Raw genomic sequence first — 57,671 nt, 5'->3', positions numbered from 1 at the left:
ATTATCCGCTGGTGTATCGGGAATCGCAACATTAACGATTTTCGTACTAGCGCTTATCGTTCCGAGCGTAACCGTATCGTTACTCAGTATTATTCTACTAGGTGCAATCGTAGGTTTCTTATTCTACAACTTCCATCCAGCCAAAATATTCATGGGCGACTCCGGTTCACTCTTCCTAGGCTTCGCACTAGCAACACTGTCGATCCTAGGATTTAAACAAGCAACTGTTGTATCCTTGCTGATTCCAATTCTAATCCTTGGGGTTCCGCTATCCGATACTGCACTCGCAATCTTGCGCCGATTGGTGAACAAGAAGCCGATCTCCGCGCCAGATAAGAATCATCTGCATCACTGTTTATTGCAGCTTGGATTCTCGCACCGAGTAACAGTACTGATCATCTACGGAATTGCTCTTATCTTCAGTGGTAGCGCAATCGTCTGTACGATCTTACTAACCAAAGAAACAACTTGGGCTGTATTCTTGATCATTGGTATACTTCTCACATTCTTGGCAGTCGGTGCCGAATTCATCGGTATCATCTCCAAAGGCCGTCGCCCCTTGCTCAGCTTATTTCAGAAGCTCGGTCAGATGGTAACTAAATCGAACTAATCTATTCTTTATTTCATAGAGAGCCAATCTATTAGTAGAGTTCTGCTGATAGATTGGTTTTTTTGATAGGTTTACTTACAGTTGAGTTGAGCTAATTGGGAGAGTACACTTCAGACAGGTCAATTACTTGGTGCGTGCGGCTAATAATTATCTGGCACAGTCCAGAATTGGCGCATTATCTGGTGAGGCATGCTGGAATTGTACTTGGTGCGGCCATTAATTACCTTGTGCAGTCCAGATTTGGCACATTATCTGGCGAGGCACGCTGGATTCGTACTATATACGGCCATGTATTACCTCTCAGAGGTAATTTGTTAAGCGATAAGTGCTGAGAATGGCCCAAGACCAGTAAATTTAGTGTATTAAACCAATAAATATGCCATTCATGGCCCGACATCTCCTAATTTTGGCCGAATGCGCATCGCTCATTTCCACACGAATTACCAGATTTGACCTAAGCGCCCTCTATTCATCGTTGTCGATCACCTACCATCTATCCGCATCCATCCCCATTCATCCCCATCCGTCCTATGCCCCACCTTTGTGAACTCCTTCCACATATCTGATCCAACCATCCAATTCTACTCTCGGTAATTAGCGTATCCAGTTAAGCGATATCCCGTAATCTTCCGATTAGGACGTTCAGGAGTCAACAATCCTTCAATCCTTCATTCATAAAATGTGTAATCCAATTACGTGCAGTTCTCATCGGAATGTTGAAGCTTCCCGCAATATCGGAAGAACGTAGGAATCCACTATATTGATAAGCTAATTGAATTAACAGCTGTTTGCGATGCGTCCAGATCTGCCCGTCTAGTGCTACTCCAGTTCGCTTATTCAAGAGTGTCCACCAAGCTTGTGCAATCTGATGCTGACACTGCATCGGCTGCTTATCTACTTGATAGGCAGAGAATCGCAGGATCATCCTCATCTCCGATTTACCTAACTTATTCCGATGCTGTCCCGATCGATCCGCACTGAATTCGAACTTTCGAATATAATTAGCTAGCTCTGACTTCAACTTAACTTCCACCTCTCTACATGACAATTTAGTGGTAACCAGGTGTCCCGGACAGCAAAAAGCACACCTTGCCATATAGGACAGGGTGTGCTTCACTCTTAGCTATCATTTTAGATGAACAATCTTCAAATCGCAATATAATAAGCGTGCTTACAGATCTGGTTACCCTTCAAGGCTTCTAAGGTAATCATCATTATAAATCTAACTTCCAATCTTCACTTTTCTGCGACAAAAACCGATAACATAAACTACAGAACTGTCTTTGAATTTGGACGTCTACCCAAGAGGTAGATTTGTTTACTGGGGGTGTATGGGACGTTCGAATACTTCATCGACATTAATCGCACATATGGACGAAAATTGGTTCAATAATAAGTAAGGGAGAGAATACATTGAAGAATTTTAAAAAGTTTATAAGTTTATTTCTAAGTATTGCATTAGCATTGTCAGTCTTCGGCAATTTCAATGTGATGCAAGCGGAAGCGGCTACGGCTACTTTTTTTATTCCAGATAATCAGAAACTGCGCGATACTGCGAACCTGGATTTAGGATTTGTAGGTGGAACTAGCACTGCTCCTCCAGATGCATTAACACGAGACAAAGTATATATTTCAAATGATGGCTATTTGGATGACAAAGGTACTTTTCAAGATGTTTCTGGTACAAGCTTGAGTGTTAGAGTCGATCAGATCGCATATAGTGGAACGGAATGGAAGATCCAAGATGGTAAAACTAGAAACTCCTCTGTTCCGAGCCCTAGTCCAAACCGATATCAAATTTCGAAACTCCAACTTTTTCCTGGTTACAACAAAATTACTCTGACTGGCCAACAGGGTGGAGTAGACAAGAGTGATATTTTCTATGTCCTATATGAATCAGGACCTGTACTTGTTTCCCTGCAACTGTATGAAGGTAATACTTTGGTAGATGTTAACCAATCATCAAGAATTGTTACCAGACAAGGTGCAGTTGTTTTCCAAGGTACGGTACTGAATGCAACTTCTGTAACAGTTAATGGAAATAGAGGTTCAGTGACAGAGAATGGTTCTTTCTTCTCCCCCGGTGTTATTCTCACGCCTGGTATTAATAAGATTGAATTCATATTCAAGAATGCAAGTGATGAACTGAAGTTTACAAGAGAAATTTATTTTTATGACCAACAGCAGCCTTTCTCGTCTATTAAGGTTACTCAAGGAGGCAGTACTCACGATATTGTAAATAATAGTGCTACTTTTACCGGTGAGACACTTGTTGGTGAGTTAGAGATCGAGGTGCTTGTTCCATATCAGGCAATTCCATTCGGTGGAAATTCTGAGCTTAAGATTAACGGTGGATCAACAATCGCTCTTCCTGCTGGATCGTCACCATATTTTGTAGAAGAAGAAGTGTTTTACGGTACTTCGAATCAACCTGAGTTTAGGAGAGTTCATTTCAAAATTCCGAGCTCAGACTATTCTTTAAAGCCTGAATCTGTTGGGGGTACAATACCAGCAACTACTCAGTCACTTAGTTTGGTCCTAACTTATGGTGCGAATGCTCAAAAATCGACCGCTTCTATTAATCGAACTTATAATGTAGCACCAAATCAAGTTTTATTGAAGAATGCGTATTTACTACCGGGGATAACTGATGACAATGCTAATAAAGTTACTGTTAATACACCTAAGCAGCCTTTGAATGGGAGCAATGTTGATAAATCAGATTTTTATATTTTAGTGGAAAGTTCAGCAACACCTCCAATTGACCCTTTAGAAATTAAATTTGAACCATTAGGTACTTTAACATTGGCACCTGTTAAAGGTTCAACATTTGACGGACCTGCTGGTAATCCAAATAAGTTTACTGTCTACAAGGTTGAGAAGTTTCCTGAGGGATCTCAGAATTTAGTCTTCCAGTATCGTGCTAAGAATTCAACGCTTAAAGTCAAAGTTAATTTTGTTGCCAAAACATATATTCAAGTCGATAACCTAACTGACGGCCAAGTTATCGAATTAAATTCTACACCTGGCTCAGGTATAACGAACATAGTAAAGCTTAAAGGCCAGTTTATAGGGTTTGGTACCAATATATTGGATCCTAAATTATTCATTAATAATACTGATCAAACGGGTTTATTGGATTTTAAGTTAAATGCTGATGGATTAACTCATAGATTTCCAGATGGATATCCAAAGGACTCAATAGATTTAGTAGTTGGCGAAAACACGACCCCACCTAGCCCACTACATTATGGGGAGAATATCATCAAGTTTGTTATTAAATACGGAACTACTGATAATGTAGTAAGGGAATATATTAAAGAAATCAAAATATATATCGTTGATAAGAATACACCGAAAATTAGCTTAGTAAGACCGATCACCGTACCTAAAGGTGTAAGGGCTGGATTAAATGGAGATCCATCAACTTATTTACTACCCTCACCTGAGTTTCAACCAAGTGGGACTTTAGCCAATACGTATACAACAACGCATAAATCTTTTGACTACTTCTTAGAAGGAAGTGGAGCGTCTGAAATTAGTATTAAGAAAGCCGGGGAATTGATCTTTAAATTCCGTCCGTCAACAAATGAAAAGGAAACCACAATAACCCCTGGCGTGACACCAACGGATGTTATTGAAGTTCTTCATAACACGCTTCCACCAGGTACAAGTCTTGATTATTTTGGACTTAAGAGTGGTTTCAAAATTCGGATTAATGGGCTGCCAATTAATGAACTTGGTGCACATGTGTACACTGCTGAGCTCAAAAGTGATACAGGTTCACCTGTTACATCCCGTCTCGAAATTAATCGTACAACAGCGCCATATCGAGTACTAGCACCCAAAGCTAATGTTGGTAAACAGATCGTTGTAAACAAGAACTTTGTGTTGTTCGATATTGAAGCAGAGGGTGCCAAGGAAGTAATCGTTAATGGTATAGTTGCTGAGAAACGTAGTGATATCGATGATCGTTTTACAGCAACTGTGACCAAACTAAAGGCAGACAAGGATAATAAAATCAAGTTAACTATTAAGAGAGAATCTGGCGATATTAACGATACAGTTAATGTATATTATGCGAGTGATGTAGGCGTTGATTCCATGTACATGGAAAAGCTGTCTACTAAACACTCTGTATTTAACAAGAAGCTGCAACTAAATTTCCCGAAAAATACAGTGCTTCGCCGCAACTCAGACAACAAAATTTATCCGGATAGTACTATTCTGTTCGGTATAGCGTCACCTGATGATGGTGTTGTTGGACGGGTGAATGATTATGGTGATGTATTAGGTATAAATCCTGATCAGACGAATCAATTACGTGATGATAATGGAAACCCAATTATTACTTATATTGTTTCACAATTATATGAGCGATTCAGAAGTCCAGTAGGGCGCGATCATTTCACAACAGTTTCACCATATTACTGGATTTCAGTTGGATATGCGGAGCGTGGCAACCCTGGTGATAGCAACTATCAGACTGCTACGGGCGGATTACCTCCTTATAATCACATTAATACGTTTTCAACAACAATGCCGAATCTGACATTTAGTCCTGAGATACGTAAGTTGACACCTTCTCAACGAGGTACTATAGAAATCGGATTTGATCCTAATATTGTGGTAGATGCAGGCTCCTATTTAACAGTTTTCCATTTTAATGATCAGGGTGAATGGACGAACATTGGTGGAGTTGTTGATATGAAGAGTAAGACAGTTACTGTACCTTTCAGTGAGTTTGGTTATTATACAGTAGCTAAGTTGAAGTATTCATTTAGAGATATCGTAGATCACAGCTGGGCACGTAATGTACTATCAGCACTTTATGCTAAGGGATTAATGACCAATCTGAGATTCGAAGACTTTGGTGCTGATGACTATACGACAAGAGGAGAATTTGCAGCAATATTAGTGAAAGCAATGGATTTACCGCTTAACTATGATAATGTTAATTCCTTCTTAGATGTCGTACCTGGCAGCCGTACAAGCACCTGGAGCTACGAAGAAATTGAGACAGCTGCTCGTGCAGGTATTATCCATGGAATGAGCGATCGAGTATTTAACCCAGGTGGTCGAATCACTCGTGAGGAAGCAGCAACTATGATTACTCGAACACTCAACCTAAAGACTTCAGAAATTAATGATAAGCTGATTGCTAAGCTTAGCAAAACATTTGTTGATGGTCCATCGATTAGTCGCTACGCATTACCAGGTGTGGATGCGGTGTACTCTGCTAAGATCATGGCAGGCCAACCTGCGGATCCGAAGAACAAAAAGTTATTCGTATTTAACCCACAAGCTAACCTTACACGTGCAGAAGCTGGACAGATTATGGTAAATATATTGAAGAAGTACAACCAGAAATTCGCTAAAGAATTATCGTAAATAGTAGGAATTGCGAAGGGCAGGGGACCTTTACGTAAGGGATCTTGTCCTTCGTTAAATTGTAAATCTTTTCTATATGGTAAAAGATTACTAATGACTGCCCTAGTATTCTAGGCTATACTTGCGTTAAGTGTTACTAGCAAATACATAATCCGACATCCATACATATAATGAGCAAAACTTTTTTTGAGAATACCGCAACTTTTCCTTTTGATATGCGTTTAATATTATGTGCGTTGAACGGCAAACGGCTGTTAGCGTAGCAATAATCGTATAATATTGGAATGAATTCTCAAAATCGCACTTTACGCTCAGTCTGAATCGTTGTATAATGTGAGCAGTGACACTGGGCGTGTCTAATTTTTGTGTTCTAGTTTACTAGATTCATTGCGACACCGTCGCTTATGAATATTAGTTATACAAATAAGCTCTAACTCTGGAAGGGGGGTGAATTGACCAATGAGAAAAACGGGCTCAAATATTACCCATATCAGTAATACAAATAATAACAATTCGAATGAACTTCGAGGAGGAGAAAAAAAGGTTATGAAAAAAAGTTTATCAGTAATTCTATCGACTACAATGGCATTATCCGCATTTTCATCCGTAGCATTAGCTGCAACATCAAGCTCTGAATTTGAGGATCTTAAGAACCTTTCAGCTGCTGACAAAGTGATCTTTGATCAACTAATTAAAGATGGTATCTTCTTAGGTACTGGCGATGGCAAATTTGGTGTAGACGCACCTATGAAGCGTTCCCAATTCGCAGTAGCAATCTCCAAAGCTCTTAAATACACTGCAGATGCAAAAGTTAGCTCGTTCTCTGATGTAACTGCTGACGCTCCAGAGCTTCCTTACATAGAGGCAGCTTACAAGAATGGTGTTGCTAACGGTAACCCAACTACACCTCCAACATTCTCACCAGCTGACGAAGTATCCAAAGAGCAACTAGCGATCTTCCTAGTAGGCGCTATGGGTGCCAAATACAAAGACGAAGCTTCTAAAGCAACTGGTAACGATGCAACTGTAACTAGCTGGGCTCAAGGCTATGTAGCAACTGCTCTTAAGTACAAATTGCTTGAGAACAATGCAGACGGTACTTTCGGTGGTAAAGAGAAAGCTACTCGTTACACACTAGCTAAAGGTGTAGACGCTACTCTTAAAGCAATCAAAGAAGCTAACAAGCCTGCTGAAGCTACTAAAGTTGATTCCGTTAAAGCAGACAACTTAGCACAAGTTGTTGTGACTTTCGATGGTCCAGTTGACAAGGCATCTGCTGAAGAAGTTGGCAACTATGTAATTAACAACGACAGAGTAATTGCAAGTGCTAAATTGTCTGAAGATGCTACTTCTGTAACATTAGAATTAGACACTAAAGCAGGTAATCAATTTACTCAACAAAAAGAATACAAGTTATCAGTTAGCAATATCAAATCAGGTGATAAAGTAGTTAGTGCACAAGATGTTGCGTTCACTCCTATTGATGTTACAATCCCAACCGTTTCTTCTATTACAGCTCTTGGTAACAAAACTGTAAAAGTGAAGTTTAACGAGCCTGTTAAACCTGCTAACACTGCTTCATTCACAATTGATGGTAAAGCAGTTGCAGCTAACACATCAGTTGTAAGTGACACTGTAATCTTGAAGCTATCATCCAAACTTGCTGATGGCGATCATACAATTACAGTAAAAGGTGTAACTGACTTTAATAACTTGAAATCACTTAGTGAAGAGCAAACATTCACAGTAGTTGCTGATACTGATGCTCCTACAATTGATTCCGTAGTTAACGCTACATTTGAGAAAGTAACAGTTAAATTCAGCGAGCCAGTTGATCCAAGCACAGTATTGATCTCCAACGTTTACTGGATGCAAGGTTCGAGCAAGAAAGTTGCTTCTGGCGTAAAAGCAATTAGTGACGATACTTACGAATTCGATTTCAGTGCTAACAAAATCCAGTACACTACTGATCTTTTTGTTAGCGGTGTAAGAGACTACTCAGGCAACTTGATTGCTAATGATACAAAGGTACAAGTTAATCCAGTGATCGACCAAACTCGTCCTGAAGTAACTAGCGCTGAGTACAAAGATAACAAATTTACAATTAAGTTCAACAAAATTGTTAACAGAGACAGTGCTCTTAAAGCTTCCAATTATGTTCTTAAAAACAGCAAAGGCGAAGTAATCCAAAAGTACAAAGAAGTTGCTTTATTGGATAACAGAACTGTAGTTGTTACGCTTCCATCAACACTTGGAGCAGGAACATACACTCTAGAAGTAGCTGGCGTGACTGACAACACTACTTTGAAGAATACAATGCTTCCATACTCCAAAACACTTACACTTAAAGATCAAGGACAGCCAACAATTACTGAAGTAGTTAGAAACGATAGCACAAATCAAGTTTTTGTTCAATTTAACAAGGCTATGGCAACTAGTGGTGAAGGTTCAGTTCTTGATCATGACAGATATTTAATTACACTTTCTGGAAAAGAAGTAACACTTCCTGAAGGTACTACAATCGCAACATCTTCTGATAGTAAGGTCGTTATTATCCAATTACCAGGCGATGTTGATGTTAAAAATGTAAGTAAAGTTAAAGTGTCAGTTGTTAAAGCTGCAAATGGAAAATATCCAGAGCAAATTTCTTCAGTTCATAGTGTTGTAACTAAAGCAGCTTCAAAACTTGAAGGTGCAAAAGCAACAGATAACACTACAATTGAATTGAAATTCGATCGTGCTCTTGCTGGAGATTCCTTGAGCACATACGACTTCAATGTAGTTGCTAATAACACTTACCTAAGCGTAGTTAATGCTGAATTTGGCGATGATAATGATGTTGTCATATTAACGCTATCTGATGCAAATAAACTAAACAATGCTGGTAAATATGACAACAAAGATGTTAATGTATCCCTACGTCAAAATGCTTCCACTTCTACAATTGATGGAAAATCAGCTGTAGGTAGTGCTACAATTAACGGTAAAATTGGCGCAGCAGTAACTAAGATTAATGGTAACATCGATGGAAAAACAATTGAAGTTGTATTTGATAATGATTTAACAGCAGTAACAGATCCAGCAGCTCGTCTAAATGTTGCTACTGATTTTATCGTCAAAAAAGGTTCAACAAAATTACAACCAGGTACTGATTACAATGTAAAATCAGTTACTAATGTTGCTAATGCTGGAGTTGTAACAATTGAATTAACTTCAACTCAAACTCCAGGAGTGTATAATGTAGCACTTAACCCTCGCTTCTTAAAAGCTGGTAATGGAGAATTAGTAGGTGCTATCGACACAACTGATGCAATCTATGTTAATGTTGTTGCTAGTAATGATTATGTAGTTAATACTGCAACAGAAGCAGTTCTTAAAGCAGAAACAACTAAGGATCAAAATGATGTAGCTGCTGCACAAGTACTGGTTAATGCTCTTCCAGAAGGTACAGTAAAAGCTGGTTTACAAACTAAACTTGATGCTGTAACAGCACCAGTTATTAGCAATGTTAGCATTAAATCTAATAACGCTACTTCTCCTGCAATTGCTAAAAACGGAGATATTCTTACATTAACATTCACTTCAAGTAAGCCTGTAACAAAACAAGCAAGCTTCAAAATCAATGGAAGTAACCCAGATACTTTTGTTGAAACTGTAGTTAATGGAGTTTACACTTATACAGCAACACATCTAGTAGACGCTGGAGATGTTGTTGGAAATGCTGTTACTTTCCAAATTAACGTACAAACAGCAACTGGTATCTTCTCACCAACTGTTGAAGCTACAACAGATAAATCAGCTGTTGTAATCGTAGCTTAATAAGATTACGAAACAATACTTTCTGAACTCAATTGAGTTATAGAAGTAGAAAACCCCTTAGAACTACTAGTTCTAAGGGGTTTTCTCTATCTATTTTTTCCAAATAATTATTAGTGGTACTATCTAAAAGAAACAATGAAGCTATCGTTAGGTTTAATGACTGTGTGTTTATTACATATTAAGTCCGGATAGTGGAAGGCTTTTTTCATTATGGAATGAACTTGTACCCTTTGTCCAAAATAGTCTATACTAATTAAATATAGAAAGATAATAGGGAAGGAAGTAGGTATCAGTGAAAAAAATCATTACAGGTATAATTATAGGAAGTGTACTATCACTTTCAGCAACTGCACTTGCCGAACCCATTAAGGAATATGTCTTAACAAAAATTAAATATCCTGTGATTGTTGATGGTCTTGATTATAAGAATGAAGAATTACCAGTTTTAAACTATGAAGGAAATACATATGTGCCGTTAAAAGCACTAGGTGATCTATTAGGAGTAGAAGTGAAGTGGCATGAAGATTTAAGAGTAGTTGAAATCAATAAAAATAAAATTGAACAAGAAGTTAATGATAAACACGAGAATAACAAGGAAGAGACTAAACCGGAGATAGACGAAAGACAAAAGTTGAAAATAGGTGATACATTTACTAATGGTGATTTTTCAATAAAATTACTATCAGCCTATAAAATGTCAGATCAAATGGTATGTAATTTTAACTACGAAAATAGCTCAGTTAATCMAATTGAAAATTATACTAATGTAACAGTAAATTTTAATCATAATATTCCAAAGATGGATAAAACGATTGAAGGTGAATTATGGTTCTCTCCTAAAAATAATACAGTATATGAATACCCAGCTAAACAAAAAGGATATGTTACTTATAAATTTGTATCTGAATTAGAACCAAGTTCGATTACACTTAAGGGTAAAGATGGAAATGATGCAATCTGGAGTTTATCACAAAAAAAATAGCTTTTTGGCATGATAATCCTATTTATTAAAACTTATTATGAGGTGATCCCATGAAAAAATACATAATCTCTATTGCTCTTATTACTTCTCTATCATTCGTAGCAGTAGCAAAAGCAGATGCGCCAGTACCAGGCTCGATAGACGATCCTGTAATAACTAAGAGCTACGTAGATCAGAAAATTAAAGAAGAAGTAGCCAAAGCATTAGGAAACGGCGGAAGTATCAATAATGGAAGTGGTAACACTGGGGGTTCAGCTTCAGATGGAGCCTTTGAAACAGTCCAATTAGAAAAAGGCAAAACACTCATGGCGAATGCGGGGACTGAGATAATCGTTCGTCGTGGTAAGACAACTGTCGTAAGTACGGATGGCGATTCCGTAGTAGACGTTACGACAGGTAAGGATGTTAATAAAGGAACCGTAATTGAGAATAATCATTTGTTAGTGTTCCCAAGGGAAACTCGTGGTATTCAGGCTGATGCTAAGGATACGAAACCGATCTGGTTAATGGTTCGTGGTGGATATACAATTAAATAAATTTTTCCCATTATGACAACTTCTTATTCGATTTGAGACGGTTCAAATTGACATACTATAGGTACACCAAGATTCAAGGGAGGTATTTATTATATGTCAAGAAATCGTAAGCTTGTACCTGAGTCGAAGAAAGCACTTGATCAAATGAAGTATGAAATTGCAGCTGAATTAGGGTTGATGTCGGGGCATTCATTGGTTGATGTTAATTCCGAATTTGCTTCGGAGTTAGGCTCAGGATCATCTAGTGCATCACCTAGAGCAGTTCATTGGGGCCAGATGGCTTCGAGAGATGCAGGGCATGTCGGAGGCACGATAACAGCTCGATTAATTCGTAAAGCGGAAGATGCACTTTTATCCTTATAAAAATTAAAATCCCTTAATTGACAGCACTCGCCAAATGCAGTAACATATGTCTCAAGGATGTACAGGTTATGTAACCTTTTCCTAACGGAAAAGGTTCATTTTTTGTGTATACTATTAATACCGATCAGGAGGTCGATCTCTATGGCGCTTGAGCGCGGACGTCGTTTATTTACATCTGAATCTGTCACGGAAGGTCACCCAGACAAAATGTGTGACCAAATTTCTGATTCCGTACTTGATGCTTTTCTTGCTAATGATCCGAATGCTCGTGTTGCTTGTGAAGTATCCGTTGCGACTGGACTTGTGCTCGTAATCGGGGAGATCACTTCTCAGTCTGAATATGTGGATATTCAGTCTATTGTGAGACAAACCGTGAAAGATATCGGATATACGCGTGCGAAGTATGGTTTTGACTACCAGACATGCGCAGTTTTATTATCTCTGAATGAGCAGTCGCCAGATATTGCTCAAGGTGTTAACCAAGCACTTGAAGCTAGAGAAGGTCTAATGTCCGATGAGCAGATCGATGCAATCGGTGCGGGCGATCAAGGTTTAATGTTTGGGTTTGCGGTGAATGAAACGCCAGAGTTAATGCCGCTTCCAATTTCGATTTCACATCAGTTGGCACGTCGTTTAACTGAAGTTCGTAAAGACGGTACACTTCCATACCTACGTCCTGATGGTAAAACTCAAGTATCGGTTGAGTATGATGGTGATACACCTGTACGCGTAGATACAATTGTAGTTTCGACACAGCACGGCGAAGAAGTGACATTAGAGCAAATCCAACGTGATATCAAAGAACACGTGATTAACCCAGTTGTTCCTGCTAACTTACTGGATAATGAGACGAAATATTTCATTAATCCGACAGGTCGCTTCGTAATCGGTGGACCGCAAGGTGATGCTGGATTAACAGGACGTAAGATCATCGTTGATACTTATGGTGGATATGCGCGTCACGGCGGCGGTGCATTCTCAGGTAAGGATCCAACAAAAGTTGACCGTTCTGGTGCATATGCAGCACGTTATGTGGCGAAGAATATCGTAGCAGCAGGATTAGCTAATAAATGCGAAGTCCAATTAGCGTATGCGATTGGTGTAGCTAAGCCGGTATCGATTGCTGTCGATACATTTGGTACAGGTACAATTAGCGAAGAGAAGCTCGTTGAGTTGATTCGCAAGCATTTTGATCTACGTCCAGCAGGTATTATTAAGCAATTAGATTTGCGTCGTCCTATCTACAAACAGACTGCAGCTTACGGTCATTTTGGTCGTACAGATGTAGATCTTCCTTGGGAACGTACGGATAAAGCAGAATTGCTTAAGGCAGATGCTTTGGCATAATAAAAAGAGTATATAAGCTTGGAGCCCTATTGGCTTTAAGCTTTTTTTGCTTTACACTGGAAATATCTGAAACTTTTATACATAAATTTCGTCTAAGTGTATAGACTTCAAAATTTTTGGATGACTGTGAATACGTGTATTTGCAAGGACTAGAATACATAATTACTAATTTGAGGTGGTAGATCAGTGAGAAAGTGTAAATTTGTACTATTAAGATCTTTCATTCTAATTCTTTGTTTATCATTTGCATTACAAGGTGTCGCTATAGGGGCAAATAACTCAACAAAATTTGGAATTAATCCAACTGAATTAGAGTATACAACTATGCAGCCTGGTGGTACTGTTCAGCTAACCACAAGTGCAGCAGATGGTACAGAGAATGATGTGAAATGGAGTGTTAATAAAGAAAGCACTAATATTGCAAGTGTAGATGCAAATGGACTTGTTACATTTACTGGATTAAATGGTGTTGCAACGATTAATGCTAGCTATTATGGTAGTTTCGATGCAGTCAGCATTCGTATAAAAAATACCACTAATACCTTATTATCTGTTAGAATTGCTGGTTCGCTAGATTATAGTAATGTGCCAGTTCAATTAACTTTAGTGGGAAATTACTCGGATGGTAGTATTGATCAGCCAATTACATCTGGTGTTGCGTGGTCGAGTACAGAAAATAATAATGTTGCATCAGTTAACAACAAGGGAATGGTTAGTTTCACTGGTAATAATGGCTATGTGAAGATTACTGCTAATTATAAGGGTTTTACCAAAGAAATTGACACTACTGTTAGTAACAAAGAAGGGAATTTGGAAATAGTAGCTCCAGGGGGGACGTTTACTTATAGTCCGACTCCAGTAACTCTAAAATTGTATGATGGTTCGACTGAAATTCGAAATGCTGTATGGAGCACAAATGACGAAAATATTGCAACTGTTAATAATGGTGTAGTTACTTTTAAAAGTATAAGAGACGCAAGTGTAACGATAACCGCAGTTTATGGAAATAGAACAGCGAGTATTTCAACTAAATTAACCTCTGTTGTTGATTCAATCGCTATCATCGATCCAATTAATTACAGTCCTTCACCTGTACAGATGAAATTAGAAGTTACCTATACGGATAAAACTAAACAAATTGTTACTAATGCTAATTGGAGTAGTAATCCTTCATCAATTGCGACAATTAAAAATAATGGTATGCTGACCTATATGGATAAGGATGGCACATTAACTGTTTCAGCTGAATATGGCGGAAAGACTACGAGTATAAAGGGTACTGTTTTCAATGGAAATGTACTTAAATCAATAAGAATCAATGAATCACTTAATTATAGCTCTGTTCCACAAGATTTAACACTAACAGGTATACTCGCTAGTAATGCCACACAAGGTATCTCGGCATCGAGTGCTACTTGGAAAAGTAGTGATGCTACAATAGCAAGTGTTAGTTCGAGTGGTAAGGTAACATATAAAGGGATTAATGGCCCACTAACGATCACTGCAACTTATAATGGTATATCAGCTAGTCAATATGCGTATATTGATAGTTCAACTTCTGTGAAAGAGTTAAAAATTGACGATTTGTTATATTATAGTTCCAGTTCTGTTCAGTTATCTTTAACGGCAATTCTGAACAACGGCAGTACACAAGGTGTGTCAGCATCTAAGGCGAGTTGGAAAAGTAGTGATACCACTATCGCAAATATAAATATCAATGGGCAAATCCGGTATACAGGTAAAAATGGAAACGTAACGATTACTGCTACTTATGGTAACAAGAGTGCAACTGTGTCCGCCTATATTGATAGTACGATTGAAATCTATGATTTAAGAATTAATGAATCTCTATACTATAGCAAAAGTGCTGTTCCATTGACGCTGTCAGCTACAGATCGATATGGATATGATGTGACTATATCGCCATCTAAAGCTAGTTGGAAAAGTAGTGATACTTCCATAGCTACTGTTAGCAGCTCTGGCTATGTTTCCTACACGGGTAGGTATGGGTATGTAACAATTACAGCGGCTTATGGAAATAGAATTGCGAGTCAAACGGAGTATATTACCACTGATAGTAATATTAATAATCTAGAAATTAATGAAACGCTATTTTATAGTCCTTTCGCAGTACCGTTAACACTAACTTCAACTTTAACTAATGGAAATACACAAATTGTTCCGTCATCAAGTGCGGTTTGGTCTAGTAGCGATACATCTATTGCAACTGTAAGCAGTAGTGGAGTTATTACCTACAAGGGTCGAAGTGGTAATTTAACGATTAAAGCGACCTATGGAAGTCGAGTTGCCACACAAACTGCTTATATTGATGCTAATAATACAATTGTGGATCTCAACATAGTTGGGGATTTATTCTACAGTACGAGTAATGTTACGTTAGGTCTAACGGGTACACTGCGTGATGGAAATAAGCAAAATATCCCGTTATCTAGCGTGACATGGAAAAGTAGTGATACGCAGATTGCAACCGTGAGCAATGGTGTTGTAACTTATAAAGGTAAGAATGGTCCTCTCACCATAACAGCCTCTTATGGAAGCCTGTCGACTACTGTGTACGCGAATATCGATACGTCATTAACGCTTAAGCAATTACTCATTAATGAAACCTTGGCTTATAGCAGTACTCCTACTTCTTTAACACTTACAGGAGTATTCAGTAATGATTCGAGACAGACCGTTTCACCATCAAGTGCTGTATGGAAAAGTAGTGATACCTCAATAGCCACCGTTAGCCCAAGTGGGGTTGTAACTTATAAAGGTAAGAGTGGATCTGTAACGATAACAGCTACTTATGCCGGCAAAGTAGCGACTGTGCAAGCAAATATAAGTACATCAGCAAGCCTAAGTATGTTAAAAATCAATGAGACACTTACCTATAGTTTGAACCCAGTTACTTTAACGCTAACAGGTACTCTACTTAACGGTACTACTCAAAAAATCCCTTCAAATAGTGCCACATGGACATCAAGCAATTCATCAATTGCGACTGTGAGTAATGGAGTTGTTAAATTCACTGGTAAAGAAGGCTATGTGTCCATATCCGCATCGTATGGTGGAAGGGCAGCGAGCGTCACGACTACAGTTAAGGTCACAGGTAACACAGGTAACACAGATAATTTTAATAATCCATTTACAGTTACAGTTAATAATAAAGAGGTTGAGAATAAGATTGTGAATAAGGTTCGTACAATTAAACCATTACACACAATTCCGAATTATACGGATTCTGGTAATCACTGGGCGAGTCGTGAGATTAAACTTGCAAAAGAATTAGAACTCGTAAGTGGCTATTCGGAGGGCACTTTTAAACCGAATAACAATGTAACTCGTGCTGAATTTGTCATCATGGTTAGTAGGACTTTCAGTATTCCTGTGGGTAGTGGCAGTTATTCGCAATTTAAGGACCTTTCTGATCATTTCGCTAAACAATCAATTATGTCACTTTACAATCTTGGCATTATCAATGGTTATCAAGATGGTACTTTTAAACCTAATAACCCGATTACAAGGGCTGAAGTGGTTACGATTTTATCGAAGCTTATTAACTTTAGTAAGGTCCCAGTAACAGGAACTGCTAATTTTAATGATACGAGTAATCATTGGGCCAATACACAAATTAATCAAATTGCATACGCTGGAGTATTGAGCGGTAAAGGGAATGGAACATTCGCTCCTAACGACAATACAACAAGGGCAGAAGCCATCTCCTTACTCTTAAGAACATTGAGTTTGAATAGCAATATCAAGGATGCATTAGCTACTTTGTAAGATGTATATAGCTCCAAATAATAGCGTCCATTAAAATTAGGTAGAAAAAAACAACCTATACCACTGGTAACAGTGATATAGGTTGTTCATATTCTAGAGATGTCCACTTGCTTACTTCAGCCACCGCTCCGCTACATACCTAGCTAACCACTCCGCACCAGCTGGGTTGAGATGGTTGTTGTCTTGGAAGTGTTCTTCCGTATCTAGCTCCGTATTCGGGATGACCTCGAAGGTTGCGTTGTTGTTCGTCGCGATAGCTTGTACGGTGTCGATGTACGCTTGATGTTCGGTAGCATAGGACTTGGCTATGGCCGTCTCGAAATGCTCAGAGCGTGGAAGCTGAAGGATGATAACTTCAACACCCCGCTTGCTCAAATCCGTAATAAGGGCTTCGAAAGAGTCCTTGCGAAGACCGTTCAGATCAAAGTTAGCAAACCAGCGGTCGACGTCTTTGCGGGCTCTCTCTACAGTTACATCCTTGGCTTTAGAGGCTGCTGGTTCAAGTCCATGCGGATAAGCAGGTATAACATCACGTATCGCATCCCTTGTTTCAGGGTTCAAATATTTATCAAGTATAAATTTGGTCCAAATTGATCGCATGTCAAATGATTTTAACGCCCAGCCTAATGTAAGCTCTCCGTAATTATCTTTATTCATGACTTTGAAGCGGTCAATAAGACCTGCGTAGTACCTAAACATTTCGCTTTTGGCGATTTCATCATTATTGAGCTGATGCTCATTAACGACGACGATTGCACGCTTTAGGTTGGGCATTTGGTCCCTATATGTGTCATACACTTTGTTGATCTCGTATGCCTTACCGCCAGAGATGCTAAAGTTGAACATGGTGTCAGGACTTACACCAGCTGCTTGCGCTAATTGAGTTGGTCTAAGTCCATCAATACCCATGGAATCCCCGAAGATGGCGGTTTCGACTAACTCAGGCTTGGCGTCCTGCCAAGAATGATCGAGTTCAGCGAGCTGACCGATGGTATTGGGGGCTTTGCCATAGAAGTCCAGGTTCCGAAATACGAAGATTTCCGAGGAAATGATCAATAATATGACACCAATTAACCCCCAGGGTATTTGGCGGCTACGTTTACGACGTGGGGACAGCTCAGTCAGCTCGTTAGAACTGGAAGTAGATGAACTCATACTTTTCCCCCTTTAAGAAGTAAATGAGCAAGAAGACGATCCCAAGGTAGCACACGCTGCGGATTGGGAAAGGAATGGCATGCCAGAAGCGGCTCGCGGTATTCTCGTAGTTGCGCAACAAGTACTCGAAGATATGTAATAGAAACAATAAAGCGATCAAGCCGATTTCAGGTGCTTGCAAGATGTTGCTCGGGAGTGCGTGCATCATTTTCCATGTCATCGTGAAAGCCTGTGACAGGTCTTTGGCACGGAAGAATACCCAGGTCCAGACAATCACATGAAAGAAGATTGCAATCGCAAGCAAACGATATACGAGAGACTCACGTACTTGCTTTACTAAATTCCAACGATTGAGTTGAAGGGATAGACGATGGATAACGAGTAGAGCGCCCCAGAGGGCTCCCCATAATATAAAGGTCCAATTGGCTCCATGCCATAGACCAGAGATCACCATAGCTGCGAATAGATTAACGTATGTACGAACTGCTCCCTTACGATTACCACCTAGACCGATGTAGATATAATCTCGAATCCAGCGCGACAGGGTGATATGCCATCTATTCCAGAATTCCTGCGGACTTTTGGATAGGTATGGGGTTTTGAAGTTATCCGCAAATCGGAGTCCCATAATAATGCCGCAACCGATTGCGAGATCGGTGTATGCAGAGAAATCATAATAGACTTGGAAGGTGAATAAGTAGGAACCAATCCATGATTGAGTACCTGTAATGGCTGTCTCTGAGTTGAATATCGCATCAGCTAATGGTGCAATATTGTCGGCAATGACGACTTTCTTGATTAAGCCGATTAAGATTAGGTAAAGTCCGTACTTAATTTCACTCCAAGGAATTTTTTTATTACTAAGTGCTTTAAGCTGAGGTAATAACTCATCACCACGCATAATAGGGCCGGCAATTAGATGTGGGAAGGTTGAGACGAATACCCAGAACGAAATGAAGGATTTAGTCGGCTCACTACGCCCGCGACGCACATCAATTAAATAGGAAATTAACTCGAACGTATAGAACGAAATGCCTAGTGGCAGCATGATACTCAATTCCTCAGATGCCGCAGTGAAGCTGAATTCTAAACCAGTTAGGTTCTCAAGGGAAGAGAGTAGGAAGAACGTATATTTATAGAAGACAAGGTTCAATACGTTGAGTCCAATTCCAACCCAGAACACCCAGCGCCAGCGTGGACGCTGCATCAAGTGAACGACTCCGAAGGTAATCACACACAGGAGCATAAATAATAATAGCCAAGCAAGCCCATTCGCTCCAGCAGCTTGAGCCGCAGCATAGAAGATGACATTGGTAACTGCAATGATCACGATGCGATTACGCCTAAAGACGAAGAACGGGACTAACATTAAGATGAAGAATATTAAAAAATTTGGCGAATGGAAGAACATTTGCTCACCTCACGGAAGTATTATAGCACTCGCTTAGGTGGGAGTAAAAGAGATGCTGGAGAATTAGGTGATTTTAAGTGCTTTTAGGTGTTTCCACATACAAAAGTTCTTAAATATCCTATCTAGAGGGACATCTAAGAACTTTTCGATGTGATAAGCTGTGTAATGGTTCCTTGTCACTTACATTTCACTTACGCTTCACTTGCGTTTCATTTACGTTTATAGGTTGTAAAGACGATTTTGCCTGCATTTAATTTCGTTAATTCGTCTTCCGTCCAACCTGCGATTTTATTAACGGTTTTGATATCTGTTAGCTTGATTTTGTAGGTCTTAGCCAGGTACTGATGAATCTCCTTCATATCGGCTTCATTCAGCTCCTTGAGCTGCTTCTTGCCCTGAATTTGACCGAGGATCACGCCGATTGATTCTGCGGCAAGTGCGGTGTTCGGCTGAATTCGCGCAGAGCCATAGGCGACTACATTGGCGCCGACATTCTTGCCTGCAGTAAGGACGTTCGTATAGTTCTTAAGCTGGAAGCTTCTCAGAGGCATGCCATATTTATCAGGACGCCCCATTTCTATACCCCATTTAGCAGCGAATACTCCTTGAAGATCTAACGGATATCCGGCAATGCTTACGTCATCCCAGTGGGTACGTCCACCTAATATATCAGATGGCTTCAAAACGAATTCCGTCTCATAACGATTGTATTCTCTAATATAAGGATAGGTTGGTATGCCGTTTAGTTCAGCATTCTCCCAGCCGACGATTGATTTACGGAAATGGCTCAGAATGGCTGGCATTTCTTTGCTGCCAAGCTCAACTGCTTCAGCAATAGACTTAGGATCAGATGGATCTACAGTGTAAACAAGTAGTGCATTGATGATGACTTCCCCGTCACGTTGATGCAGGGCATTCAGTCCACGTAAAAATACGCGTTCATGGCTTGATTTGTAGCGGGTTGACATACCCGTAAGTCCGATTGCGAATGTTTCATTTACATAACCCCCGCCGTACTTACTCGCCTTTTCTTCCTTAGTCAGTGAGTTGAAATGCTTGTTGAATTTATTCCAATCGACATTCTTGAATTTCATCATTAAGCCAGCTGACATATATTCGGTCTGATCGACACCATAGAAGGTGTTGGTGCTTGGCAGCTTTGTCGCTTTGAGATGGCTGATGAGTGCAGCATGATCGGTATTTTCTACAAAATAGTTGGCTTGAATGAGCTTGCGAATACCATCTTTAGTCGTATACGTGATGGCTTTCACTGTTTCTTGACCGTTAGTATCAATTGCTGTATCAACCTTCTCAATCAGTATGCCTGATTCTACGGGGATATTGCCTGTTAGTTTGGTACTAACATAACGTTCGAACTCAGAGAGCTTGCGAATACTGCCGCCCTTGAAGCCCATGAATAGTTCTTTCACTCTTCCTTGTAATAAGGACTTACCAGCCCCGTCTTTGGCTTCATCGAGAAATAGCATTTGACCCTGTAATAGCTGTCCTCCGAATTCAGCCCGAGTGTCAATGATTTTGACAGATAATCCTTCATCAGCTGCAGCTCTTGCCATATATAAGCCTTCCATTTCACTTCCTATTAATACGAGATCAACTTGTTCGGTAGGTAGTGGGGTGGGGCTAGGTGTAAGAGATGGTGCAGGTGATGTAGAGATAGGCGTAGGCGTCTGACTACCACTTGGATCAGTAGAACTAAGGTTATCCTTGCCTATTGAATTCGGTGCTGCAGGGCTTGATGAGACATTCTCGTTGGGAGGATTAGAGCCAGTTGTTCCAGTAGATTGGCCCGGGTTGTTTCCTGCGCTTGCCAAAAGGGATGTTTTGTCTGAACAAGCAGTGACGAAGAGTAGGCAGCATAGTAGACAAATAATAATTGCTAGTTTGGTTGATCCTTGCACAATAAAAGCACCCCATTCACGACTAATTAGTAATTGTTATTTTAGAATATCACGAATAATCTACTAATTACACCATGATTTCTACATACTTTAACAAAATGCTACTATTTTCCTGTCTATTAATTCGCAACTTATTGACAGTTTTGGTAGTCTATTAAGAGAGACAAGAATATAATGGTAGTTGCTAACCTATTTTCCTAACGTTGGGAGACGGCTCCTTCTAGTATAGAAGATGGAGGCGTTTTCGTAGTGTGAAAGAATATATATCACCTGGCTCATAATTTCGGCTCTAAATCATTCAAGCACTGATTTTGTTGTTGAGCCGTAAATTCTTAATAACATCTTGAGAGACGCATCCGCCTTTTAATAGGGAGGGTGCTGCTGTTTCTTGTGATGAGCGCACCAAATACATAACTAGACTCAAAGAAAAGAATGGGAGAGAGGAACACAGAATGAAGTTTTACAAACGAATATCAGCAGGAATGCTCGCAGTAGTGCTAGCCTCACAAGTTTTCATGGGCTTGTCAGTTGTTAAGGCGGAATCAGTTAATCTGGAATCGACAGATATTTTGACTGCAGGGGCAGTAATGAAGAGTTATAAGTGGAGTTCCACGCGTAAAGGGAAGAATGTATCAACGAACGCTAAGGTAATCGAGGTAGATTTAACGAACCCGAACGTTAAGGTTGACACAATTACGGGTACGGGCGGCAAATATGCGAAGAAGCAATCGGTTCTTAACATGGCCAAAGAAACAGGTGCAGTTGCAGCTGTGAATGGGGACTTTTTTAATATGCAAGCAGAGGGAGTTCCACTTGGACCCCAAATTATGAACAGTCAATTGATGTCGAGTACTTCTGATCGCATGAAAGGTATGTATTCCTTTGGGATCACGAAGGACAATCAGCCTGTCATAGATTTGCTAGCATTCACGGGTACGATCAAAGCAGCAGATGGTTCTTCTTACCCGCTTGAAGGCTATAACAAAACATATTATTGGTACGATGATGGCACTCATAGCCACTCAGATGGCTTATTCCTATATACAGATACATGGCCTTTAGCTGAGAGATCTAATAACGGTCTTTCAATTCCGACTGAAGTTAAGGTTCAGAATGGGGTTATTACGGATATTGCAATTGATACAACGATTAAAGAAGTAGCTCCTGCAGATGGATATATTCTACGTGCTGCTGGGAAATCAGCGGATTATGTGAAGGAGCATTTGAAAATTGGAGATCCACTAGTTGCTGAATATGGCCTAGTTCCTCAGGATCCTAGCAAAACCTATGATCTTAAGAATTTCAAAACTTTAATAGGTGGGCATTCCATTCTAGTAGATGGAGGTCAACCGACACAGTTCTCTCGTAATGTGAATGATCTGAATGGGAACCGTTCACGTACAGGTGTAGGTTACTCGAAAGATATGAAGACGGTTTATATCATTACGATTGATAAAGCATCAGGTAGTGATGGCATGACCTTACAGGAAATGCAGAGCTTTATGGCTAGTGTTGGTGTATGGAAGGGTATGAACTTAGATGGTGGCGGTTCTACCCAGTTAGCGACAAGACCGCTTGGTGAATTTACTCCTGTATTAACGAACGTGACAGAATATGGTTCATCACGTGCTGTTGTTAATGGTCTTGGGGTATTTAGTACAGCTCCTAAAGGAACTGTCAAAGGGTTAACCTTAGGTGGACCAAGTGAGATGCTTCTAGGAGAGAAGATTACATTCCCAATGAAGGGATATGACGAATACTACAATCCAGTCAAGATCGATGAGACAACACCTCCAACATGGACTACTTCAGCAGATATTGGTAAGTTCGATGGTGATTCCTTCGTAGCAACTAAGATTGGTACAACGAAGATCACTGCCAAAGTTGGTAATGGAACAGCAACCAAAGAAGTGACTGTACTTGGAAGTGATGATATCGCATCACTTAAAGTATCGGCTTCAAGCCAAGTGCTTAAAGAAGGCGAAACGATTAAGCTCAAAGCAAGCGTTACAGATCGCAAAGGAAAATCGAAGCCAATTGCAGCAGATGTTCTTCAGTGGGAAGTTCAAGGATTAGATGCTAAAGTTGTTGGCGATGAGCTTAAAGTAGGCAGCCTGAACGGTGTGAAGCAAGCGAGAATTATTGCTAAATACGATGGCTTCTCCAGTATGCTTTCATTACCTATTGGTAAAGAGAAGATGTGGTATGACCTTGATAAGGATGCAGTAATGACGAATAGTGATGTGCATCCTGCAGAGGTTAAAGGCTCAGTTAATATTGTACAGGAGCCAACAGGTAATAAAGTATTAGAGCTTAGCTATGATTTCATGGGCGGAACAGGTAATAAGGCTGTATACGCATCATTTAATGGCAAAAATGGAGCACAAATCGAAGGCAAGCCGCAATATATGAAAATGAAAGTATTCGGCGATAACTCAGCCAACTGGGTTCGCGCAGAAATTATCGATGGTGATGGCGACCTGAATCGAATTGATTTTACACAGAATATGAACTGGGATGGTTGGAAAGAGCTTACGGTCAATCTTGCAGATTATCGTTTAGCTTATCCAATTAAAGTGATGAATGTGTACGTAACGAATCCTGAAGAGCAACAAGATGAGCGTGCCTACACGGGTAAAATACAGATTGATGATATTTCCTTCATCTATCCAACAAGTACACAGCCTACTCCTAACGCTAAGCAAGTAACGATGACGTTAAACAACAAGACTGTTAAGATGGACGATAAAACAATAACGCTAGATCAAGCTCCAGTTGAAGTAGATAGTCGTACGATGGTCCCTGTAAGGTTTATTGTTGAGGCTTTTGGCGGTGAAGTGAAGTGGGATCCTAAGGCTAAGAAAACGACTATTTTCCTAGGTAACAAAATGATCGAGCTATGGAATGGTAAGGACGAAATGGTATTCACAGGCAAGCGAGTTTCGACAGATGTAGGACCGAGAATTATGAATGGCCTAACTATGGTGCCACTGCGTGTCATTGCTGAAGAACTCAATTGGACTGTAGGCTGGAACGCCAAAACCAAAACAATTACGCTTAAGTAAATTTAGTCAATAGAAATAGTACTTTATACGCTGACGTCATTCCCTTGAATATGCTACAATAGATTATTATGTTAATTCTTGCCGTGAAGGGGATTACGTAAGTTGCAGTATGATGCGATTGATAAGGTTATTAAAAGTGCTATAGAAGTAATGGAAAGCAGTAAATGCCAGATTTACGAAATCGTAGAAACGGCTCGATTCGAACGTGAATCGTTAGTGCGAGAGCTTGAAGAAATCAGCCGAGAAACGAGTCTAACGATAGATCTGGTAGATAGATTAGAAGTGGAACTCCGGCGATCGAGAATTCGGTTGTCGGAGGTTTCTCGTGATTTTAATAAATTCAATGAGCCTGATATTAAACAAGCGTATGATGGTACAAGCATCCTACAACTACAATTAACGATTGCACGTGAGAAGGAGAACCATCTCAAATTAAGACGCAATGAACTTCAGAATCGAATCAAAAATTCCGATAAACAAATTGATCGCGCCGATGTCATTGCTTCGCAGATGAACGTTGTGCTCGAGTATTTATCGGGTGACTTGAATCAAGTTACACGCATTCTGGAATCAGCTAAGAACCGGCAAATGTTTGGTCTACAGATTATTCTTGCTCAGGAAGATGAACGGAAGCGAATTGCTAGGGACATTCATGATGGAATGGCTCAGACACTAGCTAACGTCGTACTTCGGAGTGAAATTGTTGAAAGACTGCTTGCCAAGGAAGATTATGTTGTTGTAAGAGAAGAACTGAAGGAACTCAAAGGGCAGGTACGTGGAGGTTTAGAGGATGTTCGCAAGATGATCTTCAACCTCAGACCGATGGCACTTGATGATTTAGGACTTATCCCAACGATGCGTAAATACTCGCAGGATTTTGAAGATAAGACTAGAATTAGAACGAAGTTTGACTTCAAAGGTAAGGATACTCGCTTGCCTTCCGGTATGGAAGTCGCTATTTTCCGATTACTTCAGGAAGCGTTTAGCAATGTGCTTAAGCATTCCAAAGCAACCTTCACTGAACTTGAAGTCACTTTTGAGACCGAAGATATTACCATCAAGTTCATGGACAACGGCGTAGGGTTTAACGTGGACAGACTGGATTTAAAGCTTTCAAAAGGTAATAATTTTGGAATTCTAGGTATGAGAGAACGTCTAGACTTGCTAGAAGGCACCATGGAGATCGAATCTGTACTTAACGAGGGTACTACTATCAAGATGGTTATTCCTGTTCGTAGAGAGAATAAGGAGGATAATAAGGATGGAGAATCTGGGCAATCGCACAGGTAAGGTTAAACTCATTTTAGCCGATGACCATCAATTGTTCCGTGAGGGTATGAAACGCATCATCAACATGGAAGAAGATATGGTGGTAATAGGTGAGGCTGGCGATGGCATTCAGGTCGTTGAGCTATGTAATCAGTTGCAGTCAGAAGTAGACGTTGTGCTCATGGATATCAATATGCCAATAGAGAATGGCGTTATGGCGACTGAGAAGCTAAAGATGATTTTTCCTAATATTAAGGTCATTATTCTATCAATCCATGATGATGAAAGCTATGTGTTCGAAACATTACGCAAAGGGGCATCAGGTTATTTACTGAAAGACATGGAAGCAGAGTCATTGCTTGATGCAGTTCGCTCGGTTGTTGCAGGTTATGCCTATATCCACCCCAAAGTTACAGGTAAACTCATTAATCAATTACGGAGAATGACCTATCTGGATGAAATTGGAATCATTGGTAACGAGTCTGCAGCAGCGAGTACTGCTAAATTCAATCCTGCACCAGCTTCTCCACTTACGAAACGTGAATCAGAAGTACTTGTACTGATGTCTGAAGGCAAGAGTAACAAGACAATCGGTGAATTTCTTTTTATTAGCGAAAAAACAGTCAAGAACCACGTAAGCTCTATTCTACAAAAATTAGAAGTTGATGATCGCACACAAGCCGTTATCATTTCGATTAAGAACGGCTGGGTCACGCTCTAATAGCGGCTTCCAGCCGTTTTTTTAATGGATTACTACTTTCCTGAGAGATGAACGCTGCATGGACGGATTGTCCTTCCGATCGCTGTTGCCCCCAGATTTCTTGATTATATACCGCATAGAGCGGTTGAAATCCGGTGGCAAAGGCGAACGCTCCGCTTCTCCAAGACAATTCCGTCCACTCCGCTACAATCTGCATAAGGATTTGCCTTGAGCAAGCTCTGTTACTTTATCTTGAACTTATACTCTCTAAAACTCACTAACCAAATATAAGAGAATTCAATGTCTTTGTTTAGATATTATTTAGATATTGTTTAAAATAAATGCTCCCATAATAAATACAGAACATAATGTTCTGCGTGGAAAACTTGTTCTCTCGAATGTCTAGACAATCTAATTATTTTGTTAGTAGCTGGTTCTCTCGATTTCTAAACAACTTATTTTTTTCTTTAGAAAACATGTCCTCCGGTAAGGATGGCTAAGTAGTTTCCTTCTAAGTCAGACTCAAGCAGATGCCTTCCGCCAGCCGTTAATGAACTTGTCTAAGTATCGGAGAATAACGGGGATTCTGCTTAAAGCTAGGCCCAAATTTGGACCAAGCATATCGAATCTGGGCGAAATTACACCAAATGTGGAACTTCTGGAGCCTTTGAGGCATATATTGCTTTCAAAGGAGGGAGTTAACATGTGGATCGTGTTATTATCGTTTGTCGGTAGTTACGCTTTGTGTGTTCTACTACTTCATTGGTTGTACGGATTGGGCAAGTTGCAATCGGTTCCACCAACGCGCATACTGCTCATTACCAGTAACAATCAACAGCAGATCGAATGGGTTCTTCGTTCTCTATTCTTCAGATCCCAGCTAAGAGGCAAGAATATCCGAACAACAATTGTGGATAAAAGCTCAACAGATGATACCATGAAGATCATTGAGCGACTATCCCGTGAACATCCTCTTGAGATACATCGATTCTCACCAGCAACGCCTCTTGAAGAAGTTATACAAAATTACCCCAAAGATGTCGCAATATTCAAAGTAAACGAATGAATCATACGCTGGTTAATCCTATTGAGTAGGTGGTTTATGCTCGTCAATATGTATGCACTAAAAATAAATGGGCGGCAAACCTGGCACTTTGCTATAGACATACGTGCAGCTGCCCTATTCTGGCTTGAACGCCACTCAGGCAACCTCGAGATGGTGATTCTTGAGCCTGACATTTCGCTTGGACAAGCTATGCTATTGCTAGGCAAGCTGGCTGAGAACACCAGTTCTAGGGATAGTGGACAAGAACGTAAGGCGCATGAAATTAGAGTTCTGAACACTTTCTATCAAGGGCGCAATAAAAGCATGAGGCAGTATAATCGGAACGAGCTGGAGAATCATGTCCAGGGTTTGTGGTATCCAAATGCCCATACATATACAAGTATTGTAAAGGGGTTATCTGGTAGACAACTTTTGTTTGAGGAAGTTCAAGCCTTAGTAGAGCATGTGATGATGGAGGAGGGAAATGAGGGACAAGCAATAACGTTAACCAAAAATGAGCTAAAAGCTTATATTCAATATGCCGATCTACGTGGTGATATCTGCCTACTGAATGGGCTTGAGATGATAACCCGCCGTCAGCTACCCATGTGGTGGCGCAAGCAACACGAATATGTATGCCGAAGGTGTGGGAGTGGCATGAACCACATGCACATTACCCACTGCAGCCTATGTAATGCTTCCTGTGCTTACTGCGAAGCCTGTCTAACCATGGGACGAGTGCGCCATTGTTCCTTGCTTGTGAAGGGGATAGGGGATGTGCAGGGAGTGGGGCAGGTGGAGGGAGTTAGATTACAATCGGAAACACTAGAACAATGGATTCAGCCTTGGGGGCTGAGTCCTGCCCAAGCAGAAGCTGCAAGATCTGGTTTGCAATGGCTAGAGACACAAATTAACCGATCTTGGGATAAAGACAAAGGTACAGATACAGGCAAAGACAGAAGCAACGGCGGAAGCAAAGACAGAAGCAACGACGGAAGCAACGACGGAAGCAAAGACAGAAGCAACGACAGAAGCAACGACAAGAGCAAAGACGGAAGCAAAGACAATGGTGCTGCAGCCTCTCAGTTTTTGATTTGGGCTGTGACGGGAGCGGGGAAAACAGAAATGATTTTCCCCTTCATCGGACATACCCTTGCCCGTGGTGGCAAGGTGCTCATCGCCACGCCCCGCAGGGACGTGGTGCTAGAACTCCGCCCGCGCGTGATGCGGGCGTTCCCGGGCTATGCCGCCGTCGTGCTGTACGGCGGCAGCGAACAACGATGGGATAGCGGCCCCATCGTTATCGCTACAACGCACCAGCTGCTGCGCTATCACGAGGCATTCGACCTCGTGATCATCGATGAGCTGGATGCGTTCCCGTACCACGGCGACCCCATGCTGGAGTTCGCCGCACGCAGAGCGTGCAAGCCAAGTGGCAGCACGCTGCTGTTGTCCGCTACGCCGCCTTCGCAGATGCGGCGTGACACCGTGAGGGGCAAGCTCCCTCACGTGAAAGTCCCAGCGCGGTACCACGGATACCCGCTGCCAGTTCCACGGCAGCTCGCCGTGCCGGCGCTGCCCCAAATGCGCAAGGCGGACGCGTTGCCGTCCGCCCTGCTGGCTGCGCTGCGCGCGTCGCTCGCGCGTGGTGCGCAGCTGTTCGTGTTCGTGCCGAGCATCGCCACGATCGAACCGCTTGTGCACTTGCTTCGCCGCACACTACTCGCAGCTGTCCCGACTGCAGGTTGCAGTATGCCATCAACTGCAGGCTCAGCACCGCTCGTGATCGAAGGCACCTCGTCCAAGGACTCGGACCGGACAGATAAAGTGCAACAGTTTCGTGATGGTCACATTCGCATTCTTGTGACAACCACAATTCTTGAACGGGGCGTCACTGTTCCGAAGACAGATGTTTTTGTCCTTGATGCTAACTCTCGATTATTTGACGAAGCATCACTCGTCCAAATGTCAGGTCGCGCGGGACGCTCTAAGGATGATCCCGAAGGCAGGGTTTATTTTGCCGCTGCAGAGAGAACTAAAGCACAGTCCGGCGCAATCACACAAATACGTAGTATGAATCGTCTAGCTAAGCAGAAGGGCTATTTACACGGCCGGTCTAACGAATTGTGAGGAGCCTCCTTGCTCCTTCACTAAATCTTTGAACAGTGCTTGATTATTCGAAATAACAATATCAATCAAACTGTTCTGGTCGGGCAGAAATAAGCACTATTTTGTCAAAAAAATGAATCAGAAACAAATATCTAGCATGTTATAATAGGGGATAAGTGGGATATTTATGAGTGGTTTATACGAGATTTATAAATGATCTGAACCCAAGGAGGCTACCATTTGTCCAAGCTTGGTTCATGGCTCCGAGACCTGAAGACAGTTTTACGTCCGTCGTCAAAGACATGTGTGCAGTGTAATCAACCAGCTACCTCGCAATCACCAGAATTGCTAGGCTTCTGCCAGACATGCGCGCAGCGTATACCTTGGATTCGCCAAATTCACTGTCCGATTTGTGGGCGTTATGAGGCTTGTTCAGATTGCTTGAGGCGAAGTGATACAAGGTTTGTAAGGAATCGAAGTGCGGTGCAGTATAACTCGGATATGAAGGACATGCTCGCCCGGTATAAATACCGAGGGGACGAGAAACTTTGTGAGACTATGTCGAACATGCTTTGCTATGCATATGTTAGCCTGCAATCGGCGGAGAAACAGCCTTCCTCTAGCAAGAAGCAAGTGTGCCGAGCGCTCACCTTTGTCCCGCTTAGTGAAGAGCGTCTAACAGAGCGTGGGTTTAATCAGGCGGAGCTACTAGCAAGGAAACTAGGGGATAAAGTAAATCTACCTGTCATCGATATCTTGCAGCGGACCCGCCATACCGAGAAGCAGAGTTTCAAGACGAGAAATGAAAGATTACATGATTTGGAAAATATTTTTGTCATGAAAAATACTATTGATAATCACCTGATTTCAGCCGATATACAAATATACGTAGTAGACGACGTCTACACAACGGGTAGTACGCTCCAGCAGTGTGCTAGTACGATTACCAATAGCTTGCCTAGTGCGAAAGTCTATGGTTTAACATGGGCGAGATAATTGTGTTGATGAGGTAATATAAAATGTACAGAAACTATTGATTGCTTGACAGCTCAGTTCAAACCTGCGATAAAAATAATATAAACGTGAACTTAAAGTGTGAAGGGGGAATAAGGATGTCGCTGCAGAATGTTGCGAATTGCCCACAGTGCGGACGTGTTTTTGTAAGAGGTCTTAGAGATGTTTGTCCAGCTTGTCATAAGAAAGTAGAAGACCAATATGATATTTGCTTGGAATATTTAAGAGAACATAATCATTGCACGATCTATGATATGAATGAAGAGACAGGTGTTTCTATTAAACAAATTACGAAATTCATTCGAGAAGGTCGTATTTCAGTAGCCAATTCTCCGAACATGTCGTATGGATGTGAAATTTGTGGAACGCCAATTCGTGAGAGTAATATATGTGATAACTGCAGGGGTAAGCTTGCGAGGGAATATAAGAATGTGCAGGAAGATGAAGCACGTAAACAAAATATATTAAAAACTGAAAACAAGATGCAATTTAAAATTGAAGATCGCTTAAAAGACCGTCGTTAAGGACTTCCATTATAAACCTAAAGTTTCCTATATGTTATGCCGATAATAGTTGTAAATGTTATCGGCTTTTTTATTTCTTAATTATAAATTATGAAGTATACTATAATATTTGCTCGTAAGGAGGAACCTTTGATGAAAATAAATGATATACAGCGAATCGGCGCAATTAATCAATATAGACGTTCAAGCGATAACCAATATGGTAAAGATGCAGCACACAATGCGAAACGTAGAGATCAAGTAGAGATTTCAACCGAAGCGAAGGAACTGCAAGAACTGCAGGGACTTCAAGGAGCAACTAACAAGGAGCGGATTGAAGAACTGAAGCAATCGGTTAGTTCAGGAACTTATCATGTGGATGCAAGACAAATTGCAGAGAAATTGTTTCCTTTTATCAAATGAAATTGATGATGAAGGATCAGGTGAGTAGAAATGTCAATTAATCGAATAGCAGATATATTGGAGAAATTTCTTGAGGTACAGTTGCACCTACTTGAGTTGACGAAAGAAAAGACGCCTGTACTGGTTAATAATAATGTAGAAGCATTAAATATTATCTTAAGTAAAGAAAGAAAACTTGTGACATTGCTCAATCAACTCGATGCTGAACGGATCCAGACAACGGGAGATTATCTAATTTCAAAAGGTTACATTCCTGACCCTCGAGTAAGCATAAGTGATTTAATTAGACTGACATTTAAAGCGGACGATAAATTGATGTTGCAAGATTATCAGGAGAGGTTACTGCGGAATATAGCAGATTTACGCTTAGCAAATGAATTAAATCAACAATTAATACAACAATCCTTGGCGTTTATTGACTACTCTTTGGATTTGCTTATAGAATCACCCGATGAAGATATGATATACCGTAATCCGAATCAACGGAGCAGTATTTCTAGCACAAATTTAATGTTTGATTCGAAGGCCTAATACAAGGAGTGTTAATATGAGATCCACATTTCATGGAATAGAAACAGCCAAACGAAGCCTATTTACACAACAAGCTGCATTGAATACGACCGGTCATAACGTTTCGAACGTGAATACAAAGGGTTATTCAAGGCAGGTGGTGAATATGGCGGCAACAAAGCCACTTGAAGCAATTGGAATGAATCGTTCCACTGCGCCAGGACAGCTAGGTACCGGTGTATATTTCACATCTATTACTCGAGTAAGGGAGAAGTTCCTCGATCAACAGTTTAGAGATGAGAATAAATCACTAGGGAGCTGGCAGATTAGAGCAGATACTTTAGAGAAGATTGAAACAATTTATAACGAACCATCTGATACAGGAATCCGAACAGTAATCGACAATTTTTGGAAGTCATGGACAAGTCTAAGCCAAGATCCTGAGAATGTGACTAGCCGTAAAGTTGTTCGTGAAAATGCGATTGCTTTAACCGATACTTTTAATCAGGTCTCCAAACAGTTAACTGACATGAGATCAGATTTAACCGCTAATATTGACGTGAAGGCATCACAGATCAATACCACTCTTTCAACGATATCTAATTTGAATGGTGAGATTCGACGTATTGAAGGCTTAGGTGATGACGCCAATGATCTTCGTGATCAGCGCGATTTATTGACAGATCAGCTTTCTAACATTATAAGCATTCGAGTGGTCGAAACTTCAGATGGTTATCAGATTTCGATGGGTGGCCAAGGGCTTGTAGACGGAGAGACCGTCACAGCACCTGTTACATCTGACTCACTAAAGGAAGCTTATGATTCAGGTGATTTAAGCAGTGGGGAAGTCCATGGTATGATTTTCTCAAGAGATACTTATGTTGCCGATTACCTTAATCAACTCGATGCACTAGCCAATACGATGGCAAATGGAGAAATTGAAGTTACGCTTCCTGCAGGATCTGTTATACCTGATGGTACAGTGCTTGGTAGTACAACCTATTCTAATGCGCTTGGTAACCGAACACTGACTAGCGATTTGAAAGTTAAGGTTCAAGGTTTAAATGGCCTTCATCAATTGGGCTATACTTTCGATACACCAATATCAAGTGGAGTCCCGTTCTTTACCTCGAAGGACGGAGGCGCCATTACAGCAGCAAGCATGGATTTGAACTCCATCATTAAGAATGATGCAACCAAAATTGCGTCTTCGATGCGAACAGTTGGTACAGGTACGGCAGAAACTACGGTTAAGGGTAATAATACTCTGGCCATGACTGTCTCCCATCTCAAAGATACGTTGTTTACATTTAGTGGACCAGCGTCTGGAGGGGTTACTAGTGGTACTCTTGATGACTTTTTCCGTGCTACAGTAGGTCAACTTGGTGTACAATCCTCCGAAGCAACACGTCAAACCAAGAATCTGCAGACTTTGGTTGATTATGTTGACTCAAGACGTCAGTCTGTGAGTGGCGTATCAATGGATGAAGAAATGTCCAATATGATAAAATTTCAGCATGCGTACTCAGCAGCAGCCCGCTTTATGACCACTATAGATGAAGTTTTGGACAAGTTAATTAATGGTACGGGTACTGTAGGAAGATAAGTAATACATAGATAGATGTAAAGTAAATAATTTGTTTCCTTTAAATAATAGGAGGTGTTTCAGTTGGCATTAAGAATTACACAAGGTATGATGCATTCCCAATTATTAAGAAACATTAATAATAATGTTAGTAAGTTAGATAATTATCAGACCATGCAGTCCACAGGGCGGAAGATCAATAAACCTTCTGATGATGCAGTAGGTATCACATACGCATTACGTTACCGCAGTGAGCTTTCGATGAACGAACAATACCAGAAGAACTTAGATATGGCAGAATCACTGGTAGAACATACAGATACAACACTCGGTCAGATTGGTGATGTAATACTAAGAGTCAAAGAACTTACTGTTCAGGGGTTGAATGGAACGAATGAAGGATCCCCAATGAGTGCTATTGGGAAGGAATTGAGACAACTTTATGATCAGATAGTTACTTTAGGAAATGATCATTTGAATGGAAGATACATATTTAATGGTCAACAAACTGATCAGAAACCATATACCGCGACTACACCGGGTACTGATTCGGCAGACACTTTAGTAACCAACTATAAATTTTCTGCTGGTGTAATGATTCCAATTAATGTGACTGGGAATGAGGTATTTGGTCCTCCTACTGGTTCTGCTGAAGATCAAGGTGACAACCTATTTACGGTAATTAAAGGTTTGGCAGACGCATTCGATGCAAGTGATGCGACGACTGCAAGACCATTATTGGAGAAGTTAGAGCAACGTTTCCAGAAAGTACTGGATGTAAGATCGGATGTAGGAGCAAGAGCTAATCGTATTGAATTACTAAATAATCGGTTACAAGATTTAGATTTGAATTTGAATGAGCTTAGTGGGAAAACGGAAGATGCAGATATGAGTGAAGTCATCATGAATCTCAAGATGGCGGAGAATGTATATCAAGCATCCTTAAGTGCGGGTGCCAAGGTTATTCAACCGAGCTTACTCGATTTTCTAAGATAATATTCATATAAGAGGAGTGAACGATATGGACCGAATACGACTTTCCATTCACCAAACGAATGCATTAATAGGAATGGAAAGCAAGGATTCTACCATTTCCATGCGTTCGCCTCGTGGTGAATTATCAATTGAACAGCCCAAAGCTGAATTGAATATTCAGTCCCCAAGAGGGGAGCTTGTGATTGACTCATCGAAAGCGCTAGATGCACTTGGAATCGGGCCACATTTACGATTTATGAATAATATCTATAGCCAAATGGATAATGTCCTTCTTCAGGCTATTAGTAAAATCGTAGAGGATGGCAACCGGATGGCACAAATTTCGAATCCACGGAATGCATTTGCTGATTTAGCTGGAGATGTTTTTCTTCGTGAGAATCCTGTAAGCTATACGACACAAGCCTCTCCTCTTAATGTAGATATTCAATATTATCCTAATAAACCGACTATTAATGTTGAACAGCATAGGCCGATCATTAACTACACGCCCCATACTCCAGAAATTCAATACAATCCGGGGTTTCTAAATATATATCTTCGTCAGAAAAATTCGATACAGTTCGAAGTGAGTAAGTATAATATGTACGCATAGATCTTTTTTAGTGCTATAGCTGATCAGCTATAGCATTAAACATTCTAAGGGAGGTAAACCATGCTAGAACAATTACATGGCAAGGAAATCAATTTTAAAGGTAGTGTACTTGGTTTCTCAGAGCTAAATAAATTTGAATTGAACGTTATTGATGCAGATACCCCTTATGCATTCCTGCAAAGTATGGAGGATCAGGATGTTGGTTTTTTAGTATCCGTGCCTTTTGCATTTGAGCCGGAATATAGCTTTGAGATTGATGATCATTATAAAGAAACAATAGGAATCAAGAAGCCTGAAGATGTACTGGTACTTTCAATTATTACAATTCAAGAGCCTTTTGAGAATTCGACAATGAATTTATTAGCACCTCTTGTTATAAATGTATCTAATTGCTTAGGTAGTCAAGTTGTATTACCACCAAGATGTCCATATAGTACTAAAGAACCGCTCTTCAAGACAATTTCAATAGAAAGCGGGAAGTAGATATGCTAGTTTTAAGTCGCAAAACAGGACAATCAATTATGATTGGTAATGATATTGAAATCATTATTTCGGCAGTTGATGGGGAACAAGTTAAGATTGGGATCAATGCTCCTAGTTCAATAAATATCTTGCGTAAAGAAATATTTGAAACAGTCCAGCAAAGTAACTTAGAAGCAGTGACGGGTAAATTTAATCTTCAGAAGTTGAGAAAAATACAGAAATAAAGAGAAGTTGGAAGTTGAAGTGATTTAATTTGCAAAAAAGTTTAAAAATAAAATATTTTTTTGAGAAATCTATTATAAATTGAATGTTAACCGCCGATATATTAATTACAGGCCAAGAGCCTATTCCACAAGGATGTGGAAACTCAAATTTCAAGGAGGAAATAACAATGATTATTAATCACAACCTTAATGCAATGAACACTCACCGTGCGATGGGTAACAATACTCTTCAATCCGGTAAAAACATGGAAAAGCTATCTTCAGGTCTTCGTATTAATCGTGCGGCTGACGATGCAGCTGGACTATCCATTTCCGAGAAAATGCGTGGACAGATTCGCGGTTTGGATCAAGCTCAACGAAATGCGCAAGATGGTATCTCCTTAGTACAAACTGCTGAGGGAGCTATGACAGAAATCTCCGATATGCTCGTTCGTATGAAAGAACTATACGTTCAAGATGCGAACGGTACTTACAACGGAACTGATAAGGGTAATATTAAATCAGAGTTAGATCAATTAACTGCTGAAATTGGTCGTATTCAAACGAATACTAAATTCAATGATATTGCATTGTTTGGCGCTGGTACTACTGTTGACATTCAAACAGGCCATGATGCAGCAGACAAATTAACAATCACTCTTGCGACAACTATTGTTCCAGGTGCTAATTTAACAGCTGTATCTGCTTCAATTGATACAGTTTCAACAGCTCGTGCTTCACTTGGTGCATTCCAAAACCGCCTAGAGCATACTGTTAACAACGTTGGAGCAACTTCAGAGAACTTACAAGCTGCTGAGTCACGTGTTCGTGATACGGATATGGCGAAGGAAATGGTTGCTCTTAGCAAGAACAACATTCTACTTCAAGCTTCACAAGCAATGCTTGCTCAAGCGAACCAGAACCCACAAGGTGTTCTACAACTTCTTCGTTAATTTGTTCTTAATCGCGGGCCTTAGATTATTCTAAGGCCTGTTTTTTTATACCTTAATACAACGGTAAAGAGTGTCTTGTATGAAGACTTTGTCACTTGCAATGATTGTTCTGAATGAAGCTGGAAAACTGCGAAGGTGCTTGGACAGCGTATGCTCTTTAGTTGATGAAATCATAGTTGTGGATACCGGTTCAATAGATGAATCCAAACAAGTTGCGCTAAGTTATGGAGCTAAGGTTTATGATTTTACGTGGACTGACAGCTTTGCTGATGCAAGGAACTTTGCTCTGAAGCAATCGACTAGCGATTGGAATCTTGTATTAGACGCGGATGAATATATAAACCAATGATTGTGGCTTAGCTATTAGAGAATTTATAAATTATCAATTTGCAATTGGGAGAGTTACGATTGTGAATAAGGTTATGCATAAATATGGAATTGCTTCCGAGAAGGGTTACGTCTCGAGGATCTTTCCAGCAGGTCTAAAGTATCAGAATCGCATTCATGAACAAATAAATTCGAATCTGCCTCGTTTGAAAGTTCAGGTTGAAGTGCATCATGATGGGTACTTCCAAACTGCTAAGTCGAATCGTAATATTCCATTGCTCAAGCGACAATTGGAGGAAAGCCCTAATGATCCTTATTACTTTTACCAAATTGCGAAAGAGTATAATGGGATAGGAAATTATGAAGAGGCAAATGCATATTACAACAAAGCATATTGTTTACTAACTAAAAGAGAAACCTATGCACCAAATGTGATCGTAGATTATTTATATAACATAGTAGCTAGAGGAAGTTTCCAAGATGGGGTTCTCATTGTTGAAGGTGAACAGCAATATTTACATGACTATCCAGATTTCCACTTTGTATGTGGTGTATTTTATTTAGAGTATATACTCCAAGATATATCGAAGAATGCTCATTTAATGTCTAGAATAGAAGAGTCATATATAAGATGTCTACAGATAGGGGAAACCGAACGATACGATAGCATCGTTGGAAGGGGAAGCTTTGCGTCGTTATTTAATCTAGGAACATACTATGAAGTAACAGGTGCTGTGGGGCGTACTCATGAATGTTATAGGGAAGCAGCTGCGTATGATTATCAGCCAGCACTATTACGATTAAAACATATTTAGTAACTCTCTCTAACTAATCAAATAAGAGTTACCGATAATAATGATAGTATCTTTTATTGGAGCGTGAATTTATGGACGTTGACAAAGTAACAAGAGCAGTGCCGATAAGTCAGCCACTAGCTAGTCAATCACCTATGAGAGAGCATACGCAGTCAAGTGTACCTATTAGAAATATGACTGGACTTAAGCAAGCTGAGCTGCAAGGAACCGTAACAATTAGTGAACAACAACTAGTTAGAGCTATCGATAGAGCAATTAAAAACATGCAAGGACCAACAACAACATTGGAGTTCGCCGTTCATGGTAAGACCAAAGAGATAATGGTGAAAGTAATGAATACGGATACGGGTCAAGTGATTCGTGAAATCCCACCAGAGAAGACTCTTGATTTTGTAGCAAAGTTATGGGAAATGGCAGGAATATTAGTTGACGAAAGAGGATAGGGGGAACTAGTTATGAGAATAAGTGGATTTTCATCTGGTATGGATATTGATTCTATGGTAAAAGAAATGATGACAGCAAGGCGAATTCCAGTAAACGTCTTGGGTCAGAAGAAGCAAGTGCTTGAATGGCAGAGGGAAAGCTATCAAGAACTCAATTTGAAAATATCTAATTTTCGTAACAACAAGTTGTTCAATTATAATAAGACTAGCACGTTTGCACAAGTTAAGTCTAGCTTGTCAGGGGATACTAATGCTGTCACAGCCAAAGCGCTTGGAAATGCCGTTGCCGGTACAATGACTATTAAGGTGATCGATTTAGCCCAATCTGGAAGTAACACTGGTGGCGATATTCGTAAGGCTGGGCAGAGTATTGATATAACTAAAACTTTGATGGATCAGAAGGCTAACTTTTCTGCTACAGGTGAAACCGCAATTACAAGTGCACCGATGTCGTTCAAAATTAACGGCAAAGAAATTAATGTCGATCCAACTACAATGTCGATGAATGATGTTATTGGTGCTATTAATTCCCAGACGGATGTACAAGCTGTATATGACGAGGGAACTGGTAGAGTACTACTCTCAACCAAGAACACGGGTGCAAGTGCAAAGGTTGTGATAACTAATGATACAAAAGGCTTTATGACTAATGTATTTAAGGCAGATCCATTAGGTAAGGATGGTAAAGATGCCAAACTAGAATTAAACGGTGTTGTTACGACACGTTCAAGCAACTCCTTTGCGATTAATGGTGTGGATATTAAGTTGAACGCTGTTAGTACAACCGCTACTACAATCAGTACGAGTAAGGATTTAGATAAGATTGTTGACGATATTAAAGGTTTTATTAATGAGTATAACGATTTAATCAAACTACTTAATGATAAAACACGAGAGACACGTTACCGTGACTATCAGCCATTAACAGATGATCAACGTAAAGATATGAAGGAAAGTGAAATTACCCAGTGGGAAGCGAAAGCTAAAAGTGGACTACTTGCCAGGGATGGGATTTTAACGAAAGCACTTTCTGATATGAGGTTTAGTATAGCTGGTGAGGTAAGTACTACAGGTAATACTAGTATTAAACAGCTTGCCGCATTAGGTATTGAAACTGGTTCATATACTGAATTAGGTAAACTAAACTTAAAAAGTGAAGATAAGTTACGGGAAGCACTTACTACTAATCCTGATGCAGTAATCGCGCTATTTACATCTAATCCGCCACCTACTGTGGTTAATGGTGTTGAAGTTCCTCCCGAGCATAAAAAAGTTGGTATATTCCAGCGGTTATACAATGATCTGAAAGGTGCTTTGGATGGAATTAAAGAGAAGGCAGGGACAAGCGCTTACTCCACTTCCATAAAAGAAAATCTTAATCCAGATAGTATAATGGGAAAAGCAATTAAAGCGTTAACGGATAAAATAAGAACCCAGAATGAAAATTTAAAAATGCTGGAAACTCGTTACTATCGTCAATTTACAGCTATGGAAGTAGCTATGAACAAATTTAACTCTCAATCCAGTTCCTTATCAGGAATGTTACAATGAAAGTAGTGTATAGGAGGAACTAACTAATGCTTCAGGCAAATCCTAATAAATATATGGAAACTGCAATTCAAACCGCTTCTCCAGCTCAATTATTAATAATGCTTTATGATGGTGCTATCCGATCCTGCAGGCAGAGTATTAAATACCTGGAGGAAAAGGATTACGCTAATGTTAATACTAGCCTACTTAAAGCACAGAGTATCGTGAGTGAACTTCGGGTAACATTGGATAATAAATATCCCATATCGCAAGAGTTGCATAGAATCTATGAATATTTCGGTTTCCGGTTAATTCAAGCGAACATCAAGAAAGATCCTAAACAGGTGGAAGAAGTGCTTGAGTATTTTTTGGATTTGAAGGAAGCTTGGGTAACGGCCGCTAAATCTACTGCTAACCAAGGACATAGGGCTAATGGATAACTTAATACAACAATTAGAAGCACTAACGAAAAATGTAGTCATAGGGCTCGAAGATATGAACTATGAAGAGCTTGTCGATTTTATTGAGCAGAGAGAGAAGCAAGTATCCCAGATTCTGTCCATGTCAGAAACCGTATGCAAACCAACTGATTCTCAGAAAAGACAGATTCAACTCATAATGACTCATGATGCTGTCATCCAAAGACGAATGCAGGAATTAAAATTTGAAGCGGAAGCTGGATTACAGAAGATTAATAATAGTAGATTGCAACATGCAGTATATGAAAGAGCATATCTAGCAGAAAGTTTGTTTTTTGATAAAAAAAAATAGTGTACATAATGGGTTGAATAAAGTTCACTTTATCAATCCGTTTTTTTTTTGATGTGTGTCCTTTGGAAAAAAAGCTATTTTTTGTTGTTTAACTATACTGAACAGTGGAAAGTTCTTCATAGCAAAACAACCCTTACAGACGATATGATTTTCAAAGGTTCTTACACCAATAAGGAGATAAAGAGAACTCTACCATAAGTGATGGAGAAGTTTTTGAAAAGTATCTCCCCATTTGCCCTGGTTTTAAGCCATTCCGTGTATTGAATCGTAAGGAGCCTCTGACGGGTTACTGACTACTGGATTCATTTATGTTTCGCAAAGGATTATAATAGAAATTCGGGGCTATACCCATTTTTCTTTTATTTCTCATTCAGCTTATCAGATCAGAGCAATATTAATAATCTGGTCGACCTAGCCGATAGTAGTAAAGAGATCTGAGAAGGTAATTACTCGGAAACCCCATAGAGTTATGCAAAGTGTGGGTTGACATGAATGAATTCCTGCTTACGCAAACTGCAAGAGGAGAAGGTAGCTGTGAACAATCATAAATCCCCGGCAATAACGATTCATACATTGGCTTATAACGTTGAGAAATATATAAATGAATGCGCGGACAGTCTATTAAATCAAACCTTTATTGATTTTGAATGGGTGGTACTCGATAACGGATCGACAGATCAAACAGGAGGAATCCTGGAAGAATATGCACGAAAAGACAGTCGAATAAAACTGTTTAAAAATAAGAGAAACACTTTTATACACAATGAGCCTATAAATCCGGATTTTCAAGAATTTTGCAGAAAACAAGAATTTGATTATTGGTGTTCGTTGGATAGCGACGATTACCTTCATCCTGATTTTTTAAAAGATTTATATACAGCTGCAATAGAACGGAATGCAGATATCGCAATTGGCGGCACTGAACATTTTAGAGACCAGGATCCTTCTCTTCGAGGTAGACGTTGTCCACCGGATTTTTATGCTGCAGAAATTACTGCATTAGGAGATATATTCCCAAATGTTTACGGGAGTTTTAGAACGATGTGGGGTAAGTTAGTTAAATACTCTGTGATACAAAAGCAAGTCGAGTATAGGCTGAAGAACCCTGTTATTCTAAAAAATGCGGGCGATACTTTATTTTCTTTAGATCTATTAAAGTTCTCCAACTCCGTTATTGGTATAAATCGAGTACTTCACTATTACAGAATAAGAAAAAGTTCGTTATACCATACACTAATGGATAGTCAAAGATATTTGGATTATGTAGTTCTTTATCAGGAAAGCAAATTGCTTCTGGAGAACTGGAATCAGCTAAATACTACCAACAAAGAATTTGTGGTTAACGTTTTATATCATTCTTTGATAGATTGTTTGAAGCTTACCATCACTGCTTCATCTGTGGCTGTCAATGACAGGCTGGAAGCGATTGAAATGATGTTATCCGATGAGATAATAAATGAGGTCATTCTTAGGGACGGTTTATCTCAAAAATTGCTTTATGATATGCATCAAATGATGGATTCCATATTTAATCATATTTCAGAGCTTGATATTCCTATTGCAACTACTCACTATATCTATAGATTATTTCTGTCAATTAGAATGGGGAAATCTGTTGAAGGAAACAAACATAACGCGTTTTTACTGTACATATCTGCGCTTAGTGACGAAAAGAACAGAAGTCGATTTGGGCTAATCTTTCTCCAGCAATTTTTTGCTCTTATCGGAAAATCTCATCTGGTTGAACTTGAGAAAAACAATATAAGTAATGAGTATCTAGTATCTAGTCCATTAATACTTCGTGAAGTTGTAAACGGACAAGATAATGGTGAAAAGATAAACGATGCTAAAGAACAAATTGAAATGGCTATATCCACTGAAAATTACGATGAAGCCATAGATATACTGTTAAAGATTCTAGATGAAAGCCCGCTCGACAAAATTGCATTATCTTATAAAATGTTCTTCCTATCCATGAACAGTGATATAACAACACTTGTCGAAACAGCTGTTACATTAACAACGTTTTACCCTGATGACTATACCTCATTAAGTTTCGCAGCTCAAGCTTTTGTCTTCGCAGGTCTTAAAAAGGAAGCAAAAATGATTTATCAAAAAGCATTGAGAGTATGTCCAGACAAAAAACAGCAATCGGAAATTATAAAGGAACTAGAAGCGATATAAGAATAGGCAGGTGAGAGAGCATGAAGGTAGTAATTCTTGCTGGGGGATATGGAACGAGAATAAGTGAAGAAAGTCATTTGCGACCTAAGCCGATGGTCGAAGTTGGGGAGAAACCGATCCTGTGGCACATTATGAAGATATATAGTTATTATGGATATAACGATTTTATTATCTGCCTCGGGTATAAAGGAAATGTAATTAAGGATTTTTTTGCTGACTATTATCTTCATGAGTCGGATATAACCTTTGACTTCACTAGTAATAATAAATTGACGATCCATAATAATGTATCTGAGCCATGGCGAGTAACATTGGTAGATACGGGGCTGGATACGATGACTGGAGGAAGAATAAGGAGAATAAAGAAATACCTGAGTAATGAACGATTTATGCTGACGTATGGTGATGGAGTTTCGAACGTAGATATCAAGGAGTTGGAAAAATACCATATCCAATCGGACGGGTATCTTACGTTAACTGCCGTTCAACCTGGCGGGCGCTTCGGGGTGCTGGATATTGATGATTCATCTAATCAGGTGAAAAGATTTATAGAAAAGTCTAAAGAGGATGGCGGTTGGATTAATGGAGGCTTCATGGTCGTCGAACCGCAAGTATTGGATCTTATCGAGGGTGATGAAACCGTCTTTGAAACCATCACTATGGAAAAAATAGTACTTCAAGATAGATTGAACGCCTATAAACATCACGGGTTTTGGCAGTGTATGGATAATGTTCGAGACAGAACGGTACTAGAAAAGCTTTGGAGAGAAAACAAGGCGCCATGGAAGTTGTGGGAGTAGTATCATAAATTGTACAAGAGGAGCGGTGAGCCATGAATATAATCCCTAAAATCACATCAGAGGATATGGAGTTTATTTATCGTTCCTTATCTCGTGAAGACTTGCAGAATCTGCATGGCAGTTCCATCTTGGTTACTGGCTATGCGGGGTCGATAGGTTACTCCTTATTGCACTTTCTTTTCGAGTATGGAAGGAAGTTGGGCATTAAAAAGGTGTTCGGCATTGATAATTATATGTTCGGTAAGCCGAAGTGGATCGAGCGTATTTCGCAAGATCGACTTTTTGATTTACGGGAATGCGATGTGATCACTTGCGATTTCGATTTTGCTGAAAGCGCAAATTTGATTTTTCATATGGCGTCACTAGCATCGCCCGTTTACTATCGCTTGCATCCTATCGAGACGATTGATGCCGATGTAACTGGGTTACGCCGTATGCTCGATTTCTATAAGCAAAAGCAGTTGAAAGGTTTTCTGTTTTATTCGAGTAGTGAAATCTACGGAGATCCACATCCTATCCAAATTCCTACCCCGGAATCTTATTGGGGGAATGTAAACACCTGTGGACCAAGAGCATGTTATGACGAGTCCAAGCGTTTCGGAGAAACGTTGTGTTATAACTTTTCTCGACAATATGGTATGCCGATAACCATCGTGCGGCCTTTTAATAATTATGGCCCAGGGATGCGAATTAATGACCAAAGGGTGGTAGCTGATTTTGCCAAAGCAGTGATAGACCATAATGATATTGTCATTTTCTCTGATGGTAAACCGACCCGTACCTTTGACTACATACCTGATGCGATGGTCGGTTATTTGAAATGTGCTTTATACGGCAAGTTTGATGTCTTTAATATCGGGTCTGATCACCAAGAATTGACCATCATGCAGCTGGCAGAGTTTTATCGCAAGATTGCCAAAGAACTGTTTAATTATGACGGGAACATTGTGTTTAGAACACATGAGGACAAAGAATATTTGACCGACAACCCGAATCGCCGTTGCCCGGATATTACAAAAGCCCGAATTTTACTTCAGTATAAGCCCCAGATTCAAATCGAGGAAGGAATTAGAAGATACTTAGAATATTTGAGAGAATGCGACAGGAGTGAATTCGAGTGGTAGAACAGTTTTCTGTTGATTATCTGACCAAAGAGGCTAATCAGATCCAGTTGTTAAAGCAAATTAGTTTAGGGGCAGGGAGTAAGGGATCCCAACCTATTGTTCTATTTGGTTCAGGTACAATAGGAAAATTATATTTGAAGCACATTAAGACAATAAATCCTTCAATGGAGGTTGTTTTCTGTGATAACAGTCCATCGAAGTGGGGAACATCAGTAGAAGGAAGTCCAGTGATTAGTTTCAATGAGCTGAAAACCCATTATCGCGATAGTTATATTATTATAACTTCTTTGGATTACTATGATGAAATTTCACTCCAATTAAAAGAGAATCATTTAAATTCTGTTTTAGATACAGGGGTACATTATGCTCTTTGGGATTCTGGAAATATATTAGGGTTATTCGAGAACTTTGTTTCATTGATCCAAAAGAATATTAATCAGTTTCAAACCGTATATAGCTTATTATCTGATGAGTTATCGAAACAGATTTTTCTCGATAGAATAAACCATTGTATTACAGCAAGCTCTAAATATCTGACTCCGCTGAAAAGTGAGCATCCGCAATACTTTGATGCCGATATTATCAAACTTTCAGATGAAGAAATTTTTATAGACGGTGGCGCATACATTGGCGATACGGTAGAAGAATTCATGAAACAAACAAATGGTAAATTCAATAGAATATACGCATTTGAACCAGAAGAGAGCAAGTATAAGGAGTTTAATCAGATTAGCAAGGGGCATGAGCGCATTGAGTTACTACCATATGGATTGTGGAGCAAACGAGAAGTTCTTCGTTTTAATTCGCAAAACAATTATGCAAGTAATATAGATGAAAGTGGAAATACAGAAATTCCGGTTATTTCGATTGATGAAGTTCTTAATGGCGATCCCGTTACATTTATAAAGATGGATATTGAAGGGGCGGAGCTTGAGGCATTAAAGGGGGCATCGACGACAATAAGGAAGTATAAGCCAATACTTGCAATCTGTATATACCATAAACCTTTGGATATCGTAGAAATTCCAATGTATATAAAAGAGTTAGTTCCTGAATATAAAATTTATATTAGACATTACGGCGTTAATTTATACGAGACAGTGTGTTACGCAGTGGCTAAGTAATACAAGGGAAGAGGGGTAGCGCTAATGCCTTATACAGATTCTTTGGTCTCGGTTATTATACCGGTTTATAATGGTTCAAATTATCTGCGAGATGCGATTGACAGCGTCTTGCTGCAGACCTATCCTAACATTGAGATCATTGTTGTTAACGACGGTTCGAATGATAACGGAATGACGGAAGAAGTTGCTTTAGGATATGGAGATCGAATTCGGTACTTTCATAAAGAAAACGGTGGCGTTGGCAGTGCTTTAAACCTAGGAATCGAAAAGATGAAAGGTGACTATTTTTCATGGTTAAGTCATGACGACTTGTATTTGCCGCAGAAAATAGACTCTCAAATGCGTCTTTTAGAAAATTATTCGAATAAAACGCTCATTGTTACCGGCGGGTATACAGTTGTAGATGAGTTAAAAAACTTCCAATATGATGTGAATCCGCTTGCCTTGTTCGAAAGGGAAAAGCTAGAAGCGTTTCCACTGTTCGCGTTGTTACGAGGCGCTATTCATGGTTGTTCTATTCTGATTCACAAAAGTTACTTTGAGAGAGTAGGGATGTTCCGTACGGATTTGCCGACTACTCAGGATTATGAGTTTTTCTTCAGACTACTTAGAGGGGAAAAAATAATATTCCAGGACGGACTATATGTTCTTTCCAGACAACATGAGGAACAGGGTAGCAAACGCATTAAATCGCATGTTCAGGAATGTAACCGCTTATGGATTGGATTCATGGATATGCTTTCAAATGAGGAAAAGACAAGCATGGAAGGTTCACCGTATTTATTTTATAAAAATACATGGACATTTTTAAAAACAGAGAGACCTTATTATCGTGATGCTGTCGAATATGCTAAAAAGTGTGCACTTTTAGAAGCGAGTCATGAACTTTCGCATCAAGAAGACGATGAGGCAGATCGCGAAATAAGTGATTTTTTGAATGAAATTGGTTAGTTAGGGATGGGGTGATGCTTTGTTTAAGGATAAAACGTTATTAATCACTGGTGGCACGGGTTCTTTCGGCAATGCCGTACTTCGGCGATTTTTAGATACGGATATCAAAGAAATTCGAATTTTCTCCCGTGATGAGAAAAAGCAAGACGACATGCGTAATGAGTTTATAAATTCTAAGATCAAGTTCTTTATTGGGGATGTACGAGAACGTTCTAGTTTGAATTCAGCAATGTTTGGAGTTGATTATGTATTTCACGCTGCTGCTTTAAAGCAGGTTCCGTCATGTGAATTTTTTCCGCTGGAGGCTGTCCGAACGAATGTAATGGGGACAGAGAATGTGCTTGAGGCTGCAATTGCGAATGAAGTTGAAAAAATAATTTGTTTGTCTACGGATAAGGCGGTATACCCGATTAATGCAATGGGAATGTCAAAAGCATTGATGGAAAAGCTCGCAGTTTCGAAATCGCGAATGGACGGAAGCAAGGGTACAATTGTCACTGTGACCAGATATGGTAATGTCATGGCGTCAAGAGGGTCGGTAATTCCGATGTTTGTTAAGCAAATTAAGTCTAAAGCACCAATTACAATTACTGATCCTGAAATGACCCGCTTTATGATGTCTCTTGATGAAGCCGTTGACCTCGTCCTGTTTGCTTTTAAACATGCGAAAGGCGGAGAGGTTTTTGTGCAAAAAGCTCCGGCAACGACAATTGGTGATCTTGCCCTGGCGCTAAAGACCATTTTTGAATCGAATACACCTATCGAATATATCGGAACAAGACATGGAGAAAAGTTGCATGAAACGTTACTGACAAGAGAGGAATGTGTCAAAGCGATAGAGTTTGATAATTACTTCATGGTACCATTGGATGATCGTGATCTGAATTACGGAAAATACTTTGTTCAAGGTCAACCAAAGGTTTCGGAAGCAGAAGATTATAATTCACACAACACTCGACGCTTAAACACTTCTGAACTAGCCGATTTACTGCTTTCGCTGCCATATATTCGAAATGAATTACAATCTTCGTTATATAGTGAGGGCATTTAGTATGAAGGTTATGACGATTGTAGGAACTCGCCCAGAAATTATTAAGTTGAGTTGTGTGATCGAGGAATTAGACAAGTTTACGGATCATATTCTCGTTCACACGGGGCAAAATTATGACTATGAACTAAACGGTATTTTTTTTGAGGAAATGGGTATTCGAAAACCTGATATTTACCTAGAAGCTGCCGGAAGTACAGCTTCCGAAACGATCGCGAACGTAATTATCAAGTCCGATGAGCTGTTTAAACAACACAATCCGGATGCTGTGTTGTTATATGGGGATACGAATTCTTGCTTGGCAGTAATTTCGGCGAAAAGAAACAAAATACCAATATTTCATATGGAAGCTGGAAACAGATGCTTTGATCAGCGTGTTCCTGAAGAAATCAATCGGAAAATTGTCGATCATCTCAGTGACGTGAATTTGACATTGACGGAACATGCACGCAGATATTTGATTTCAGAGGGGCTGCCCCCGGAGTTAATAATAAAGACGGGATCGAGCATGAAAGAAGTATTCGCTCGTCAATCTGAGAAAATTCGTCAGAGCACCGTGCTGGAGGCTTTAGATCTATCTTATAGAGACTATTTTGTCGTGAGCGCACACCGTGAGGAAAACATTGATTCCCCCCGTAATTTCAACGATTTGATTGAAACGTTAAACGGTATTGCTGAGACATATCAGAAACGTATCATTGTTTCAACGCATCCGAGAACGAGAAAGCTGCTTGATCAGCTCGGCCTATCTTTTAATGAACGAATTCAGTTCTTAAAGCCGTTAGGTTTTGCTGATTATATCCATTTACAACAACATGCATACTGTGTCATTTCTGATAGCGGTACAATTTCGGAGGAAGCATCAATTTTGCAGTTTCCAGCGATTACGATTCGTCAAGCGCATGAACGTCCGGAAGGTATGGATGAAGGAACGCTCGTAATGAGTGGTTTAAAGCTGAAAGATGTACTTTTATCGATAAATATCGTTGTTTCACAATATACGGAGAACCCCAATTTTCCGAATATCATCTGTGACTATGACACGGATTATGTATCAAAAAAAGTGGTAAGAATTATCATGAGTTACACGAACTATATCAATCGAACAGTTTGGAAAACTGAAAAATAAATGGTGGTTGAACGTATGAATCGCATAGTCATTCTTGGAGCTACAGGTATGGCAGGGCATGTAATTTCTCTATACTTAGAAGAGCGAGGATACGAGGTTTTTCGTGCATCGCGAAGCATCACACCGTCCCAAACCGCGAGACGAATTGATGCAACCGACTTTCCATCGCTTCTTGATTGGCTGGATGAAGTCCAGCCTTTAATTGTCATTAACGCAATTGGACTTTTACAAAAAGAGTCTGATGCACGGCCAGATCTAGCGGTTTTGATCAATTCTTACTTGCCGCATTTACTTGAACAGCATTATTCAAGTACAAAGACAAGATTGATTCACTTAAGTACAGATTGCGTGTTTTCTGGAATAACTGGAGGATACAGCGAAAATTCATTTCCCGACGGGCAGACAATATACGATCGCTCCAAAGCGCTAGGTGAAGTAGTCAATTCGAAAGATCTTACTTTTCGAGTGTCGATTGTCGGGCCGGATATTGATCCGAACGGCACAGGATTATTTCATTGGTTTATGAAGCAATATGGGGAAATTCGTGGATTTACAAAAGCGATTTGGAATGGCGTAACGACGATCGAGCTTTCCAAGGCGATTGATGCAGCGATTCAACAAAACTTAACCGGACTCTATCATCTCACGCCGGATGAAATAATAAATAAACATGATCTGATTCAATTGTTTAAAACCGAATTTTTGAAACGAGATGTTCAAATTGTTCCTTTTGACGGATTTGTCACGGACAAGAGCCTCATTAATACAAGGACAGACTTTGTGTATCAAATTCCCTCTTATCGCCAAATGGTATATGAGTTGGCTATGTGGATACGTGATCACAAAGAATTATATGACTATACGATAGGGAGAGATGATGAGTGATAGAAGAGTTTTCGATCGATCAGCTGGCTAAAGAGCCAAATCAGATACAATTATTATTGCAGGTAATTTCGGATACCTTGAGTAGGGAATTAAAACCTATTGTGCTTTTTGGATCAGGAACAATAGGAAGAAATTACTTGAAGTACTTGAAAACAATAAATATTCCTATGGAGATTATTTTCTGTGATAACAATCCAGCGAAGTGGGGAACGTCGTTGGAAGGTGTACCAATTATCAGCTTTAACGAGTTGAAAACCAATTATCTCGACAGTTATATTATTATCTGTTCATTCGATTTTTATGAAGAAATTTCCCTGCAATTAAAGGACAACGATTTAAAATGTATTTTAGATCCTCGAATCCATTATGTAATTTTAGAAAGTCAGGAAACATTGGATTTCTTTAATTATGTTCCATTAATTGAAAAGAGCGAAAAACTGTTTCAAAATGCTTATAACTTGTTGGCTGACGAGACATCAAAGCAAATTTTTTGTGATAGAATCAATTATTGCATAACGGCTAGTTCTAAATATCTAACTCCATTGAGAAGCGTGTCCCCGCAATATTTTGCACCTAATCTTATTAAGCTAACTGATGAGGAAGTCTTTATCGATGGCGGTGCATTTACTGGAGATACGATTGTGGAATTCTTAAAACAAACTAAAGGGAATTTCAAAAAGATATATGCCTTTGAACCTGAGGAGAGCAAGCATAATGAGTTTAAAGAACTGACTGCAGGCCATAAGCATATTGATCTTCTACCATATGGTCTTTGGAGTAAAAATGATATGCTGCGTTTTAACGCGAATAATGATCTTACTAGTTCATTCGGGAAAGACGGAAATACAAAAGTCCAAGTAATTTCAATCGATGAGTTTTTAAATGGGCGTCCGGTTACATTTATCAAAATGGACATTGAGAGTGCTGAACTTGAGGCACTCAAGGGGGCGGAGATGTCTATTAGAAAATATAAGCCTAAGCTCGCCATCTGTGTATATCACAAGCCGCTTGATATTGTAGAAATCCCAATGTATTTAAAGGAACTTGTTCCGGAGTACAAATTCTATTTCAGACATTACAGCAATAATTTAAGTGAGACTGTGTGTTATGCTGTAGCAGAATAAGAAGTTATATGTTAAATGGGTTGTAATACTCTAATGATTGATAAGCCACAAAGGGTCCTATTTGTCAATGGATTGCCGATTGACAAAGGTGGAATAGAAACGTCGATTATAGAGATTTACAGAAAGGTAGATCATAAGCAGGTTTTAATCGACTTTGTTGTGAGGAAGCCCCAGCAAGGATATTTTCACAATGGAATTGAGAGCTACGGCGGAAGAATATCTAATTTATTTGTGCACACTCAATCGAACATCTTGGAAAACAGAAACATAAATGGTAGTTGAACGTATGAATCGCATAGTCGTTCTTCTTGGAGCTACAGGTATGGCAGGGCATGTCATTTCTTTATACTTAGAAGAGCGAGGATGTAAGATTTTTCGTGCATCGCGAAGCATCACACTGTCTGAAACTTCGAGACGAATTGATGCAACTGACTTTCCATCGCTTCTTGATTGGTTGGATCAAGTTCAGCCATTAATTGTTATTAATGCAATTCGGCTTTTACAAAAAGAGTCTAATGCACGGCCGGATTTAGCGGTTTTGATCAATTCTTACTTGCCGCATTTACTTGAGCAGCATTATTAAGGTACAAAGACAAGATTGATTACAGATTGCGTGTTTTCTGGAGCAACTGGAGGATACAGAGAAAGTTCTCTTCCGGACGGGCAGACACTGTATGGTCGCTCCAAAGCGCTAGGTGAAGTAATCAATTCGAAACATCTTACTTTTCGATGCGATTATCGGTGCTGGCATTAACCCGAACGCTACAGGACTATTTCATTGGTTTATGAAGCAATATGGGGAAATTCGTGGATTTACTAAAGCGCTTTGGAATGGCGTGACGACGATTGAGCTTTCCAAGGCGATTGATGCAGCGATTCAACAAAACTTAACTGGACTCTATCATCTCACGCCGGATGAAATCATAAATAAACACACGATTTGATTCAATTGTTTAAATCCGAATTTTTGAAACGAGATGTTCAAATTGTTCCTTATGACGAATTTGTCAAGGACAAGAGCCTTATTAATACAAGGACAGACTCTTTGTGTATCAAATTCCCTCTTATCGCCAAATGGTATATGAGATGGCTATTTGGATACGTGATCACAAGGAGTTATATGATTATGCGATAGGGAGTGATATTGAGTGATAGAAGAGTTTCCGATCGATCAGCTGACCAAAGAGCCAAATCAGATACAATTATTACTGCAGGTATGTTCTGAAGCCTTGAGCAGGGAATTCAAACCTATTGTGCTTTTTGGATCAGGAACAATAGGAAGGTTTTACTTGAAGTACTTGAAAACAATGAATAATCCTATAGAGATTATTTTCTGTGACAACAATCCAGTGAAGTGGGGAACATCAGTAGAAGGTGTACCGATTATCAGCTTTAACGAGCTGAAAACCAATTATCACGACAGTTATATTATCATATCTTCATTCGAATATTACGATGAAATTTCCTTACTATTAAAGGACAACAATTTATTTAGTATTTTGGACCCTCGAATCCATTATGTTCTTTTAGACACTCAGAATACATTGGATTTATTTAAAGATTATGTTCCATTAATTAAAAATAACAACAAACAGTTTCAAGCTGCTTACAACTTGTTAGCTGATGAGTTATCGAAACAAATTTTTTATGATAGAATCAACTATTGCTTGACAGCCAGTTCTAAATATCTAACTCCATTGAAAAGCCGATCCCCGCAATATTTTGCTCCTGATATTATTAAGCTTTCTGATGAGGAAGTTTTTATTGATGGGGGCGCATTTACCGGAGATACAATTGAAGAATTCTTAATACAAACAAAAGGGAATTTCAAAAAAATATATGCCTTTGAACCTGAGGTGAGCAAGCATAATAAATTTAAAGAACTGACTGCAGGTCATGAGCATATTGAGCTTCTGCCGTATGGTCTTTGGAGTAAAAAAGATGTACTGCGTTTTCACTCATACGATGATATTACTAGCCTAGTTGGGAAAGACGGAAATATAGAAATTCCAGTAATCTCAATTGATGAGTTTTTAAAAGGGCGTCCGGTTACATTTATCAAAATGGACATTGAGGGAGTTGAACTTGAGGCACTCAAGGGTGCAGAGATGTCTATTAGAAAATATAAACCTAAGCTTGCCATTTGTGTTTATCACAAGCCGCTTGATATTGTAGAAATTCCAATGTATTTAAAGGAACTTGTTCCAGAGTATAAATTTTATTTCAGGCATTACAGCATTAATATATGCGAGACTGTGTGTTATGCAGTAGCAGAATAAGAAGTAATATGTGAAATGAGGTGTTCTGCTCTCATGGGGGATATGCCACAAAGGGTGCTATTTGTCAATGGATTGCCGATTGATAAAGGTGGAATAGAAACGTCGATTATAGAGGTTTACAGAGGGATTGACCGTAAGCAAGTTGTAATTGACTTCGTTGTGAGGAAGCCCCAGCAAGGATATTTTCACAATGAAATTGAAAACTTCGGGGGAAGGATATTTAATTTATTTGAGCATACCAAGCACAAAGGTAATAAAAAGTGGAATTTTTTTATGGATTTACACTCGATTGTTAGCTTTTACCGAATCCTTAAAAATGATGGCCCTTTTTGTGCTGTACATATAGCCCATCCGTTGCTAGATGGATTTGTTATGATTGCTGCTAAACTGGCCGGTGTTCCAGTTAGAATTGCACATAGCAATTATATTGGAGTCGATGATAAGAAGCGTCCTAATTGGAGCAGGAGACTAACAAGGAAGTTAAGATTATATTTATGCAAAAAATTTGCTACCCATTTATGGGGATGCTCGAAAGCTGCGAGTGAATTTCAATTCGGCAAAAACTTACTTGGGGATGATCGGTTGGAGGTTGTTCCATGTCCAGTGGATCTTCATAAATTTATGGATAAATCCCTTGGGAAAACAGAAGTATGCGAGCAACTTAATATTCGTTCGGATCGGATTAACTTAATCAATGTAGGTAGGTATGTGCCGCAAAAAAATCAATTGTTTCTTGTGGCTTTCTTTGCGGAAATGATAAAAAAAAGAACGGATCTGCAATTAATTCTAGTAGGGCTCGGGCCACTTGAGAATGAGATCAGACATCGCATAGAAGAACTTGGTATTGAGGATTATGTTACGATGCTTGATGGCAATATCTCTATTTCCCTTGCTTTGGCAACATCTAATTATTTTATTTTACCATCGATTTCTGAAGGATTGGGGATTGTGTTGCTTGAAGCGCAAGCATCCGGTCTCCCATGTTTCGCATCTGATACTTGTCCACCTGAGCCGAATATGGGGCTCGTTGATTATTTGCCTCTTGAGGAAGATACAATGTACTGGGCAGATTATATTCTATCGAAATTAAGTCAATCAAGTCAAGATGAGAGACAGCTGGACATTAGTCGACTGATGGAGTTTGATATTTCTTGTGTAGCTCCTCGGATGCAAAATGTTTACCTCTATGGCACTAGATATGATCAGATTATAGAAGACAAAGTTCATTAGTGGAGGATAAATAGCGTGAAATATTCCGTAAGTGTATTTGGACTTGGCTTTGTGGGGCTTACGACCGCACTCGCTTTTGCAGAGAAAAATTATACAGTGTATGGTTTTGATATAGATAAGAAGAGGACAAGTCAGCTAAAAGCAGGACAGTTACCCTTTTTGGAGCTAGGACTAGATCAAGCGCTTATACGACATATCAACAACAAGTTTATCGTGACAGATAATGCGGAAGATGCGGTGAAGAATAGCGACTTTGTCTTCTTGTGTGTAGGAACACCCAGTGGGGAAGGGGGAGAGGCAGATCTTTCATATATCTTTAGTGCAATTGAAATGTTTTCTTCTGTATTACATGATGGTAAGCATCGTGTACTCGTTATCAAGTCTACAGTTCCGCCTTCAACTACGTCGGAGCGAGTCATCCCATATTTGAAGAAAATAGGGTTATCCCCTGGCGATATGTTTAGTTTGGCCAATAACCCCGAATTCCTAAGGGAGGGAAAGTGTTGGGAGGATGCCATGCATGCCGATCGAATCGTTTGTGGGGTTGAGGATCGCAAGGGAGAAGACATGCTCCGATCACTATATAGCGATTTTAATGCTCCGTTTTTTAACGTATCCCTTAACACGGGCGAGTTTATAAAGTATTTATCCAATACTTTGCTTGCGACGATGATAAGCTATTCAAACGAAATGTCTAAAATAGCAGAAGCAATAGGGAATGTTCAAATTAAAGAGGCTTTTGAAATATTGCATATGGATCGCCGATGGGGTGGAAGCAATATGGCCTCTTATGTTTTTCCCGGATGTGGATATGGCGGTTATTGTTTGCCTAAAGATACACAAGCGATGTATGCGGCGTCCGTTACGAAGGGATATGAGCCCATGATCCTTAAGGATGTCATTACTATAAATGAATCGATGCCAGAGTTTATGGCAAATAAGGTTATGCGCGTTGTAAACCCATCCGAAACATTGGGGATATTAGGGTTATCATTCAAACCAGGTTCAGATGATGTACGAGATAGCTCATCTGCTAAAATTATTAAGCTCCTGTTAGCGGCAGGATATAAGAACCTCATAGCTTACGATCCTGTCGCAAATGGGGCTTTTGACGGGCAGTATCATTTTAGTGAAGTCGAATATTGCGAAAGCTTGCAAAATATATGCGAGAAATCTGATGCACTTGTCCTTATTACCGCATGGCAAGAGTTTGCTGGCATTGATAAGAAATATCCCGGCAAACCAATTATAGATTGTCGATACTTTTTGTGAGGTGATATGATGCCGCTCTTAAGTATAATTATTCCAGTTCATAACGTCGAAGATTATTTGGATGAGTGTCTTCTTAGTATAATGAATCAAACCTTTAGAGACTACGAGATTATTTTGATTAATGATGCGTCGAAGGATAATAGTGGTAAGATCTGTGATGAATATGCTTTAAAGTATGATAATATCAAGGTTATTCATCTGGATGTGAATGTATTTTGTGGAGGTGCTCGCAATGTGGGTTTGCAACATGCAACGGGACAATATATCCACTTTTGCGATAGTGATGATTACTATGTGAAAGGGAGCTTGTCACGCATCTCTGATATTTTGATTGAATGCTCCCCGACAGTTCTAATTGGACAGTTTAAATGCATGCCTGAGAAGGGTGCCTTTTTTTCTAATGACATTTCTCTTGATCCAGAGGTTTTTAAACAAACAGATGCAGATCAAGTTGTAAACTATCTCTTCAAGATACCGTCCCTGCTAACAACGACATGGAGATTCATTGTGAAACGAGAGTTCTTAATCTCCGAGAAGCTTACTTTCATTGAGGGTTACTTTGCGGAAGATGAGGAATGGAGTCCCAAAGTATTATGTAGTGCGGATAGTTTTGCATTGTGTTCAGAGCCATTTTATTGTTATAGGCCTCGATCCAGTGGGTCCGCCACTGCTACGAAAACATATTTGCACAGTAAATCCCAGCTTCTGGTTGCAATGAATTTATTGCGCTTCTTATCTGAGAAAAAGTATGACGGGGATCGTAGAGATTTTATTCTTACACGTGTTAAGTTTTTATTAGGGTTGTTTGCAACTCGCTGCGACACCTTCGACAAAAATCAAATGCATGAGTTGGCTTATATAATTGAGAGTAATAAGGATATTCTTTCGGTACCAGGAGAGATTTCAGAAATTGATGAATTAGTTAGTTTTATCAGCCGATATGGATCATATATGGGGTTATGTCTGTACCGTACATACGTAGTGGAAAACACGCTTGAACTGGTGTTCGGAAAAGAGGACAAGAATATTTATATTTTCCCCACTGGATATAACGGCGAGGGCACTGCAAGAATGCTGCTTAATGCGGGATACAATGTAAAAGGGTTCCTTGATAACAGCCCAGTTAAAAATGACTGCCTTGTGGATGGTTTGCTGGTAAGTTATCCTTCCGTTCTTAAAGAAAATCAGAAGGATAAATTAAGTCAAATTTATGTGATCGTATCCATTCAACGGAGGGATACGATCCTTCTTCTGATGGAGCAACTAAGGGAACTTGGACTGGACGATTCTCAATTTACAGCTAGAATCTACTAAGCAATAGTTGCGGGGTGAGCTTAAGTGAACATCGAAATACCCAAAATTACGGTTATCATGTTAACCTATAACAGAAAAGAATATTTGAATCGTTCAATTGAAAGTGTTCTCACACAAACATATCGAGACTTCGACTTCATCATCATTAACAATGGTTCAACCGATGGCAGCGATGAGGTGCTCAAGCAATATGCACGGGAAGATCATCGAATTAAACTTATACACATTCCGGATAATCGTGGTGCTGCAGTGCAGCGGAGTAAAGGTGTCGACTTAGCCCGGACCGAATTTTTAACATTTGTTGACGATGATGATTACTGTGAGCCGTACTTGCTAGACTTTTTATGGAATTTAGCCAACGAACATCAGGCGGACATATCGATGTGCGGAAGCTGGAATGATTTTCACGGTAGACTGGAGCCTTATTTTATATTTGACGAACTTCTGGTTCTAGATAAAGTACAAGGCCTTAATGAGCTCTTGAAGAGAGAAAAATATAATGTGGCACCTCCGACGAAATTATTTCGGAAATCCATATTTGACGGTATA

At 39.7% G+C, this 57,671-nt stretch carries 50 protein-coding genes (2 of these 50 cut by a window edge); 45 read left to right on the top strand and 5 right to left on the bottom strand.

All coding sequences use genetic code 11. The features are described from left to right. Positions 1–610 carry the 3' portion of a glycosyltransferase family 4 protein gene (locus AC1DOK_RS11655; RefSeq protein WP_477554450.1) on the top strand. Its footprint begins 491 nt before the window's first position, so the window shows 610 of its 1,101 coding nt (coding positions 492–1,101); the start codon falls outside the window, past its left edge; its stop codon occupies positions 608–610. 649 nt (positions 611–1,259) lie between these two features. Here AC1DOK_RS11655 and AC1DOK_RS11650 read toward each other — a convergent pair. Then, positions 1,260–1,631 carry a hypothetical protein gene (locus tag AC1DOK_RS11650; protein WP_477554449.1) on the bottom strand — a complete coding sequence of 124 codons (372 nt, stop codon included), beginning with the start codon at positions 1,629–1,631 and terminating at the stop codon, positions 1,260–1,262. A gap of 392 nt (positions 1,632–2,023) precedes the next feature. On the opposite strand from AC1DOK_RS11650, the gene AC1DOK_RS11645 reads away from it, so the two are divergent. The 7 genes from AC1DOK_RS11645 (at position 2,024) to AC1DOK_RS11615 (ending at position 16,837) form a co-directional block, all read left to right on the top strand. Next, positions 2,024–6,001, top strand: coding sequence for an S-layer homology domain-containing protein (locus AC1DOK_RS11645; protein WP_477554448.1), 3,978 nt, complete (start codon positions 2,024–2,026; stop codon positions 5,999–6,001). Positions 6,002–6,547: 546 nt separating this feature from the next. Next, a complete protein-coding gene (locus AC1DOK_RS11640; protein ID WP_477554447.1) occupies positions 6,548–9,820 on the top strand; it encodes an S-layer homology domain-containing protein in 3,273 nt (1,090 codons plus the stop codon). Between the two features lie 292 nt (positions 9,821–10,112). Beyond that, positions 10,113–10,802 (top strand): stalk domain-containing protein, encoded by a 690-nt coding sequence (locus AC1DOK_RS11635; RefSeq protein ID WP_477554446.1) that lies wholly within the window; start codon positions 10,113–10,115, stop codon positions 10,800–10,802. Positions 10,803–10,852: 50 nt separating this feature from the next. Continuing rightward, on the top strand, positions 10,853–11,338 hold the full coding sequence (locus AC1DOK_RS11630) for a hypothetical protein (protein WP_477554445.1): 486 nt from the start codon (positions 10,853–10,855) through the stop codon (positions 11,336–11,338). 93 nt (positions 11,339–11,431) lie between these two features. Then, positions 11,432–11,701, top strand: coding sequence for a small, acid-soluble spore protein, alpha/beta type (locus AC1DOK_RS11625; RefSeq protein WP_477554444.1), 270 nt, complete (start codon positions 11,432–11,434; stop codon positions 11,699–11,701). 141 nt (positions 11,702–11,842) lie between these two features. Then, positions 11,843–13,048, top strand: coding sequence for a methionine adenosyltransferase (gene metK / locus AC1DOK_RS11620; protein ID WP_477554443.1), 1,206 nt, complete (start codon positions 11,843–11,845; stop codon positions 13,046–13,048). Positions 13,049–13,234: 186 nt separating this feature from the next. Further along, positions 13,235–16,837, top strand: a complete 3,603-nt coding sequence (locus AC1DOK_RS11615; protein WP_477554442.1) for an S-layer homology domain-containing protein — start codon at positions 13,235–13,237, stop codon at positions 16,835–16,837. Positions 16,838–16,948: 111 nt separating this feature from the next. Here AC1DOK_RS11615 and AC1DOK_RS11610 read toward each other — a convergent pair whose 3' ends face one another. The 3 genes from AC1DOK_RS11610 to AC1DOK_RS11600 form a co-directional block, all read right to left on the bottom strand. Further along, positions 16,949–17,992 (bottom strand): hypothetical protein, encoded by a 1,044-nt coding sequence (locus AC1DOK_RS11610; RefSeq protein WP_477554441.1) that lies wholly within the window; start codon positions 17,990–17,992, stop codon positions 16,949–16,951. Then, positions 17,967–19,322, bottom strand: coding sequence for an MBOAT family O-acyltransferase (locus AC1DOK_RS11605; RefSeq protein ID WP_477554440.1), 1,356 nt, complete (start codon positions 19,320–19,322; stop codon positions 17,967–17,969). The genes AC1DOK_RS11610 and AC1DOK_RS11605 overlap by 26 nt, the downstream gene beginning before the upstream one ends. 290 nt (positions 19,323–19,612) lie before the next feature. Next, on the bottom strand, positions 19,613–21,322 hold the full coding sequence (locus AC1DOK_RS11600) for an FAD-dependent oxidoreductase (RefSeq protein WP_477554439.1): 1,710 nt from the start codon (positions 21,320–21,322) through the stop codon (positions 19,613–19,615). Between the two features lie 452 nt (positions 21,323–21,774). Between AC1DOK_RS11600 and AC1DOK_RS11595 the strand changes: the two genes are divergently transcribed. The 3 genes from AC1DOK_RS11595 (at position 21,775) to AC1DOK_RS11585 (ending at position 26,377) form a co-directional block, all read left to right on the top strand. Further along, positions 21,775–24,387, top strand: coding sequence for a stalk domain-containing protein (locus AC1DOK_RS11595; protein ID WP_477554438.1), 2,613 nt, complete (start codon positions 21,775–21,777; stop codon positions 24,385–24,387). A 102-nt stretch (positions 24,388–24,489) separates the two neighbouring features. Continuing rightward, positions 24,490–25,677, top strand: a complete 1,188-nt coding sequence (locus AC1DOK_RS11590; protein WP_477554437.1) for a sensor histidine kinase — start codon at positions 24,490–24,492, stop codon at positions 25,675–25,677. Then, on the top strand, positions 25,649–26,377 hold the full coding sequence (locus tag AC1DOK_RS11585) for a response regulator (RefSeq protein ID WP_477554436.1): 729 nt from the start codon (positions 25,649–25,651) through the stop codon (positions 26,375–26,377). Before AC1DOK_RS11590 ends, AC1DOK_RS11585 begins: the two co-directional genes overlap by 29 nt. On the opposite strand, the gene AC1DOK_RS11580 is transcribed toward AC1DOK_RS11585, so the two are convergent. Continuing rightward, on the bottom strand, positions 26,367–26,573 hold the full coding sequence (locus AC1DOK_RS11580) for a hypothetical protein (RefSeq protein ID WP_477554435.1): 207 nt from the start codon (positions 26,571–26,573) through the stop codon (positions 26,367–26,369). The genes AC1DOK_RS11585 and AC1DOK_RS11580 overlap by 11 nt on opposite strands. Positions 26,574–27,059: 486 nt before the next feature. Here AC1DOK_RS11580 and AC1DOK_RS11575 point away from each other — a divergent pair, with 486 nt between their 5' ends. The 34 genes from AC1DOK_RS11575 to AC1DOK_RS11410 form a co-directional block, all read left to right on the top strand. Then, the gene (locus tag AC1DOK_RS11575; RefSeq protein ID WP_477554434.1) at positions 27,060–27,422 is read left to right on the top strand and encodes a glycosyltransferase family A protein; all 363 of its coding nucleotides are present in this window, start codon (positions 27,060–27,062) and stop codon (positions 27,420–27,422) included. A gap of 36 nt (positions 27,423–27,458) precedes the next feature. Next, positions 27,459–29,531 (top strand): ATP-dependent helicase ComFA, encoded by a 2,073-nt coding sequence (locus tag AC1DOK_RS11570; RefSeq protein WP_477554433.1) that lies wholly within the window; start codon positions 27,459–27,461, stop codon positions 29,529–29,531. Positions 29,532–29,750: 219 nt separating this feature from the next. Then, positions 29,751–30,506 carry a ComF family protein gene (locus AC1DOK_RS11565; protein WP_477554432.1) on the top strand — a complete coding sequence of 252 codons (756 nt, stop codon included), beginning with the start codon at positions 29,751–29,753 and terminating at the stop codon, positions 30,504–30,506. Between the two features lie 116 nt (positions 30,507–30,622). After that, positions 30,623–31,048 carry a TIGR03826 family flagellar region protein gene (locus tag AC1DOK_RS11560; protein WP_477554431.1) on the top strand — a complete coding sequence of 142 codons (426 nt, stop codon included), beginning with the start codon at positions 30,623–30,625 and terminating at the stop codon, positions 31,046–31,048. A 132-nt stretch (positions 31,049–31,180) separates the two neighbouring features. Continuing rightward, positions 31,181–31,450, top strand: coding sequence for a flagellar biosynthesis anti-sigma factor FlgM (gene flgM, locus AC1DOK_RS11555; RefSeq protein ID WP_477554430.1), 270 nt, complete (start codon positions 31,181–31,183; stop codon positions 31,448–31,450). Between the two features lie 30 nt (positions 31,451–31,480). After that, a complete protein-coding gene (locus AC1DOK_RS11550; protein ID WP_477554429.1) occupies positions 31,481–31,981 on the top strand; it encodes a flagellar protein FlgN in 501 nt (166 codons plus the stop codon). A 16-nt stretch (positions 31,982–31,997) separates the two neighbouring features. Beyond that, positions 31,998–33,566 carry a flagellar hook-associated protein FlgK gene (gene flgK, locus AC1DOK_RS11545; protein ID WP_477554428.1) on the top strand — a complete coding sequence of 523 codons (1,569 nt, stop codon included), beginning with the start codon at positions 31,998–32,000 and terminating at the stop codon, positions 33,564–33,566. Between the two features lie 63 nt (positions 33,567–33,629). Further along, positions 33,630–34,541 (top strand): flagellar hook-associated protein FlgL, encoded by a 912-nt coding sequence (gene flgL / locus AC1DOK_RS11540; RefSeq protein ID WP_477554427.1) that lies wholly within the window; start codon positions 33,630–33,632, stop codon positions 34,539–34,541. A gap of 25 nt (positions 34,542–34,566) precedes the next feature. Further along, complete coding sequence (locus tag AC1DOK_RS11535) at positions 34,567–35,133, top strand: DUF6470 family protein (protein WP_477554426.1); 567 nt, start codon at positions 34,567–34,569, stop codon at positions 35,131–35,133. A gap of 60 nt (positions 35,134–35,193) precedes the next feature. Further along, on the top strand, positions 35,194–35,616 hold the full coding sequence (fliW, locus tag AC1DOK_RS11530; protein WP_477554425.1) for a flagellar assembly protein FliW: 423 nt from the start codon (positions 35,194–35,196) through the stop codon (positions 35,614–35,616). 2 nt (positions 35,617–35,618) lie between these two features. Continuing rightward, complete coding sequence (csrA, locus tag AC1DOK_RS11525; RefSeq protein ID WP_477554424.1) at positions 35,619–35,840, top strand: carbon storage regulator CsrA; 222 nt, start codon at positions 35,619–35,621, stop codon at positions 35,838–35,840. Between the two features lie 167 nt (positions 35,841–36,007). Next, positions 36,008–36,772 (top strand): flagellin N-terminal helical domain-containing protein, encoded by a 765-nt coding sequence (locus AC1DOK_RS11520; RefSeq protein ID WP_477554423.1) that lies wholly within the window; start codon positions 36,008–36,010, stop codon positions 36,770–36,772. Positions 36,773–36,851: 79 nt separating this feature from the next. Further along, entirely contained in the window at positions 36,852–37,121 is a 270-nt protein-coding gene (locus tag AC1DOK_RS11515; RefSeq protein ID WP_477554422.1) for a glycosyltransferase family 2 protein, read from the top strand. Positions 37,122–37,182: 61 nt separating this feature from the next. Then, a complete protein-coding gene (locus AC1DOK_RS11510) occupies positions 37,183–37,914 on the top strand; it encodes a tetratricopeptide repeat protein (protein ID WP_477554421.1) in 732 nt (243 codons plus the stop codon). Between the two features lie 71 nt (positions 37,915–37,985). After that, complete coding sequence (locus AC1DOK_RS11505) at positions 37,986–38,357, top strand: flagellar protein FlaG (RefSeq protein WP_477554420.1); 372 nt, start codon at positions 37,986–37,988, stop codon at positions 38,355–38,357. Positions 38,358–38,369: 12 nt separating this feature from the next. Beyond that, positions 38,370–39,908 carry a flagellar filament capping protein FliD gene (gene fliD / locus AC1DOK_RS11500; RefSeq protein ID WP_477554419.1) on the top strand — a complete coding sequence of 513 codons (1,539 nt, stop codon included), beginning with the start codon at positions 38,370–38,372 and terminating at the stop codon, positions 39,906–39,908. A 26-nt stretch (positions 39,909–39,934) separates the two neighbouring features. Continuing rightward, entirely contained in the window at positions 39,935–40,327 is a 393-nt protein-coding gene (gene fliS, locus AC1DOK_RS11495; protein WP_477554418.1) for a flagellar export chaperone FliS, read from the top strand. After that, on the top strand, positions 40,320–40,658 hold the full coding sequence (gene fliT, locus AC1DOK_RS11490) for a flagellar protein FliT (protein ID WP_477554417.1): 339 nt from the start codon (positions 40,320–40,322) through the stop codon (positions 40,656–40,658). The genes fliS and fliT overlap by 8 nt, the downstream gene beginning before the upstream one ends. A 534-nt stretch (positions 40,659–41,192) precedes the next feature. Beyond that, entirely contained in the window at positions 41,193–42,842 is a 1,650-nt protein-coding gene (locus AC1DOK_RS11485; RefSeq protein ID WP_477554416.1) for a glycosyltransferase, read from the top strand. 20 nt (positions 42,843–42,862) lie between these two features. Continuing rightward, positions 42,863–43,642, top strand: coding sequence for a glucose-1-phosphate cytidylyltransferase (gene rfbF / locus AC1DOK_RS11480; protein ID WP_477554415.1), 780 nt, complete (start codon positions 42,863–42,865; stop codon positions 43,640–43,642). A gap of 32 nt (positions 43,643–43,674) precedes the next feature. Continuing rightward, on the top strand, positions 43,675–44,766 hold the full coding sequence (locus AC1DOK_RS11475) for an NAD-dependent epimerase/dehydratase family protein (RefSeq protein ID WP_477554414.1): 1,092 nt from the start codon (positions 43,675–43,677) through the stop codon (positions 44,764–44,766). Continuing rightward, complete coding sequence (locus AC1DOK_RS11470) at positions 44,760–45,890, top strand: FkbM family methyltransferase (protein WP_477554413.1); 1,131 nt, start codon at positions 44,760–44,762, stop codon at positions 45,888–45,890. The genes AC1DOK_RS11475 and AC1DOK_RS11470 overlap by 7 nt, the downstream gene beginning before the upstream one ends. 24 nt (positions 45,891–45,914) lie before the next feature. Continuing rightward, complete coding sequence (locus AC1DOK_RS11465; RefSeq protein ID WP_477554412.1) at positions 45,915–46,841, top strand: glycosyltransferase; 927 nt, start codon at positions 45,915–45,917, stop codon at positions 46,839–46,841. Positions 46,842–46,860: 19 nt separating this feature from the next. Then, complete coding sequence (locus AC1DOK_RS11460) at positions 46,861–47,892, top strand: polysaccharide biosynthesis protein (protein ID WP_477554411.1); 1,032 nt, start codon at positions 46,861–46,863, stop codon at positions 47,890–47,892. A gap of 1 nt (position 47,893) precedes the next feature. Next, complete coding sequence (wecB, locus tag AC1DOK_RS11455) at positions 47,894–49,018, top strand: non-hydrolyzing UDP-N-acetylglucosamine 2-epimerase (protein WP_477554410.1); 1,125 nt, start codon at positions 47,894–47,896, stop codon at positions 49,016–49,018. Between the two features lie 15 nt (positions 49,019–49,033). Next, positions 49,034–49,903, top strand: coding sequence for a dTDP-4-dehydrorhamnose reductase family protein (locus tag AC1DOK_RS11450; RefSeq protein ID WP_477554409.1), 870 nt, complete (start codon positions 49,034–49,036; stop codon positions 49,901–49,903). Further along, positions 49,900–51,027 (top strand): FkbM family methyltransferase, encoded by a 1,128-nt coding sequence (locus AC1DOK_RS11445; protein WP_477554408.1) that lies wholly within the window; start codon positions 49,900–49,902, stop codon positions 51,025–51,027. The genes AC1DOK_RS11450 and AC1DOK_RS11445 overlap by 4 nt, the downstream gene beginning before the upstream one ends. 271 nt (positions 51,028–51,298) lie before the next feature. Further along, positions 51,299–51,610 (top strand): NAD-dependent epimerase/dehydratase family protein, encoded by a 312-nt coding sequence (locus tag AC1DOK_RS11440; protein WP_477554407.1) that lies wholly within the window; start codon positions 51,299–51,301, stop codon positions 51,608–51,610. Positions 51,611–51,812: 202 nt separating this feature from the next. Beyond that, entirely contained in the window at positions 51,813–51,971 is a 159-nt protein-coding gene (locus AC1DOK_RS11435) for a hypothetical protein (RefSeq protein WP_477554406.1), read from the top strand. Positions 51,972–52,175: 204 nt separating this feature from the next. After that, entirely contained in the window at positions 52,176–53,306 is a 1,131-nt protein-coding gene (locus AC1DOK_RS11430; protein WP_477554405.1) for an FkbM family methyltransferase, read from the top strand. A gap of 33 nt (positions 53,307–53,339) precedes the next feature. Next, on the top strand, positions 53,340–54,536 hold the full coding sequence (locus AC1DOK_RS11425) for a glycosyltransferase (protein ID WP_477554404.1): 1,197 nt from the start codon (positions 53,340–53,342) through the stop codon (positions 54,534–54,536). A gap of 15 nt (positions 54,537–54,551) precedes the next feature. Then, on the top strand, positions 54,552–55,808 hold the full coding sequence (locus tag AC1DOK_RS11420; protein WP_477554403.1) for a UDP-glucose dehydrogenase family protein: 1,257 nt from the start codon (positions 54,552–54,554) through the stop codon (positions 55,806–55,808). Positions 55,809–55,817: 9 nt separating this feature from the next. Continuing rightward, entirely contained in the window at positions 55,818–57,122 is a 1,305-nt protein-coding gene (locus tag AC1DOK_RS11415; RefSeq protein ID WP_477554402.1) for a glycosyltransferase, read from the top strand. A gap of 24 nt (positions 57,123–57,146) precedes the next feature. Continuing rightward, positions 57,147–57,671, top strand: partial view of a glycosyltransferase family 2 protein gene (locus tag AC1DOK_RS11410; protein ID WP_477554401.1) — the 5' portion only. The gene runs 435 nt beyond the window's last position; the window shows 525 of its 960 coding nt (coding positions 1–525); it begins with the start codon at positions 57,147–57,149; its stop codon lies beyond the right edge, outside the window.

It is taken from the genome of Paenibacillus sp. P5_B5, assembly GCF_056400365.1.
Note: the sequence above shows the minus strand (reverse complement) of the source record. Positions and strands in the feature narration are given on the sequence as shown.

Coding starts and splice junctions, on each gene's coding strand:
- fliD (WP_477554419.1), top strand. CDS start 38,370: ATGAGAATAAGTGGATTTTCATCTGGTATGGATATTGATTCTATGGTA.
- fliW (WP_477554425.1), top strand. CDS start 35,194: ATGCTAGAACAATTACATGGCAAGGAAATCAATTTTAAAGGTAGTGTA.
- AC1DOK_RS11570 (WP_477554433.1), top strand. CDS start 27,459: ATGCTCGTCAATATGTATGCACTAAAAATAAATGGGCGGCAAACCTGG.
- AC1DOK_RS11575 (WP_477554434.1), top strand. CDS start 27,060: ATGTGGATCGTGTTATTATCGTTTGTCGGTAGTTACGCTTTGTGTGTT.
- AC1DOK_RS11475 (WP_477554414.1), top strand. CDS start 43,675: ATGAATATAATCCCTAAAATCACATCAGAGGATATGGAGTTTATTTAT.
- AC1DOK_RS11560 (WP_477554431.1), top strand. CDS start 30,623: ATGTCGCTGCAGAATGTTGCGAATTGCCCACAGTGCGGACGTGTTTTT.
- AC1DOK_RS11520 (WP_477554423.1), top strand. CDS start 36,008: ATGATTATTAATCACAACCTTAATGCAATGAACACTCACCGTGCGATG.
- AC1DOK_RS11585 (WP_477554436.1), top strand. CDS start 25,649: ATGGAGAATCTGGGCAATCGCACAGGTAAGGTTAAACTCATTTTAGCC.
- AC1DOK_RS11415 (WP_477554402.1), top strand. CDS start 55,818: ATGCCGCTCTTAAGTATAATTATTCCAGTTCATAACGTCGAAGATTAT.
- AC1DOK_RS11640 (WP_477554447.1), top strand. CDS start 6,548: ATGAAAAAAAGTTTATCAGTAATTCTATCGACTACAATGGCATTATCC.
- AC1DOK_RS11435 (WP_477554406.1), top strand. CDS start 51,813: ATGAAGCAATATGGGGAAATTCGTGGATTTACTAAAGCGCTTTGGAAT.
- AC1DOK_RS11535 (WP_477554426.1), top strand. CDS start 34,567: ATGGACCGAATACGACTTTCCATTCACCAAACGAATGCATTAATAGGA.
- AC1DOK_RS11625 (WP_477554444.1), top strand. CDS start 11,432: ATGTCAAGAAATCGTAAGCTTGTACCTGAGTCGAAGAAAGCACTTGAT.
- flgK (WP_477554428.1), top strand. CDS start 31,998: ATGAGATCCACATTTCATGGAATAGAAACAGCCAAACGAAGCCTATTT.
- AC1DOK_RS11440 (WP_477554407.1), top strand. CDS start 51,299: ATGGTAGTTGAACGTATGAATCGCATAGTCGTTCTTCTTGGAGCTACA.
- fliT (WP_477554417.1), top strand. CDS start 40,320: ATGGATAACTTAATACAACAATTAGAAGCACTAACGAAAAATGTAGTC.
- rfbF (WP_477554415.1), top strand. CDS start 42,863: ATGAAGGTAGTAATTCTTGCTGGGGGATATGGAACGAGAATAAGTGAA.
- AC1DOK_RS11425 (WP_477554404.1), top strand. CDS start 53,340: ATGGGGGATATGCCACAAAGGGTGCTATTTGTCAATGGATTGCCGATT.
- fliS (WP_477554418.1), top strand. CDS start 39,935: ATGCTTCAGGCAAATCCTAATAAATATATGGAAACTGCAATTCAAACC.
- AC1DOK_RS11465 (WP_477554412.1), top strand. CDS start 45,915: ATGCCTTATACAGATTCTTTGGTCTCGGTTATTATACCGGTTTATAAT.
- flgM (WP_477554430.1), top strand. CDS start 31,181: ATGAAAATAAATGATATACAGCGAATCGGCGCAATTAATCAATATAGA.
- AC1DOK_RS11505 (WP_477554420.1), top strand. CDS start 37,986: ATGGACGTTGACAAAGTAACAAGAGCAGTGCCGATAAGTCAGCCACTA.
- AC1DOK_RS11630 (WP_477554445.1), top strand. CDS start 10,853: ATGAAAAAATACATAATCTCTATTGCTCTTATTACTTCTCTATCATTC.
- AC1DOK_RS11450 (WP_477554409.1), top strand. CDS start 49,034: ATGAATCGCATAGTCATTCTTGGAGCTACAGGTATGGCAGGGCATGTA.
- wecB (WP_477554410.1), top strand. CDS start 47,894: ATGAAGGTTATGACGATTGTAGGAACTCGCCCAGAAATTATTAAGTTG.
- AC1DOK_RS11515 (WP_477554422.1), top strand. CDS start 36,852: ATGAAGACTTTGTCACTTGCAATGATTGTTCTGAATGAAGCTGGAAAA.
- AC1DOK_RS11550 (WP_477554429.1), top strand. CDS start 31,481: ATGTCAATTAATCGAATAGCAGATATATTGGAGAAATTTCTTGAGGTA.
- metK (WP_477554443.1), top strand. CDS start 11,843: ATGGCGCTTGAGCGCGGACGTCGTTTATTTACATCTGAATCTGTCACG.
- csrA (WP_477554424.1), top strand. CDS start 35,619: ATGCTAGTTTTAAGTCGCAAAACAGGACAATCAATTATGATTGGTAAT.
- AC1DOK_RS11595 (WP_477554438.1), top strand. CDS start 21,775: ATGAAGTTTTACAAACGAATATCAGCAGGAATGCTCGCAGTAGTGCTA.
- AC1DOK_RS11580 (WP_477554435.1), bottom strand. CDS start 26,573: ATGCAGATTGTAGCGGAGTGGACGGAATTGTCTTGGAGAAGCGGAGCG.
- AC1DOK_RS11610 (WP_477554441.1), bottom strand. CDS start 17,992: ATGAGTTCATCTACTTCCAGTTCTAACGAGCTGACTGAGCTGTCCCCA.